53 protein-coding genes and 3 rRNA genes (2 of these 56 only partly in view) are annotated in these 55,541 nt (G+C 72.8%); 17 read left to right on the forward strand and 39 right to left on the reverse strand.

The features are described 5' to 3' along the window. The 9 genes from ACHZ99_RS00705 to ACHZ99_RS00745 all read right to left on the reverse strand — a co-directional run. Positions 1–795, reverse strand: partial view of a glycosyltransferase family 4 protein gene (locus ACHZ99_RS00705; protein WP_420302305.1) — the 5' portion only. The gene continues 354 nt to the left of window position 1, outside the view; 795 of the gene's 1,149 nt are visible here — the first part of the coding sequence; its start codon is at positions 793–795; its stop codon lies beyond the left edge, outside the window. 299 nt (positions 796–1,094) lie between these two features. Further along, positions 1,095–2,876, reverse strand: a complete 1,782-nt coding sequence (gene recN / locus ACHZ99_RS00710; protein WP_420303159.1) for a DNA repair protein RecN — start codon at positions 2,874–2,876, stop codon at positions 1,095–1,097. A 145-nt stretch (positions 2,877–3,021) separates the two neighbouring features. Then, positions 3,022–3,915, reverse strand: coding sequence for an NAD kinase (locus ACHZ99_RS00715; RefSeq protein ID WP_420302306.1), 894 nt, complete (start codon positions 3,913–3,915; stop codon positions 3,022–3,024). Then, positions 3,912–4,727: a TlyA family RNA methyltransferase gene (locus ACHZ99_RS00720; protein ID WP_420302307.1), complete on the reverse strand. Its 816-nt coding sequence runs from the start codon at positions 4,725–4,727 to the stop codon at positions 3,912–3,914. The genes ACHZ99_RS00715 and ACHZ99_RS00720 overlap by 4 nt, the downstream gene beginning before the upstream one ends. Next, the gene (locus tag ACHZ99_RS00725) at positions 4,724–5,359 is read right to left on the reverse strand and encodes a hypothetical protein (protein ID WP_420302308.1); all 636 of its coding nucleotides are present in this window, start codon (positions 5,357–5,359) and stop codon (positions 4,724–4,726) included. The genes ACHZ99_RS00720 and ACHZ99_RS00725 overlap by 4 nt, the downstream gene beginning before the upstream one ends. A 38-nt stretch (positions 5,360–5,397) precedes the next feature. Then, positions 5,398–6,207 carry an ABC transporter ATP-binding protein gene (locus tag ACHZ99_RS00730; RefSeq protein WP_420302309.1) on the reverse strand — a complete coding sequence of 270 codons (810 nt, stop codon included), beginning with the start codon at positions 6,205–6,207 and terminating at the stop codon, positions 5,398–5,400. 55 nt (positions 6,208–6,262) lie between these two features. Next, positions 6,263–7,300: a FecCD family ABC transporter permease gene (locus ACHZ99_RS00735; protein WP_420302310.1), complete on the reverse strand. Its 1,038-nt coding sequence runs from the start codon at positions 7,298–7,300 to the stop codon at positions 6,263–6,265. Next, complete coding sequence (locus tag ACHZ99_RS00740) at positions 7,297–8,346, reverse strand: FecCD family ABC transporter permease (RefSeq protein WP_420303160.1); 1,050 nt, start codon at positions 8,344–8,346, stop codon at positions 7,297–7,299. Before ACHZ99_RS00740 ends, ACHZ99_RS00735 begins: the two co-directional genes overlap by 4 nt. Positions 8,347–8,396: 50 nt before the next feature. Then, positions 8,397–9,467: an HAD hydrolase-like protein gene (locus ACHZ99_RS00745; protein WP_420302311.1), complete on the reverse strand. Its 1,071-nt coding sequence runs from the start codon at positions 9,465–9,467 to the stop codon at positions 8,397–8,399. Between the two features lie 76 nt (positions 9,468–9,543). On the opposite strand from ACHZ99_RS00745, the gene ACHZ99_RS00750 reads away from it, so the two are divergent. After that, positions 9,544–10,875 (forward strand): DUF1015 family protein, encoded by a 1,332-nt coding sequence (locus ACHZ99_RS00750; protein ID WP_420302312.1) that lies wholly within the window; start codon positions 9,544–9,546, stop codon positions 10,873–10,875. Position 10,876: 1 nt separating this feature from the next. Here the strand turns inward: ACHZ99_RS00750 and ACHZ99_RS00755 are convergent, their stop codons facing one another. From ACHZ99_RS00755 to ACHZ99_RS00790, 8 genes are all read right to left on the reverse strand, one after another. Further along, on the reverse strand, positions 10,877–11,749 hold the full coding sequence (locus tag ACHZ99_RS00755; protein WP_420302313.1) for a hypothetical protein: 873 nt from the start codon (positions 11,747–11,749) through the stop codon (positions 10,877–10,879). Beyond that, positions 11,677–12,591 (reverse strand): hypothetical protein, encoded by a 915-nt coding sequence (locus ACHZ99_RS00760; RefSeq protein ID WP_420302314.1) that lies wholly within the window; start codon positions 12,589–12,591, stop codon positions 11,677–11,679. The genes ACHZ99_RS00755 and ACHZ99_RS00760 overlap by 73 nt, the downstream gene beginning before the upstream one ends. Positions 12,592–12,717: 126 nt before the next feature. Further along, positions 12,718–12,834, reverse strand: a 5S ribosomal RNA gene (rrf, locus tag ACHZ99_RS00765). A 113-nt stretch (positions 12,835–12,947) separates the two neighbouring features. Next, positions 12,948–16,080, reverse strand: a 23S ribosomal RNA gene (locus tag ACHZ99_RS00770). Positions 16,081–16,252: 172 nt separating this feature from the next. After that, positions 16,253–17,785: ribosomal RNA gene (locus ACHZ99_RS00775) — 16S ribosomal RNA — on the reverse strand. Together the 16S, 23S and 5S rRNA genes form the textbook arrangement of a ribosomal RNA operon. 435 nt (positions 17,786–18,220) lie before the next feature. After that, positions 18,221–18,946: a class I SAM-dependent methyltransferase gene (locus ACHZ99_RS00780; RefSeq protein WP_420302315.1), complete on the reverse strand. Its 726-nt coding sequence runs from the start codon at positions 18,944–18,946 to the stop codon at positions 18,221–18,223. Between the two features lie 128 nt (positions 18,947–19,074). Beyond that, a complete protein-coding gene (locus ACHZ99_RS00785) occupies positions 19,075–19,686 on the reverse strand; it encodes a DNA-3-methyladenine glycosylase (protein ID WP_420302316.1) in 612 nt (203 codons plus the stop codon). Then, complete coding sequence (locus ACHZ99_RS00790; RefSeq protein ID WP_420302317.1) at positions 19,683–19,946, reverse strand: DNA-3-methyladenine glycosylase; 264 nt, start codon at positions 19,944–19,946, stop codon at positions 19,683–19,685. Before ACHZ99_RS00790 ends, ACHZ99_RS00785 begins: the two co-directional genes overlap by 4 nt. 50 nt (positions 19,947–19,996) lie before the next feature. Here ACHZ99_RS00790 and ACHZ99_RS00795 point away from each other — a divergent pair, with 50 nt between their 5' ends. From ACHZ99_RS00795 to ACHZ99_RS00805, 3 genes are all read left to right on the forward strand, one after another. Next, on the forward strand, positions 19,997–20,779 hold the full coding sequence (locus tag ACHZ99_RS00795; RefSeq protein ID WP_420302318.1) for a sporulation protein: 783 nt from the start codon (positions 19,997–19,999) through the stop codon (positions 20,777–20,779). Positions 20,780–20,904: 125 nt separating this feature from the next. Beyond that, positions 20,905–21,444 carry a YbhB/YbcL family Raf kinase inhibitor-like protein gene (locus ACHZ99_RS00800; RefSeq protein WP_420302319.1) on the forward strand — a complete coding sequence of 180 codons (540 nt, stop codon included), beginning with the start codon at positions 20,905–20,907 and terminating at the stop codon, positions 21,442–21,444. An 81-nt stretch (positions 21,445–21,525) separates the two neighbouring features. Continuing rightward, positions 21,526–22,053 carry an HNH endonuclease gene (locus ACHZ99_RS00805; protein WP_420302320.1) on the forward strand — a complete coding sequence of 176 codons (528 nt, stop codon included), beginning with the start codon at positions 21,526–21,528 and terminating at the stop codon, positions 22,051–22,053. Positions 22,054–22,161: 108 nt separating this feature from the next. Here the strand turns inward: ACHZ99_RS00805 and ACHZ99_RS00810 are convergent, their stop codons facing one another. The 3 genes from ACHZ99_RS00810 to ACHZ99_RS00820 form a co-directional block, all read right to left on the reverse strand. Beyond that, entirely contained in the window at positions 22,162–23,133 is a 972-nt protein-coding gene (locus tag ACHZ99_RS00810; RefSeq protein ID WP_420302321.1) for an SPFH domain-containing protein, read from the reverse strand. 81 nt (positions 23,134–23,214) lie between these two features. Next, positions 23,215–23,595: an NfeD family protein gene (locus ACHZ99_RS00815; protein WP_420303161.1), complete on the reverse strand. Its 381-nt coding sequence runs from the start codon at positions 23,593–23,595 to the stop codon at positions 23,215–23,217. Between the two features lie 101 nt (positions 23,596–23,696). Further along, entirely contained in the window at positions 23,697–24,494 is a 798-nt protein-coding gene (locus ACHZ99_RS00820; protein ID WP_420302322.1) for an ABC transporter ATP-binding protein, read from the reverse strand. A gap of 115 nt (positions 24,495–24,609) precedes the next feature. On the opposite strand from ACHZ99_RS00820, the gene ACHZ99_RS00825 reads away from it, so the two are divergent. Continuing rightward, complete coding sequence (locus ACHZ99_RS00825) at positions 24,610–25,407, forward strand: hypothetical protein (RefSeq protein WP_420302323.1); 798 nt, start codon at positions 24,610–24,612, stop codon at positions 25,405–25,407. 226 nt (positions 25,408–25,633) lie between these two features. Here ACHZ99_RS00825 and ACHZ99_RS00830 read toward each other — a convergent pair whose 3' ends face one another. The 4 genes from ACHZ99_RS00830 to ACHZ99_RS00845 form a co-directional block, all read right to left on the reverse strand. Further along, positions 25,634–25,873 (reverse strand): chaplin, encoded by a 240-nt coding sequence (locus tag ACHZ99_RS00830; RefSeq protein WP_420302324.1) that lies wholly within the window; start codon positions 25,871–25,873, stop codon positions 25,634–25,636. Between the two features lie 209 nt (positions 25,874–26,082). Next, positions 26,083–26,328 carry a chaplin gene (locus ACHZ99_RS00835; RefSeq protein WP_420302325.1) on the reverse strand — a complete coding sequence of 82 codons (246 nt, stop codon included), beginning with the start codon at positions 26,326–26,328 and terminating at the stop codon, positions 26,083–26,085. 176 nt (positions 26,329–26,504) lie between these two features. Then, positions 26,505–27,203, reverse strand: a complete 699-nt coding sequence (locus tag ACHZ99_RS00840; protein WP_420302326.1) for a response regulator — start codon at positions 27,201–27,203, stop codon at positions 26,505–26,507. Next, complete coding sequence (locus ACHZ99_RS00845; protein WP_420302327.1) at positions 27,196–28,368, reverse strand: GAF domain-containing sensor histidine kinase; 1,173 nt, start codon at positions 28,366–28,368, stop codon at positions 27,196–27,198. The genes ACHZ99_RS00840 and ACHZ99_RS00845 overlap by 8 nt, the downstream gene beginning before the upstream one ends. A 329-nt stretch (positions 28,369–28,697) precedes the next feature. On the opposite strand from ACHZ99_RS00845, the gene ACHZ99_RS00850 reads away from it, so the two are divergent. Beyond that, positions 28,698–29,105: a transglycosylase SLT domain-containing protein gene (locus ACHZ99_RS00850; RefSeq protein WP_420302328.1), complete on the forward strand. Its 408-nt coding sequence runs from the start codon at positions 28,698–28,700 to the stop codon at positions 29,103–29,105. A gap of 125 nt (positions 29,106–29,230) precedes the next feature. On the opposite strand, the gene ACHZ99_RS00855 is transcribed toward ACHZ99_RS00850, so the two are convergent. Next, entirely contained in the window at positions 29,231–31,846 is a 2,616-nt protein-coding gene (locus ACHZ99_RS00855) for an FHA domain-containing protein (protein WP_420302329.1), read from the reverse strand. Between the two features lie 492 nt (positions 31,847–32,338). Here ACHZ99_RS00855 and serB point away from each other — a divergent pair, with 492 nt between their 5' ends. Next, positions 32,339–33,529 carry a phosphoserine phosphatase SerB gene (gene serB / locus ACHZ99_RS00860; RefSeq protein WP_420302330.1) on the forward strand — a complete coding sequence of 397 codons (1,191 nt, stop codon included), beginning with the start codon at positions 32,339–32,341 and terminating at the stop codon, positions 33,527–33,529. Here the strand turns inward: serB and ACHZ99_RS00865 are convergent. The 3 genes from ACHZ99_RS00865 to ACHZ99_RS00875 form a co-directional block, all read right to left on the reverse strand. Next, a complete protein-coding gene (locus ACHZ99_RS00865) occupies positions 33,489–34,586 on the reverse strand; it encodes a helix-turn-helix transcriptional regulator (RefSeq protein WP_420302331.1) in 1,098 nt (365 codons plus the stop codon). The two genes, serB and ACHZ99_RS00865, sit on opposite strands and share 41 nt — an antisense overlap. Positions 34,587–34,676: 90 nt before the next feature. Then, complete coding sequence (locus tag ACHZ99_RS00870) at positions 34,677–35,195, reverse strand: SixA phosphatase family protein (protein ID WP_420302332.1); 519 nt, start codon at positions 35,193–35,195, stop codon at positions 34,677–34,679. A 71-nt stretch (positions 35,196–35,266) separates the two neighbouring features. After that, a complete protein-coding gene (locus tag ACHZ99_RS00875) occupies positions 35,267–35,389 on the reverse strand; it encodes a hypothetical protein (protein WP_420302333.1) in 123 nt (40 codons plus the stop codon). Positions 35,390–35,555: 166 nt separating this feature from the next. On the opposite strand from ACHZ99_RS00875, the gene ACHZ99_RS00880 reads away from it, so the two are divergent. Further along, a complete protein-coding gene (locus ACHZ99_RS00880) occupies positions 35,556–35,672 on the forward strand; it encodes an SGM_5486 family transporter-associated protein (RefSeq protein ID WP_420302334.1) in 117 nt (38 codons plus the stop codon). A 30-nt stretch (positions 35,673–35,702) separates the two neighbouring features. On the opposite strand, the gene ACHZ99_RS00885 is transcribed toward ACHZ99_RS00880, so the two are convergent. Then, positions 35,703–37,085, reverse strand: coding sequence for a CynX/NimT family MFS transporter (locus tag ACHZ99_RS00885; RefSeq protein WP_420302335.1), 1,383 nt, complete (start codon positions 37,083–37,085; stop codon positions 35,703–35,705). Between the two features lie 79 nt (positions 37,086–37,164). Between ACHZ99_RS00885 and ACHZ99_RS00890 the strand changes: the two genes are divergently transcribed. After that, positions 37,165–37,851: a FadR/GntR family transcriptional regulator gene (locus ACHZ99_RS00890; RefSeq protein ID WP_420302336.1), complete on the forward strand. Its 687-nt coding sequence runs from the start codon at positions 37,165–37,167 to the stop codon at positions 37,849–37,851. Between the two features lie 28 nt (positions 37,852–37,879). Here the strand turns inward: ACHZ99_RS00890 and ACHZ99_RS00895 are convergent, their stop codons facing one another. The 3 genes from ACHZ99_RS00895 to fabG all read right to left on the reverse strand — a co-directional run bounded on the left by ACHZ99_RS00895 (position 37,880) and on the right by fabG (position 39,971). Next, the gene (locus ACHZ99_RS00895) at positions 37,880–38,218 is read right to left on the reverse strand and encodes a hypothetical protein (RefSeq protein WP_420302337.1); all 339 of its coding nucleotides are present in this window, start codon (positions 38,216–38,218) and stop codon (positions 37,880–37,882) included. A 260-nt stretch (positions 38,219–38,478) separates the two neighbouring features. Then, a complete protein-coding gene (gene fabI, locus ACHZ99_RS00900; protein WP_420302338.1) occupies positions 38,479–39,246 on the reverse strand; it encodes an enoyl-ACP reductase FabI in 768 nt (255 codons plus the stop codon). 5 nt (positions 39,247–39,251) lie between these two features. Next, on the reverse strand, positions 39,252–39,971 hold the full coding sequence (gene fabG, locus ACHZ99_RS00905) for a 3-oxoacyl-[acyl-carrier-protein] reductase (RefSeq protein ID WP_420302339.1): 720 nt from the start codon (positions 39,969–39,971) through the stop codon (positions 39,252–39,254). A 601-nt stretch (positions 39,972–40,572) separates the two neighbouring features. Between fabG and ACHZ99_RS00910 the strand changes: the two genes are divergently transcribed. From ACHZ99_RS00910 to tyrS, 4 genes are all read left to right on the forward strand, one after another. Further along, on the forward strand, positions 40,573–41,190 hold the full coding sequence (locus ACHZ99_RS00910; protein ID WP_420302340.1) for a hypothetical protein: 618 nt from the start codon (positions 40,573–40,575) through the stop codon (positions 41,188–41,190). A 1,212-nt stretch (positions 41,191–42,402) separates the two neighbouring features. After that, positions 42,403–43,932: a TldD/PmbA family protein gene (locus ACHZ99_RS00915; protein ID WP_420302341.1), complete on the forward strand. Its 1,530-nt coding sequence runs from the start codon at positions 42,403–42,405 to the stop codon at positions 43,930–43,932. Then, entirely contained in the window at positions 43,929–45,338 is a 1,410-nt protein-coding gene (locus ACHZ99_RS00920) for a metallopeptidase TldD-related protein (protein WP_420302342.1), read from the forward strand. The genes ACHZ99_RS00915 and ACHZ99_RS00920 overlap by 4 nt, the downstream gene beginning before the upstream one ends. Before the next feature lie 66 nt (positions 45,339–45,404). Further along, positions 45,405–46,682, forward strand: a complete 1,278-nt coding sequence (gene tyrS, locus ACHZ99_RS00925; protein ID WP_420302343.1) for a tyrosine--tRNA ligase — start codon at positions 45,405–45,407, stop codon at positions 46,680–46,682. 3 nt (positions 46,683–46,685) lie between these two features. On the opposite strand, the gene ACHZ99_RS00930 is transcribed toward tyrS, so the two are convergent. After that, positions 46,686–46,967 (reverse strand): GlsB/YeaQ/YmgE family stress response membrane protein, encoded by a 282-nt coding sequence (locus ACHZ99_RS00930; protein WP_420302344.1) that lies wholly within the window; start codon positions 46,965–46,967, stop codon positions 46,686–46,688. A gap of 173 nt (positions 46,968–47,140) precedes the next feature. Here ACHZ99_RS00930 and ACHZ99_RS00935 point away from each other — a divergent pair, with 173 nt between their 5' ends. Further along, positions 47,141–47,536 (forward strand): DUF3099 domain-containing protein, encoded by a 396-nt coding sequence (locus tag ACHZ99_RS00935; protein WP_420302345.1) that lies wholly within the window; start codon positions 47,141–47,143, stop codon positions 47,534–47,536. Positions 47,537–47,713: 177 nt separating this feature from the next. Continuing rightward, positions 47,714–48,010 carry a hypothetical protein gene (locus tag ACHZ99_RS00940; RefSeq protein ID WP_420302346.1) on the forward strand — a complete coding sequence of 99 codons (297 nt, stop codon included), beginning with the start codon at positions 47,714–47,716 and terminating at the stop codon, positions 48,008–48,010. A 113-nt stretch (positions 48,011–48,123) separates the two neighbouring features. Here the strand turns inward: ACHZ99_RS00940 and moaA are convergent, their stop codons facing one another. Continuing rightward, positions 48,124–49,113 (reverse strand): GTP 3',8-cyclase MoaA, encoded by a 990-nt coding sequence (gene moaA, locus ACHZ99_RS00945; protein WP_420302347.1) that lies wholly within the window; start codon positions 49,111–49,113, stop codon positions 48,124–48,126. Positions 49,114–49,381: 268 nt separating this feature from the next. Here moaA and ACHZ99_RS00950 point away from each other — a divergent pair, with 268 nt between their 5' ends. Then, the gene (locus tag ACHZ99_RS00950) at positions 49,382–50,902 is read left to right on the forward strand and encodes a S8 family peptidase (RefSeq protein WP_420302348.1); all 1,521 of its coding nucleotides are present in this window, start codon (positions 49,382–49,384) and stop codon (positions 50,900–50,902) included. 46 nt (positions 50,903–50,948) lie between these two features. Here ACHZ99_RS00950 and ACHZ99_RS00955 read toward each other — a convergent pair whose 3' ends face one another. After that, complete coding sequence (locus ACHZ99_RS00955; protein ID WP_420302349.1) at positions 50,949–51,725, reverse strand: lysoplasmalogenase family protein; 777 nt, start codon at positions 51,723–51,725, stop codon at positions 50,949–50,951. 59 nt (positions 51,726–51,784) lie between these two features. Further along, positions 51,785–52,681 carry a sigma-70 family RNA polymerase sigma factor gene (locus ACHZ99_RS00960; RefSeq protein WP_420302350.1) on the reverse strand — a complete coding sequence of 299 codons (897 nt, stop codon included), beginning with the start codon at positions 52,679–52,681 and terminating at the stop codon, positions 51,785–51,787. 83 nt (positions 52,682–52,764) lie between these two features. Here ACHZ99_RS00960 and ACHZ99_RS00965 point away from each other — a divergent pair, with 83 nt between their 5' ends. Further along, entirely contained in the window at positions 52,765–53,214 is a 450-nt protein-coding gene (locus ACHZ99_RS00965) for a carboxymuconolactone decarboxylase family protein (RefSeq protein ID WP_420302351.1), read from the forward strand. A 27-nt stretch (positions 53,215–53,241) separates the two neighbouring features. On the opposite strand, the gene ACHZ99_RS00970 is transcribed toward ACHZ99_RS00965, so the two are convergent. The 3 genes from ACHZ99_RS00970 to ACHZ99_RS00980 all read right to left on the reverse strand — a co-directional run. After that, the gene (locus tag ACHZ99_RS00970) at positions 53,242–53,592 is read right to left on the reverse strand and encodes a hypothetical protein (RefSeq protein WP_420302352.1); all 351 of its coding nucleotides are present in this window, start codon (positions 53,590–53,592) and stop codon (positions 53,242–53,244) included. A gap of 334 nt (positions 53,593–53,926) precedes the next feature. Continuing rightward, positions 53,927–54,799, reverse strand: a complete 873-nt coding sequence (locus ACHZ99_RS00975; RefSeq protein WP_420302353.1) for a sterol desaturase family protein — start codon at positions 54,797–54,799, stop codon at positions 53,927–53,929. Between the two features lie 137 nt (positions 54,800–54,936). Beyond that, positions 54,937–55,541, reverse strand: the 3' portion of a protein-coding gene (locus ACHZ99_RS00980) for a LysR family transcriptional regulator (RefSeq protein ID WP_420302354.1). Its footprint extends 337 nt past the window's final position; 605 of the gene's 942 nt are visible here — the last part of the coding sequence; its start codon lies off the right edge, out of view; the stop codon is at positions 54,937–54,939.

A 55,541-nucleotide genomic window follows, 5' to 3' on the forward strand; every position in this document is an offset into this window, starting at 1 on the left:
CAGGAGGCGTACGGGCAGCTTCTCGGCGTCGATACGGCGCTGGAGCCGGCCGCGCGCCGGGCCCTCGCCGGCGACGGCCAGCAGCGGCTGCTCCGGCAGCGCCCGCCACCGGCGGGCGGCGTCGAGCAGCGGGTCGTGCGGGCCGGACGCGTCGAGCGGGGCGGCGGTGACCACCAGGGGCCGGTCCAGGGTGCCGAGTTCGGCGCGCACCCGCCGGCGGCGCAGGGCGGCGCCGTCGCCGCCGCCGTGCGGCTGCCGCGGTGCCGGGACGGCGATCGGCGCGAGGCGGGCGTCGCGGGCGCCGCGGCGGCGGGCGCCGTCGACGAGGTCCGTGGTGGCGCCGAGGACGACGCGGGCGGAGCGGGACACCCGCCGTTCGAGGAGCGGCAGCACCCGGCCCCGTACCCCGTCCGGCTGGTTCCTGGTGTGCCAGGTGAACACCAGCGGCCTGCGCTGGCCCAGGATCGTCGAGCACGCCATCAGGCCGCACTGCAACCCGTGCGCGTGGACGAGGTCCGCGCCCGCGCACGCCGCGCGCAGCGCCGTCGCCGTGCACAGCGGTGCGGTGGCCAGCCCGCCGCCCTCCGGCAGCCGGGCGATGTGGGCGCCGGCGGCGGCGAAGCCGTAGCGCTCGGCGGCGCCGGGGGTCGCGACCACCGTGACCCGGATGCCCCGGGCCACCAACCCGGCCGCCAGCGAGCGCACATGGGCGCCGCTGCCGGCCTCGCCGCGGCCGACGAGCTGCACGGCGTGCAGCGCGGTGGCGGCGTGGGGCGGTGCGGGGGTGGTGCTCACTGGGCCGGAACTCCTGTCCGTGGCGTCGCAGGGCCAGCCCAGGATGCCACCTGCGAGCAGCCGCCGGACCCGGCTCGGCGCCGTCAACCGCTCTGTACGGGCGTACAGGTCAGACATGCACCACCCTTCCGGGCGATGTCCCGCACGCCCGTCGCGCGCCGCGAAGACGCGCGGCCGGGGCCGTACGGCACGGTGCACTCCACCCGACTACCTCGATAGACGCACCGCCCCGGGAGGAGGTTGCCCAAGGCACCCGTTCGGCCCACAGGGCGCACCCGCCCCGCGCGCACCGCTCGCGGCTACTCCGCGCCCGCGCGGGCCGCCGCGAGCAGCTCCTCCGCGTGCGCGCGGGCCGTCTCGGAGTCCTCCTGGCCCGCCAGCATCCGCGACAGCTCCCGCACCCGCGCCTCGCCGTCCAGCACGGTGACGCCGCTGCGGGTGACCGACCCCTCGCTGGTCTTCTCCACCAGCAACTGCCGGTCGGCGAAGGCCGCGACCTGCGGCAGGTGGGTCACGACCACGACCTGCGCGCCGCGCGCGAGCCGGGCGAGCCGGCGGCCCACCTCGACGGCGGCCTTGCCGCCCACGCCCGCGTCGACCTCGTCGAAGAGGTACGTCGGCACGGGGTCCGAGCCGGCGAAGACCACCTCGACCGCCAGCATCACGCGCGACAGCTCGCCGCCCGAGGCGCCCTTGGCGATCGGCCGCGGCGGGGCGCCGGGGTGCGGGGCGAGGAGCAGCTCGGCCTCGTCGACGCCGGTCGGGCCGTACGCGACGGTGCGGCCGTCGATCTCCAGCCCGTCGGCGCCCTCGGCGACCTCCGTGCGGCGCAGGTCGACCGTCACGCGCGCGTGCGGCATCGCCAGCTCGGTCAGCTCCTCGGTGACGGCGGTGCCGAAGCGTTCCGCCGCCTCGGCGCGGGCCTCGGTCAGCGTCTCGGCGAGGTGCGCCAGCTCGGCGCGGAGCGCGTCGCGCTCGGCGGTCAGCTCCCCGATGCGGTCGTCGTCGCCGTCGAGTTCGGCGAGCCGGGCGGCGCCCGCCTCGGCCCACGCCAGGACGGCGGCCACGCTGCCGTCGCCGGCCCCGTCCCCGCCGCCGCCGGCCGGCCCGCCGGCGGGCTCGTGGCCGTACTTGCGGGTGAGGTGGGTGAGCACCGACCGGCGCTCCTCCACGGCGGCCAGCCGCAGCGGGTCGGCGTCGATCCCGTCGCCGTACGCCGCCAGCTCCTGCGCGACGTCGCCGAGGAGGATGCCGACCTCGGTGAGCCGGTCGGCGAGCCCGGCGAGCGCCGGGTCGTGGGCCCGTACGGCCGCCAGGGCGCGCTGTGCGCCCGCGACGAGCGTGCCGGCGTCGACGGCCTCGGGGTCGGCCGGGTCGCCCGCGAGCGCGGCGTGTGCGGCGGCGGAGGCGGCCGCCAGCCCCTCGGCGTGGCCGAGCCGCTCGGCCTCCGCGGCCAGCTCGACGTCCTCGCCGGCCCGCGGCTCCGCCGCGGCGACCTCCTCCAGACCGAAGCGCAGCAGATCCGCCTCCTGCATCCGCTCACGCGCCCGGGTGGTGATCTCGTCCAGCTCCGCGCTGACGGCGCGCAGCCTGCGGTACGCCGCCGCGTACTTGGCCAGCGGCGCGGCGACCGCGTCGCCCGCGTACCGGTCGAGCGCCCCCCGCTGCCGCGCGGGCTTCAGCAGCCCCTGCTGGTCGGTCTGCCCGTGCACCGCGACCAGGTCCTCGGCCAGCTCGCCGAGGAGCCCGACGGGCACGCCGCGGCCGCCGAGGTGCGCCCGGGAGCGGCCCTCGGCCGAGACCGTACGGCTGATGAGCAGGGCGCCGTCGTCCAGCTCCGCGCCCGCGTCCTCGGCGCGCACCGCGGCGGGCGAGCCCTCGGGCACGGCGACCCGGCCCTCGACGACGGCGGACCTGGCGCCGATGCGTACGAGCGCGGCGTCCGCGCGCCCGCCGAGCAGCAGCCCGAGGCTGGTGACGACCATGGTCTTGCCGGCGCCGGTCTCGCCCGTCACGGCCGTGAAACCGGGCGACAGCTCGACGACCGCGTCGTCGATGACGCCCAGGGACTGGATCCGCATCTCCTCCAACACGGTACGACCATACGAGGTTCCGGCACCGGGTCGCGAGGGGCGTCATGATCGGCGCCCCGGCCGCGGGCGGTGCGGGACGCCGCAACGGGCCGCGGCGCGGCACGCGAGCACCGCCCGTGCGACGGGCCGCGCGTCAGTTCGGCGCGCCCCGCCAGCCCGCCACCGGCAGCGCGAACTTCGCCACCAGCCGGTCGGTGAACGAGGCGTGGTGCAGTCGCGCCAGCCGCACCGGCACGGCGCCCCGGCGCACCTCCACGCGCGCGCCGGCCGCCAGGTCGACGCTGCGGCGGCCGTCGCACCACAGCACGCCGCGCTGGCCCGTCGGCTGCACCTCCACCGCCAGAACCGAGTCCGGGGAGGTGACCAGCGGCTTCGCGAACAGGGCGTGCGCGCTGATCGGCACCATCAGCAGCGCCGCCACCTCGGGCCAGACGACGGGCCCGCCGGCCGAGAAGGCGTACGCGGTCGAGCCGGTCGGCGTCGCGCAGACGACGCCGTCGCAGCCGAAGCGGGAGACGGGCCGGCCGTCGACCTCGGTGACGACCTCCAGCATGCGCTCGCGGGCGGCCTTCTCGACGGACGCCTCGTTCAGCGCCCAGTCGGTGTGCACGGTCCGGCCCTCGTTGCGGACGAGGACGTCGATCGTCATCCGCTCCTCGACCTCGTACTCCCGGGTCACCACCCGGTCCACGACCTTGTCGAGGTCGTCCCGCTCGGCCTCGGCGAGGAAGCCGACGCGGCCGAGGTTGACGCCGAGCATCGGCACCCCGGACTTGCGGGCGAACGCGGCGCCGCGCAGCAGGGTGCCGTCGCCGCCGAGCACGATCAGCAGCTCGCAGTCGTCCATCACCCCGGGGCCCGCCTCCACCAGCTCCGCCTCCGGCGGCAGCGGCAGGTCGGCCGCCTCGTCGGCGAGCACGCGCACGCCCACGCCGGAGCGCAGCAGGCCGCGGACGACCAGCTCGGCGCTGCGGATGGCCGCCGGCCGGCCGGTATGGGCGAGCAGGAACACGGTGCGGTCTGTCATCGGGGCCCCTCCGCCACGGCACGCTCCACGTCCGCCGGGTCCAGCGCGGGCGCCCCGGCGCGCAGCCACAGAAAATACTCGACGTTCCCCTTCGGCCCGGGCAGCGGGCTGGCCGTCACGCCGAGCGCGCCGAGCCCCCGCTCCGCCGCCTGCCCGGCGACCGTGCGCACGGCCTCGGCGCGCAGCCCGGCGCCGCGGACCACGCCGCCGCTGCCGAGGCGCTCCTTGCCGACCTCGAACTGCGGCTTGACCATGAGCACGAGGTCCGCGTCGGGCGTGGCGCAGCGCACCAGCGCGGGCAGCACGAGCCCGAGCGGGATGAACGACAGGTCGCCGACGACGAGTTCGGCGGGCTCGCCGTCGAGGTGGTCGACGGTCAGCTCGCGCACGTTCGTACGGTCCCGGACGGTGACCCGCTCGTCGCTTTGGAGCTTCCAGGCGAGCTGGCCGTAGCCGACGTCCACGGCGACGACGTGCGCGGCGCCGGCGCGCAGCAGCACGTCGGTGAAGCCGCCGGTGGAGGCGCCAGCGTCGAGGCAGCGCCGGCCCGCGACGCGCAGCCCGGCCGGCTCGAACACCGCCAGCGCACCGGCGAGCTTGTGCCCGCCGCGGGAGACGTAGTCGGGGTCGGCGGCGTCGGGGACGACGACGACCGCGGCGGACGTCTCGACCTGGGTGGCGGGCTTGCTGGCGACCAGGCCGCCGACGGTGACGCGGCCGGCGGCGATGAGGCGCCCGGCGTGCTCGCGGGAGCGGGCCAGCTCGCGGCTCACCAGCTCGGCGTCGAGCCGGCGCCGCCGGCCACCGCTCACGGGTTCCCCGGGCGGTACGGGTGCGCGCCGGGGCGCGGCGGGGTGGGGCCGGGGGACGCGGGGGTGGGCGGCGCGGGGCGGGCGTGGCCCTGGCCGTACGGGGCGGGGCCCGCGGGCGCGGGGCGCGCGGGCGCCTGCGCGGGGGCGGACGGGCCCGGGCGGGCGTGGCTCTGGCCGTACCGGCCGGGAGCCGGGCCTCCGGGGGTGTGCGCCGGGGGCGGCGGTGGCGGCGGGGCCTGGGTGCGGTCCAGTTCCTCCAGCGCCTCGCGCAGCGCGCCGTGGGTGTCCTCGTAGACCTCCAGGTGGCCGCCGGTCGGCAGCTCGTCGGCGGCGGCGAGGCGGTCGAGCGCGGCGTCGACGTCGGCGTTGCCGGTGGGCGTACGCGCGACGCCGAGCGGCACGGGCCCGGGCTCGGGCTCGGGCGGGCCGGGCTCGGGCCCGTCGTCCTGCGCTGCCGCCGCCGGGGCGGGTTCCGGTGCGGGTTCCGGTTCGGCCTCCGCCACGGCTTCCGGTTCCGCCTCCGGTCCCGTACGCGCGAACACCGCGGCCCCGGCGTCGGGCGGCACGTCCGCGGCCCCGGGCTCCGCCGCGGGCGTCGGCATCGGCGTGGGCGTCGGCGTCGGCTCGCTCATGCCACGAACCGTACCCCGAACCGCCGCCCGGACCCCGCTCAGACCCCGCCGGCCGCCGCCGCCCGCACCTTGCGCGCCGCCGGGACGACCAGCGGCGTGCCGGTCTCCGGGTCGTCGATCACCTGGCACCTGAGCCCGAAGACCCGCTCGACCAGCGCGGCGTCCACGATGTCGTTCGGGTGCCCCTCCGCGACGATCCGGCCGTCGCGCATCGCGATCAGGTGAGTCGCGTACCGCGCCGCGTGGTTGAGGTCGTGCAGCACGGCGACCAGCGTGCGCCCCTGGGTCTCGTGGAGTTCGGCGCAGAGGTCGAGTACCTCGATCTGGTGCTGGATGTCGAGGTACGTCGTCGGCTCGTCGAGCAGCAGCAGCGGCGTCTGCTGCGCCAGCGCCATCGCGATCCACACCCGCTGCCGCTGCCCGCCGGACAGTTCGTCGACATAGCGGTCCGCCAGCTCCGCGATCCCGGTGGCGGCCATCGACTCCTGCACCACCCGCTCGTCCTCCCGCGACCACTGCCGCAGCAGCCCCTGGTGCGGGTAGCGGCCGCGGGCGACGAGGTCGCCGACCGTGATGCCGTCGGGCGCCACGGACGACTGCGGCAGCAGCCCGAGTATCCGCGCCACCTTCCGCGCCGGCAGCGTCCCGATCGCCTCGCCGTCCAGCAGCACCGCGCCGGTGCTCGGCTTCAGCATCCGGGCCAGCCCGCGCAGCAGCGTCGACTTGCCGCAGGCGTTGGGGCCGACGACGACGGTGAACGAGGAGTCGGGCACCGCCACCGACAGCTTCTCGGCGACGACCCTGCTGTCGTAGGCGAGGGTGACGTTCTCGGCGGCGAGACGGCTCACTGCGGGGCTCCTGTCCGGCGTACGGCGTGCGGCGTTCGTTCGTTCGGTCGCCCGGTCATATCCGGCCCGCCCGGCGCTCCGCGGCGAGCAGCCACAGGAGGTAGACGCCGCCGAGCACGCCGGTGACGACGCCGACGGGCACCTGGTCGGCGCCGAAGGCCCGCTGCGCCCCCCAGTCGGCGACGATCAGCAGCGTGGCGCCCATCAGCGCGGCGGGCGCCAGGTTGGGGCCGGGCGCGCGGGTGAGCCGGCGGGCGAGCTGCGGGGCGGCGAGGGCGACGAAGGCGACCGGCCCCGCGGCGGCGGTGGCGGCGGCGGTGAGCACCACGGCGGCAAGCATCGCCACGAGCCGTACCCGCTCGACGGGAATGCCCAGCGCGTACGCCGTGTCGTCGCCCATCTCCATCATCCGCAGCGGCCGGCCGCAGGCCAGCACGATCGGCACGAGCACCGCGCAGACCGCGGCCAGCGGCCACACGTGCGTCCAGTCCCGCCCGCCCAGCGAGCCGGTGATCCACAGGGTTGCGCGGGCGGCGTCGACCAGGTCGGCCTTGGTGAGCAGGTAGTTGATGACGCCGGTGAGGATGGCGGCGGCGCCGATGCCGACGAGGACGAGCCGGTAGCCGGCCACGCCGCGCCGCCACGCGAGCAGGTAGATCGCCGCTCCGGTGGCGAGCCCGCCGGCCACCGCGCCGGTCGCGACCGCGTCCGAGCCGTCCTTGAACACCACGATGACCACCAGCGCGCCCACCGCCGAGCCGTGCGAGATGCCCAGCACGTCGGGACTGCCCAGCGGGTTGCGGGAGACGGCCTGGAACACCGCCCCGGCCAGCCCCAGCGCCGCGCCGACGAGCAGCCCCACCAGGACCCGCGGCAGCCGCAGTTCGCGGACGACGAACTCCTGCCCGGGGTCGCCGCCGCCGAGCAGCGTGCGCACCACGTCGGCGAAGGAGATGGGGAAGTCGCCGGTGCCGACGAGGACCACGGCGGCGGCGAGCGCGGCGGCGGCGAGCAGCAGGCAGACGAGCAGGGCGCGCAGGTCGAGGCGTACCGACAGGTCGCCCTTCGGGCGGCGTACGTGGAGCGTTCTCACAGCTGCGCCATCCTCCGGCGTCGTACGAGATGGATGAACACCGGCCCGCCGAGGATCACGGTGACGATGCCGACCTGCACCTCCGCGGGCCGGGCCAGCACCCGGCCGAGCACGTCGGCGCCGAGCAGCAGCACGGGCGCGAGCACGGCCGCGTACGGCAGGATCCAGCGGTTGTCGGGCCCGGTCACGGCGCGCACCATGTGCGGGATCATCAGGCCGACGAAGACGATGGGCCCGCAGGCGGCGGTTGCGGCGCCGCACAGCAGCGTGACGGCGAGCATGGCGAGCAGCCGGGTGCGGGCGAGGTTCGCGCCGAGGGCGCGGGCGGTGTCGTCGCCCATGGCCATGGCGTTCAGCGGGCGGGCGAGCAGCAGCGCGAGGACGATGCCGACGGCGAGGAACGGGAGCACCTGCCGGATGGTGGTGGTGTTGGCGGAGGCGAGCGAACCGGTGGTCCAGAAGCGCATCTTGTCGAGCGCCGCGGTGTCCGTCAGCTCGACGGCGCGTACGTAGCCGAAGAGCGCGGCGGTGGCGGCGGTGCCGGCGAGCGCGAGGCGCACGGGCGTGGCGCTGCGGCTGCCGCCGAGCGCGTAGACGAGGACGGAGACGGCGGCGGCGCCGGCGAACGCGAACCAGACGTAGCCCGCGACGGAGGTGACGCCGAAGAAGCTGATGGCGCTGACGACGGCGGCGGAGGCGCCGGCGTTGATGCCGAGCAGCCCGGGTTCGGCGAGGGGGTTGCGGGTGAGGGCCTGCATCACGGCGCCGGAGAGGCCGAGGGCGGCGCCGGCGAGGAGGCCGAGGACGGTGCGCGGGACGCGCATGTCGCGGATGACGACGTCGGTGTCGGTGGCGTCGTACGCGAAGAGGCCGTGCCAGACCTGGTCCAGCGGGATGGACTTGGCGCCGACGGCGACGCTCGCCACGCAGACGAGCAGCAGCGCGGCGCAGGAGGCAACCAGGCCGGCCGCGCGCGGGGAGAACCACCGGCGGCGCGGGGGCGCGTCCTGGGGCGCGGTGTCCTTACGGGGAGCAGCGTCGACCAACACGCAGTTAGGTTAGCCTACCCTGATCGACTGTTCGAGTGTGTGTGCACTCACAGGCCGAGGCGGACCAGCGCCTTCCCCGCGTCGAGACCGCAGGCCCCCTCCCCCGCGTACGTCCACGCCGCCGCGCACAACGCCCGCAGCCCGTCCAGCGGTTGCCCGGCGCCGTCGAGCCGCAGCTCCGGATCCGTACCGCCGGTGGACGCGGTCCAGCCGCCGCACCGCGCGGTCACATCCCCGCCCGCGCCGCCCGCGCCCCCCGACAACGCCGACACCGCCACCTCCGGCTGCCCGGCGGACAGCCCGCGCAGGTCCGCCGCCACGTACGCCGGTCGGTGCCGCGGCGGCGCCGCGAGCAGCTCCGCGGCGCGGGTCACGCCGGTCAGCACCAGCAGCGCGTCGACGCCGCCGTTGTACGCGCCCTCGATGTCGGTGTCGAGCCGGTCGCCGACGACCAGCGGCCGCCGCGCCCCCGTCCGGATGATCGTCTCCCGGTGCATCGGCGGCTCCGGCTTCCCCGCCACCCGCGGCTCGGCGCCCGTGACCAGCCGGACCACCGCCAGCGCCGCGCCGTTGCCCGGGGCCGCGCCGCGGGGGGACGGCAGCGTCAGGTCCGCGTTCGACGCGAACCACGGCACGCCGCGCTGCACCGCGAACGCCGCCTCGTCCAGCCGCCCCCACGGCATCCCCGGCCCGCCGTACCCCTGCACCACCGCGGCCGGGTCGTCGTCCGCCGACTCCACGACCACGAGCCCCCGCTCGCGCAGCGGCCCGTACAGCCCCTCCCCGCCGACCACCAGCACCCGCGCCCCCGGCGGCACCTCCTCGGCCACCAGCCGGGCCACGGCCTGCGCCGAGGTGACCACGTCGGCCGGCGCGGCGGGCACGCCCATCGCGGTCAGCCGCTCGGCGACGGCGGCCGCGGGGCGGGAGGCGTTGTTCGTGACGTACGCCAGGCGCATGCCGTTCGTCCGCGCCGCGGCCAGCGCGCCGACGGCGTGCTCCACGGGGGCCCCGCCGACGTAGACGACGCCGTCGAGGTCCAGCAGCGCCGTGTCGTACACCGTGCACAGCGGCTCCGCGCAGGCGTCGGGACGGGTCCTGAGGGGCTGGCTGGACACGGCGGCGGCTCCGGGGACGGCGCGATACCTACGCCTCGATCATCGCGCACCGCCCACGGCGCATACGATCCGGTCCATGCAGCGTTCACCCGGACTTGAGATCCGCCCCTTCCGCGGGTTGCGCTACGCGCCGTCCCGGGTGCGCAGCCTCGCCGCCGTCACCTCCCCGCCGTACGACGTCGTCGTCCGGCCCGACGGGCTGCACCACCTGGAGACCGCCGACCCGTACAACATCGTCCGCCTCATCCTCCCCCAGGCCGCCGACCCCGCCGCCCGCCACCGCCTCGCCGCCGACACCCTGCGGCGCTGGCGCGCGGAGGGCGTCCTCGTACCCGACCCGCGGCCCGCCCTCTACGTCTACGAGCAGCGCCGGGGCGACCTGCTGCAACGGGGCGTCATCGGGCTGCTGGCGCTGAGCGAACCGGCGGCCGGCGTGGTGCTGCCGCACGAGGACGTGATGGAGGAGGTCGTCGCCGACCGCGCGGGCCTGATGCGCGAGACCGCCGCCAACCCCGAGCCGCTGCTCCTGTCGTACCGCGGCGACGGCGCGGCCACCGGCACCACGGCGGTCGTCACGCGCACGACGGCGCGGACACCGCTGCTGGCGACGACGACGGAGGACGGCTTCGCGCACCGGCTGTGGGCGGTGACGGACACGGACGAGATCGCGGCCGTGCGCGCGGACCTGGCGCGGCGGCAGGCGCTCATCGCGGACGGGCACCACCGGTGGGCGACGTATCTGCGGCTACGGGCCGAGCGGTCGGCCCGCGACGGCGGAGCCGGTGCCGGTGCGGAATCCGGACCAGGACCCGGGCCAGGACCCGGGCCTGACCCTGACCCGGGACCGTGGGGCTACGGGCTGGTCCTGCTGGTCGACACGGCCCGCCACCCCCTCGTCGTCCGCGGCATCCACCGCGTGCTCCGTACCCTGCCGCCCGCCGACGCGCTGCGGCTCCTCGACGGCGAGGCCCGCGTCCGGCCGCTCGACGTTCCGCTGCCCGCGGCGCTGCGGGCGCTCGAAGAGACGGAGGGCAACGCGTTCCTGCTGGCCGGCCGGGGCGTGCTGCACCTGGTCGACCGCCCGGACCCGGGGCTGCTGGCCCGTACGGTACGGACCGACAGGCCGGAGGCGTGGCGCGGCCTGGACGCCACGGTGCTGCACGCCACGCTCATCGAGCACGTCTGGCAGCTCCCGGACGACCCGGCACACATCGGCTACGTCCACGACCCCGAGGCCGCCGCCGCCCAGGCGGAGCGCCTGGGCGGGACGGCGGTGCTCATGAAACCGGTCGCGGAGGACGTCGTACGCGAACTCGCGCGGGACGGTGTGACGATGCCGCGCAAGTCCACGTCGTTCGGCCCGAAGCCGGCGACCGGGCTGGTGCTGCGGGCGCTGGACCTGGGGTGAGTCAGCGCCCGGAGTCCTCGTCGGCGTCCTCGTCCGCGTCCGCGGGCTCGTCCTCGGGCTCGTCCTCGTCGGTGAGATCGGTGCCGGCGCTCTCCGCGGCAGCCGGCGCCGCCTGAGCGCCGTCCTCCGCGACTCCCCCGGCTTCCTCTGCTTCCTCTGTCTCCCCGGCCTCCTCCATCAAGTCCGGGTCAAGCGCGTCGGTGAACTCGATGCCGTCCAGCTCGGCCAGCCGGTCGGAGGCGTCGGTCAGCCCTTCGTGGTCGGCCTCGACGGCCTTCGCGAACCACTCCCGCGCGTCCTCCTCCCGGCCGACCTCCAGCAGCGCGTCGGCGTAGGCGTAGCGCAGCCGCGCGGTCCACGGATGCACACCGTTGGAGGCCAGCTCCGGGCTCTGCAAGGTGACGACGGCGGCGTCGGCCTGCCCCAGGTCCCGCCGCGCCCCGGCGGCGACGAGCCGCATCTCCACCTGCCCGGCCTTGTCGAGCCGTCGCACCTCCGGCTCGCCCGCCATGGCCAGCGCGCGCTCCGGACGCCCCATGCCGCGCTCGCAGTCGGCCATCACCGGCCAGAGGTCCGGACGCCCGCTCATGCGCCGCGCAGCCCGGAACTCGGCCAGCGCCTCCTGGTACCGGCCCGTGTGGTACGCCGCGAAGCCGGCGGCCTCCCGCACGGCCCCGACGCGGGACGCGAGCCGCAGGGCCACCTTGGCGTGCTCGTACGCCCGGGGGGCGTCCTCGTCGAGCAGCCGGGCAACCATGACGAGGTTCTTGGCGACGTCCTCGGCGAGCGTCTTGGGAAGGCTCAGCAACTCCTGCCGAACGGCCTTGTCGATCTCCAGCCCGGTGACGTCGTCGGGGATGGACAGCCGCCGCACGGGCGCCCGCTCCCCGTCCCGCCGCGGCCCCCGCGCCCGATCCCCGCGCCGGTCGTCCCGCCGCTCGAACCGCCCACCACGGCCGTACGACCCACGCCCGTCACGGTCCCCGTCCCGCCGGGGCCCACGGGGCCGACCGTCATCGCGGCGGAAGTCACGCCGCGGCCTGTCGTCATCGCGGCGAGGGCCACGCGGACGGTCATCATCACGCCGGAAGTCACGCCGGGGCCGGTCGTCATCGCGACGGGGTCCACGCGGCCGATCGTCATCACGCCGGAAGTCCCGACGCGGCCGATCGTCATCGCGACGGGGTCCACGCGGCCGATCGTCATCACGCCGGAAGTCACGCCGCGGCCTGTCGTCATCGCGGCGAGGGCCACGCGGACGGTCATCATCACGCCGGAAGTCACGCCGCGGACGCTCGTCGTCGCGGCGAGGGCCACGGGGCCGGTCATCGTCCCGCCGGGGCCTGCGCGGCCGATCGTCGTCGCGCCGGAAGCCGCCACGCGGACGGTCGTCGTCCCGACGCGGCCCACGCGGCCGATCGTCGTCACGCCTGAACCCATGCTGCGGACGGTCGCCATCACGCCGAGAATCCCGACGCGGCCGGTCATCGTCGCGCCGGAAGCCACCACGCGGACGGTCATCGTCTCGACGCGGCCCACGCGTCCGGTCGTCATCACGCCGGAAGTCCCGACGCGGACGGTCATCCTGCCGCCGGGGCCCACGCCCCAGCCGGTCTCCGTCACCCCGCCGGGGGCCCCCGCGCCGTTCGCCGTCTCCTCGGCCGAAACCACGCCCGTCGCCGTCACGACGCCGGCCGCGGCCACGGTCCTCGTCACGCCGGTCGGGCTCGTTGGTGGTCATATCTCTCTCTACGCTCCTCTGACTCCGGTCACACCGGAACAACAAACAAAAAGGACCTGTGGTCCCAGCGCTCACGCTGGGACCACAGGTCCTCAATAATTGTTCGGCGGTGACCTACTCTCCCACACGGTCCCCCGTGCAGTACCATCGGCGCGGTCGGGCTTAGCTTCCGGGTTCGGAATGAGACCGGGCGTTTCCCCAACGCTATGACCACCGAAACCCTAAAGATGGGTCAGCGAACAAGCACACTCTTCAGTTAAGTGAACAAACTCCAGCCAACCCAGCAGCAATGGTTTGCTGTCTGGGAGCCGCACAGTGGACGCAAGCAGCTATGGACAAGCCCTCGGCCTATTAGTACCGGTCACCTCCACCCCTCACAGGGCTTCCAGATCCGGCCTATCAACCCCGTCGTCTACAGGGGGCCTTAACCCCTACAAGGGGGTGGGAGTCCTCATCTCGAAGCAGGCTTCCCGCTTAGATGCTTTCAGCGGTTATCCCTCCCGAACGTAGCCAACCAGCCATGCCCTTGGCAGAACAACTGGCACACCAGAGGTCCGTCCGTCCCGGTCCTCTCGTACTAGGGACAGCCCTTCTCAAGACTCCTACGCGCGCAGCGGATAGGGACCGAACTGTCTCACGACGTTCTAAACCCAGCTCGCGTGCCGCTTTAATGGGCGAACAGCCCAACCCTTGGGACCGACTCCAGCCCCAGGATGCGACGAGCCGACATCGAGGTGCCAAACCATCCCGTCGATATGGACTCTTGGGGAAGATCAGCCTGTTATCCCCGGGGTACCTTTTATCCGTTGAGCGACGGCGCTCCCACAAGCCACCGCCGGATCACTAGTCCCTGCTTTCGCACCTGCTCGACCCGTCAGTCTCGCAGTCAAGCTCCCTTGTGCACTTACACTCACCACCTGATGACCAACCAGGCTGAGGGAACCTTTGGGCGCCTCCGTTACACTTTAGGAGGCAACCGCCCCAGTTAAACTACCCACCAGACACTGTCCCCGATCCGGATCACGGACCCAGGTTAGACATCCAACACGACCAGAGTGGTATTTCAACGACGACTCCACAACCACTGGCGTGGCTGCTTCACAGTCTCCCACCTATCCTACACAAGCCGAACCGAACACCAATATCAAGCTGTAGTAAAGGTCCCGGGGTCTTTCCGTCCTGCTGCGCGAAACGAGCATCTTTACTCGTACTGCAATTTCACCGGGCCTATGGTTGAGACAGCCGAGAAGTCGTTACGCCATTCGTGCAGGTCGGAACTTACCCGACAAGGAATTTCGCTACCTTAGGATGGTTATAGTTACCACCGCCGTTTACTGGCGCTTAAGTTCTCAGCTTCGCCACCCCAAAGGAATGACTAACCGGTCCCCTTAACGTTCCAGCACCGGGCAGGCGTCAGTCCGTATACATCGCCTTACAGCTTCGCACGGACCTGTGTTTTTAGTAAACAGTCGCTTCTCGCTGGTCTCTGCGGCCACCCCCAGCTCCCCGTGTAAAACGGATCACCGGAAGCGGCCCCCCTTCTCCCGAAGTTACGGGGGCATTTTGCCGAGTTCCTTAACCATAGTTCACCCGAACGCCTCGGTATACTCTACCTGACCACCTGAGTCGGTTTCGGGTACGGGCCGCCATGAAACATCGCTAGAGGCTTTTCTCGACAGCATAGGATCATCCACTTCACCACAATCGGCTCGGCATCAGGTCTCACCCTTCACGAGAGACGGATTTACCTGCCTCTCAGGCCACACCCTTACCCCGGGACAACCACCGCCCGGGCTGGACTACCTTCCTGCGTCACCCCATCACTCACCTACTACAAGCTCGGGTCACCGGCTCCACCACACCCCGCATCACCCGAAGGATCAACAAGGGGGCTTCACGGGCTTAGCATCACCTGATTCAATGCTGGGCGCTTCACAGCGGGTACCGGAATATCAACCGGTTATCCATCGACTACGCCTGTCGGCCTCGCCTTAGGCCCCGACTTACCCTGGGCAGATCAACTTGACCCAGGAACCCTTAGTCAATCGGCGCACACGTTTCCCACGTGTGTATCGCTACTCATGCCTGCATTCTCACTCGCGAACCGTCCACCACTACCTCACAGTGCGGCTTCACCCGGCACACGACGCTCCCCTACCCAACAGCACCCTCGATAAAAGTTAACATGCTGCTGACACGACTTCGGCGGTACGCTTGAGCCCCGCTACATTGTCGGCGCGGAATCACTTGACCAGTGAGCTATTACGCACTCTTTCAAGGATGGCTGCTTCTAAGCCAACCTCCTGGTTGTCTCTGCGACTCCACATCCTTTCCCACTTAGCATACGCTTAGGGGCCTTAGTCGATGCTCTGGGCTGTTTCCCTCTCGACCACGGAGCTTATCCCCCGCAGTCTCACTGCCGCGCTCAACTTACCGGCATTCGGAGTTTGGCTAAGGTCAGTAACCCGGTAAGGCCCATCGCCTATCCAGTAGCTCTACCTCCGGCAAGCAACACACGACGCTGCACCTAAATGCATTTCGGGGAGAACCAGCTATCACGGAGTTTGATTGGCCTTTCACCCCTAACCACAGGTCATCCCCCAGGTTTTCAACCCTGGTGGGTTCGGGCCTCCACGACCTCTTACAGCCGCTTCACCCTGCCCATGGCTAGATCACCCCGCTTCGGGTCTAGAGCGTGCAACTCAACGCCCAGCTAGGACTCGCTTTCGCTACGGCTACCCCACACGGGTTAACCTCGCTACACACCGCTAACTCGCAGGCTCATTCTTCAAAAGGCACGCAGTCACGACACACCAGGAACAAGTCCCGGCATGCGACGCTCCCACGGCTTGTAGGCACACGGTTTCAGGTACTCTTTCACTCCGCTCCCGCGGTACTTTTCACCATTCCCTCACGGTACTATCCGCTATCGGTCACCAGGGAATATTTAGGCTTAGCGGGTGGTCCCGCCAGATTCACACGGGATTTCTCGGGCCCCGTGCTACTTGGGAAACAAGCAAGCAAGCCGTCACGATTTCGACTACGGGGGTCTTACCCTCTACGCCGGGCCTTTCGCATGCCCTTCGCCTATCGCAACGGTTTATCACTCACCTCACGGCCGGCAGACCGTGAAAGCTCACTCCCACAACCCCGCCTGCGCAACCCCTGCCGGGTATCACACACAAACGGTTTAGCCTCATCCAGTTTCGCTCGCCACTACTCCCGGAATCACTGTTGTTTTCTCTTCCTGCGGGTACTGAGATGTTTCACTTCCCCGCGTTCCCTCCCAACTGCCTATACATTCAGCAGCGGGTGACAGCCCATGACGACTGCCGGGTTTCCCCATTCGGACACCCCCGGATCACAGCTCGGTTGACAGCTCCCCGGGGCCTATCGCGGCCTCCCACGTCCTTCATCGGTTCCTGGTGCCAAGGCATCCACCATGCGCCCTTAAAAACTTGGCCACAGATGCTCGCGTCCACTGTGCAGTTCTCAAACAACAACCCATAAGAGAAACAGACACTCCCGTGCCCGCGCTCTCAGATACCCAACAGTGTGCCGTGACGCGTAATCGATGTTCCACCCATGAGCTGGCCGTGCACCACATTCGGGTGCATCCGGCACGGTGCTCCTTAGAAAGGAGGTGATCCAGCCGCACCTTCCGGTACGGCTACCTTGTTACGACTTCGTCCCAATCGCCAGTCCCACCTTCGACGGCTCCCTCCCACAAGGGGTTAGGCCACCGGCTTCGGGTGTTACCGACTTTCGTGACGTGACGGGCGGTGTGTACAAGGCCCGGGAACGTATTCACCGCAGCAATGCTGATCTGCGATTACTAGCGACTCCGACTTCATGGGGTCGAGTTGCAGACCCCAATCCGAACTGAGACCGGCTTTTTGAGATTCGCTCCACCTCACGGCATCGCAGCTCATTGTACCGGCCATTGTAGCACGTGTGCAGCCCAAGACATAAGGGGCATGATGACTTGACGTCGTCCCCACCTTCCTCCGAGTTGACCCCGGCAGTCTCCCGTGAGTCCCCACCACCCCGAAGGGCGTGCTGGCAACACAGGACAAGGGTTGCGCTCGTTGCGGGACTTAACCCAACATCTCACGACACGAGCTGACGACAGCCATGCACCACCTGTACACCGACCACAAGGGGGACCGTGTCTCCACGGTTTTCCGGCGTATGTCAAGCCTTGGTAAGGTTCTTCGCGTTGCGTCGAATTAAGCCACATGCTCCGCCGCTTGTGCGGGCCCCCGTCAATTCCTTTGAGTTTTAGCCTTGCGGCCGTACTCCCCAGGCGGGGCACTTAATGCGTTAGCTACGGCACGGACGACGTGGAATGCCGCCCACACCTAGTGCCCACCGTTTACGGCGTGGACTACCAGGGTATCTAATCCTGTTCGCTCCCCACGCTTTCGCTCCTCAGCGTCAGTATCGGCCCAGAGATCCGCCTTCGCCACCGGTGTTCCTCCTGATATCTGCGCATTCCACCGCTACACCAGGAATTCCGATCTCCCCTACCGAACTCCAGCCTGCCCGTATCGAATGCAGACCCGGGGTTAAGCCCCGGGCTTTCACATCCGACGCGACAAGCCGCCTACGAGCTCTTTACGCCCAATAATTCCGGACAACGCTTGCGCCCTACGTATTACCGCGGCTGCTGGCACGTAGTTAGCCGGCGCTTCTTCTGCAGGTACCGTCACCCCAAGGAGCTTCTTCCCTGCTGAAAGAGGTTTACAACCCGAAGGCCGTCATCCCTCACGCGGCGTCGCTGCATCAGGCTTGCGCCCATTGTGCAATATTCCCCACTGCTGCCTCCCGTAGGAGTCTGGGCCGTGTCTCAGTCCCAGTGTGGCCGGTCGCCCTCTCAGGCCGGCTACCCGTCGTCGCCTTGGTAGGCCATCACCCCACCAACAAGCTGATAGGCCGCGGGCTCATCCTGCACCGCCGGAGCTTTCCACCCCCAGGCATGCGCCCAGAGGTGAACATCCGGTATTAGACCCCGTTTCCAGGGCTTGTCCCAGAGTGCAGGGCAGATTGCCCACGTGTTACTCACCCGTTCGCCACTAATCCACCCCCGAAAGGGCTTCATCGTTCGACTTGCATGTGTTAAGCACGCCGCCAGCGTTCGTCCTGAGCCAGGATCAAACTCTCCGTAAATGCTTCAACAGAATCAAAGCACCACAGAACGAGTCTGCCTCGCTACTGCTGTAATGCTGTGTTTCACAAACACTTGGCATCGACTACTTGGCACACTGTTGAGTTCTCAAAGAACGGACACTTCCTTCAAAACCCTCACGGGCCTCTCCGGGCGTTTCCCTTCGGTTTCCACCACTGTAGCGAAGCCTTCGCTCCGCTCCAAAACCGGGGTCTCAGTAGTTGCTGCCGAAGCGCAACGAGAGAAGACTCAAGTTCACGAAAGATCGTCTGGAGGATGGTGTCGGCATCAGAACGTGCCAGACACCAGGCCGTTTGCGGCTCTCTCTACGATACGGACCCCACCCCACCGCGTCAAGCTCCGACGGCCCTGGCGCGGCGGTGCTCCGGGCCGGTCAGAGCGGTCGGGGCGCTGCGGGTTGGGTGGTCCGTCGACGGTCACGGGCGTCGGGCCAGGAAGACGAACTCCCTGCCGGGACGGTCGGGCGCGTCGCGGACGTCCTCCACCGTGTACCCGTGCGCGACCAGGTCCCGCTCGACCTCCTCCCGCTCACGGAAGCGCAGGGTCGAGTCCGACGTCAGCACCTGTCCGTCCGCCGCGAACACGTAGGTCCAGCGGAACGTCACCAAAGGCCGGCTCACCTCGATGAGCTGGACCCAGGTCTCGACGGAGCCGGCGCCGGGGATCTCCGTCACTCGGTAGGAGCTCTCGCGCGTCCAGTCCTCCCAGGCGCGGCTGGCCGGATCCCGTGTCTCGAAGACCAGGCGGCCGCCGGGCCGCAGGGCGTCGTGGGCTCCGCGCAGCGTCGACCGCCACGTCTGCGGGTCGGTGAGGGCCTGGGCGACGTTCGCCGTCATCGTTGCGAGGTCGGCCCGCAGGGAGGGGAGGTGTGTCGCGTCACCGCAGATCCAGCGCACTCGCTCGCCGCCCGGTTTGGCCCGGGCGACATCGAGGGAGGCCGCCGCGGGATCAAGGCCGACGACCTCGATCCCGCGGTCGGCCAGGAGCAGCGCGAACGTCCCGGTGCCGCAGCCGATGTCCAGCACCCGGCGTGCCTCGGACTCCTCGGCGATCCGCAGGTAGGCGTCGAGGTCGCTGCGGTCGGGGTGGAGCGGGTCGTAGATCGCGGCGAGCCGTGGGTGCGCGAAGCAGTCGTCGGCCATGCGGCCGAACGTATACAGAGCCGGGCGCGCACGGCTACCGCGTTGTGCCGACGGTTCCGTCCCGCACCGCCGCGCGGCAGAGATCGGCGCGGGCGGGCGGGACGCGGGTGTTCCGGTCGTACCGGGGCTCAGGCTCCGGCGGACGGCTTGGCCCGCGGGCTCAGTCGGTATGCCGAGACCGTCGGATCGTCGGCGAGGTAGAAGCGGTGCTGCCAGTCATGGGCTTTGCTCACGCCGACCCGGGGACCGACGCGGATGCGTGCGGGGGGTACCGGCTCGCCCTCGGTCAGCGTGACCGGGCCGCCTGTCAGCAGGTGTGTGCCGTTGTGCTCGGCCGTGATGCCGAGCGCCTGGCAGAAGTTCCCCGGCCCCCGGGCGAGACGTGGGCTCTCGGCCTTGCCCCCTCGCCGCTCCCGGGCGAGGTCTTCCCCCTTGATGACTCTGCCTGCCCGGATGAGGACTGCTGTCGCTACGCCGTCCGTCCCGGTGACCACGTTGGCGCACCAGTGGAGTCCGTGGGACCGGTAGACGTAGAGATGTCCGGGGGGCCCGAACATGACGGCGTTGCGGGGTGTCCTGCCCCGGTAGGCGTGGGAAGCGGGGTCGGCCGAACCGGAGTACGCCTCGGTCTCCGTGATGGCGATGCTCACGGTTCCCTCGGGGGTCTCGTGGCTGAGGAGGGTGCCGAGCAGCCGGGGGGCGACCTCCTCGGCGGGGTGGGCGAGATCCGCCTCGTTCATGCTGACCGCCTTGACACCTGGTACGTGAAATGGCCCCAGATGTGTCCCGCGGGGCCGGACCTGGGCGCGTTGCGGTCCGTGCGGCCCCGGTGGGCGTGGGGACCCGGGTCCCGGTCCTTCGCGTACGCCTCGGTCCCGGTGAGTCGCGGAGAGATCGTCCCGGCGGGCGTTCGGCGCAGTAGGGTTCGGCCAAGCAGATCCGGCGCCACCTCCGGTACGGGCCGACGGAAGAACGAGCGGTCGGGTGGAGTGCGGCACATGTCGGGTGAGCGTAGTTGAGCAGTCCAACAGGGGAGCAGGGGAGTCCGACATGGGGTTCAAGAAGCTTTTCGCCAGCCTGGGTGCGGGCGGTGCGTCGGTGGAGACGGTGCTGAGCGACGCGAACGTCGTACCCGGCGGCGTCGTGCAGGGCGAGGTCCGCATCGAGGGCGGCTCCGTGGCCCAGGAGGTCGAGGGGCTGTCCGTCGGGCTGCAGGCGCGCGTCGAGGTGGAGAGCGGCGACAACGAGTACAAGCAGGACATCGAGTTCCACCGGCAGCGGCTCGGCGGTTCGTTCCAGGTCGAGCCGAACGCCGTGCACAACGTGACGTTCAGCCTGGACGTGCCGTGGGAGACGCCGGTGACGTCGGTCCTCGGGCAGCGGCTGCCGGGGATGAACGTGGGCGTGACGACCGAGCTGGAGATCGCCCGGGCCGTCGACTCGCTGGACCTCGACCCGATCTCGGTGCACCCGCTGCCGGCGCAGCAGGCGATCCTCGACGCGTTCGGCGGGCTGGGTTTCCGCTTCAAGAGCGCGGACCTGGAGCGCGGGCACATCCGCAACACGCGGCAGCGGCTGCCGTTCTACCAGGAGATCGAGTTCTACGCCCCGCAGCAGTACCGGGGGATCACGGCCGTGGAGCTGACGTTCCTCGCGGACGGGCACCAGATGGACGTGGTGCTGGAGATGGACAAGAAGCCGGGGCTGTTCACGGACGGCGGCGACTCGTTCCGGATGTTCCAGGTGGGGCTCACCGACTTCCAGGAGACCGACTGGACCGCGTACCTGAACCAGTGGATCTCGGAGGTCGGGTCGCGGCGCAACTGGTTCTGAGCCGCGTGTCGGGGGGCGGCGGGGACCGGGCCGCCGCTCGTTAGGCTGGCCGGCGTGGCGGGTCTCGTACGACGCGGCCCGCCACGCCGTCTCCCTCTCGTCACAGCCACCCGGAGGTGTCTCACGTGCCCGAGCAGAACCGGCCGCCGCTGCCCCACGACTTCCATCCCGCGGTGCCGTCGTTCACCGTGACCAGCCACGACGTCCAGGAGGGCGCTCCGCTGCCCGACGCGCAGATCGGGGCGAAGGGGAACACCTCGCCGCAGCTGCGCTGGTCGGGGTTCCCGGAGGGGACGAAGAGCTTCGCCGTCACCTGTTACGACCCGGACGCGCCGACGGGCAGCGGGTTCTGGCACTGGTCGGTGTTCGACATCCCGGTGTCCGTGACGGAGCTGCCCGCGGGCGCGGGCACGGGCGACATGGCGGGGCTGCCGCCGGGCGCGGTGACCGTGCGGAACGACGCGGGGACCCACGATTTCACGGGTGCGGCCCCGCCGCCCGGCGACGGCGAGCACCGGTACGTCTTCACGGTGTACGCGGTGGATCAGGAGAAGCTGGGGCCGGACGCCGCCGCGACGCCGGCCGTCGTCGGCTTCAACCTGCGCTTCCACACCCTCGCGCGGGCGCGGCTCATCGGCACGCACGAGGAGCCCGCGGCGGGCTAATTGCGTTGTCGCGGCCGATCTCCCCGGGCACAGTGGAGCCACCCCGCCGCGCGGCGGGCCGAGTCGGGAGGTGTGGCCGGGATGCGCGAGACGCTGGTGCTCAACGCGAGCTTCGAGCCGCTGTCGACGGTGTCGCTCCGCCGTGCGGTGGTGCTGGTGCTGCAGGACAAGGCCGTCGTCGAGCGGGCGCACTCCGGCATGCGGCTGCGGGCGGCGAGCGTGGAGCTGCCGGTGCCGCAGGTGATCCGGCTGTGCCGGTACGTGCGGGTGCCGTTCCGAAGACGCGCGCCGTGGTCGCGCCGGGGTGTGCTGGTACGGGACCGGCACCGCTGCGCGTACTGCGGCCGGCGGGCGACGACCGTGGACCACGTGGTGCCGCGCTCGCTGGGCGGCGGCGACACCTGGCTGAACACGGTGGCGTCCTGCGCGGCGGACAACCACCGCAAGGCGGACCGGACGCCGGAGCAGGCGGGGATGCGGCTGCTGCGGCGGCCCTTCGAGCCGACGCCGGGGGACGCGCTGCTGCTGGCGCTGGGCGTGCGCGAGCAGGAGCAGCTGCCGGAGTGGCTGACGCTGCCGGAGGGCCGCGGAGCGCCCGTCGCCGCGTGAGCCCCGGCGCGTGAGCGCCGCGTCCTTCTCCTACGGAGATGAGCCCGCCCCCGGTCGTCAGGCGACCGGGGGCGGGCTCGTGCCGTACGGGTGGGCGCGCGCGTGGCGCTACTCCAGCGGCGGCTGCTCGCGATAGGTGGGGGTCTTGCGGGTGCTGGGCCCGGGGACGGTCGGGGCGGCGGCGGCTTCGCCGCCGGTGGGCGAGGGCGGGCCGAAGTTGCCGAGGGCGCCGCCGAGTCCCTTGAGGGCGTCGCCGATCTCGCTGGGCACGATCCAGAGCTTGTTCGCGTCGCCTTCGGCGATCTTCGGCAGCATCTGGAGGTACTGGTACGACAGGAGCTTCTGGTCCGGGTCGCCGGCGTGGATGGACTCGAAGACCGTGCGGATGGCCTGCGCCTCGCCCTCGGCGCGCAGCGCCGCGGAGCGGGCCTCGCCCTCGGCGCGGAGGATCGCGGCCTGCTTCTCGCCCTCGGCGGTGAGGATCTCGGACTGCCGGACGCCCTCGGCGGTGAGGATCGCGGCGCGCTTGTCGCGGTCGGCGCGCATCTGCTTCTCCATCGAGTCCTGGATGGAGGTGGGCGGCTCGATGGCCTTGAGCTCGACGCGGTTGACGCGGATGCCCCAGCGGCCGGTGGCCTCGTCGAGGACGCCGCGCAGCGCGGCGTTGATCTCCTCGCGGGAGGTCAGGGTGCGCTCCAGGTCCATGCCGCCGATGATGTTGCGCAGGGTGGTGACGGTCAGCTGCTCGATGGCCTGGATGTAGCTGGCGACCTCGTAGGTGGCGGCCCGGGCGTCGGTGACCTGGTAGTAGATGACGGTGTCGATGTTGACCACCAGGTTGTCCTGGGTGATCACGGGTTGGGGTGGGAACGGGACGACCTGTTCACGGAGGTCGACGCGGTTGCGGATGGTGTCGATGAACGGCACCACGATGTTGAGGCCGGCGTTGAGGGTGCGCGTGTAGCGGCCGAAGCGCTCGACGATGGCCGCGCTGGCCTGCGGGATGACCTGGATCGTCTTGATGAGCGCGATGAAGACGAGCACCACCAGGATGATCAGGACGATGATGATCGGCTGCATGCTGCTCCCCGGTTCGTGATCCAATCGTGCGGCCCAGCCGCGAGTGTGGCAGAACCTCCGTGCCCGTATGGGCGCTTCCGGTCACATGACGACGGCGGTCGCACCGTCGATGTCCACGACGTCGACCTTCCTGCCGGGCTCGTAGACCTCGCCCGCGTCGAGCGCCCGGGCGCTCCACACCTCGCCGGCGAGCTTGATGCGCCCCCCTGAGCTGTCGACGCGCTCCAGCACCACCGCCTGTCTGCCCTTGAGGGCGTCGACTCCGGTGGTCGCGCCGCCCTGGCCGCGGTGCCGGCGCGCCACGGGGCGTACGGCGGCGATGAGGGCGGTCGAGACGACCGCGAAGACGATCACTTGTACGGTGAGGCCGCCTCCCAGGCCGGCCGTCACGGCGGCGGCGACCGCGCCGACCGAGAACATGCCGAACTCCGGCATGGCGGTCAGCACCAGAGGAATGCCCATGCCCACGGCGGCGATCAGCCACCACACCCATGCGTCCACGGGTCCAATGCTATTGCGGGACAGGCGATTCGGGACAGATGCCCGGGGATGCCGGGCCGCGGTCACGCCTTGGACAGCGGGAGGCCCTGGGCGGTCCAGCGGTCGCCGGCGCGGTCGAGGACGAGCGGCAGGCCGAAGCAGAGCGAGAGGTTGCGGGAGGTCAGTTCGGTTTCGAGGGGGCCGGCGGCGAGCACCTTGCCCTGCCGGATCATCAGGACGTGGGTGAAGCCGGCGGGGATCTCCTCCACGTGGTGCGTCACCATGATCATGGAGGGGGCGTACGGGTCGCGGGCCAGCCGGCCGAGGCGGCGTACGAGGTCCTCGCGGCCGCCGAGGTCGAGGCCGGCGGCCGGCTCGTCGAGGAGGAGCATCTCGGGGTCGGTCATCATGGCGCGGGCGATCTGGGTGCGCTTGCGCTCGCCCTCGGAGAGGGTGCCGAAGCGGCGGTCCAGGTACTCGCTCATGCCGAGGCGGTCGAGGAACGCCTCGGCGCGCTCCTTGTCGACGTCCTCGTAGCTCTCCTGCCAGGTGGCGGTCATGCCGTACGCGGCGGTGAGGACGGTCTCCAGGACGGTCTGGCTCTTGGGCAGCTTCTCGGAGAGCGCGGCGCTGGCCATGCCGATGCGGGGGCGGAGCTCGAAGACGTCGACGCCGCCGAGCTTCTCGCCGAGGATCTGGACGGTGCCGGTGGAGGGGAAGAGATAGCTGGAGGCGATGTTCAACAGGGTGGTTTTGCCCGCGCCGTTGGGGCCGAGGATGATCCACCGCTCGCCCTCCGCGACCGACCAGGAGACCTGGTCGACCAGAGCCCTGCCGTCGCGGACCACCGATACGTCCACCAGCTCCAGTACATCGCTCATGAGCGTGCCGTCTCCCCTTGCCGTGTCGGTCCGTCGTACGCGGTGCGCGCCTGCGACACCGCCCCAGGGCAAACCTACGCCACGCGATGTCGGACCCGGTCCGTAGGCTGGTGCCATGCTCGAAGAACCACGTGCGGGCCGGCTGGCGGCCTGGGGAAATGCCCTGCTTTCCGGGCACATCTCGCCCGACGAGGCCGCGGAGCGCATCGTCGCGGACGACGACGGGCACCGGGTCGAGGGGCTGCCGGACGAGGAGTCCGCGGACGGGGTGGGCCTGACCCTGGCGCTGGGGCGGCTGCGGGTGCTGGGGGCGAAGGGCTTCACGGTGGCGCTGCCGGTGCCGGGGCATCTGCTGGGGCTGTCCGGGCCGCCGGAGTTCAACTCGCTGGCGCTGGACGCCGGCGAGGCGGTGCTGGTGCGGGGCGGGCCGCCGCTGGGGCTGGTGCCGGAGGTCTGGGCGGTGGGTCCGGAGGGGGACGAGGTGGTCCGGGTGCGGTGGCGCTGCCGGCCGGTGCGGGAGGCGCCGCCGGCGGACGTGCCGTCGCTGGGCGAGGCGGAGCGGGAGCTGGCCGAGGCGATGCGGGAGGCCACGGAGGTGCTGTCCCGGCTGGACGTGGCGGGGTCGGGGCCGGTCGCGGAGGCGGCGCTGGGGGCGTACCGGGCGCGGGCGGAGCGCGGGCGCGAGGTGCTGGCGCCGGGGTATCCGCCGCGGGCGGTGCGGGTGCTGGAGCTGGCGCAGCGGGTGGGCGCGCTGGTGGACATCGCGCGGGACGCGGGCGGCGGGCACGGCGCGGCGGTCAGCGCGGGGCAGATGGCGGCCCGTGGGGAGGCGCTGCGGCCGCTGGAGCGGACGGCGCGGCGGGCGCGGGTGGCGGCGTACAACGCGTTCGTGGAGGAGCTGGAGCGGGGCTGAGGGGCGGGGTGCGCGGGCCGCCGCGCGTTCGGGGAAGCCGGGCGGCGGGGCGGGCGGGGGTGCCCGCTTCGGTGCTGCGGCGGGCCGGTACGGGAGGCACGGACGCGCGCGGGCGCGGAGCCGCGCGTGCGTGCGTGGGGGCCGGGGGCGTGCGGGAGCGCGCGGCGGCGCGTACGCCCCCCGCGGGCGGGCCGTGAGGGGCGTACGCGACGGAAGGTGCGCTCCGTCAGCCGTTGACGCCGGTGTTGCCGAACGGCGCGTTCAGCAGGCCGACGACGGACACGTTGTTGCCGACGAGGTTCACCGGCACGTGCACGGGGACCTGGGCCACGTTGCCCGACACGACGCCGGGCGAGCCCTGGGCGACGGCCCCGGCACCGGAGTCGGCGACCGCCGCGCTCGCCCCGGCGCCGGCCGCGATACCCGCGCTGGCGAGGACGAAGGCGGCCTTCTTCACTGCATGCATGGAAAGTCGTTCCTCCTGTTGGCTGTGCACACCCCGGGCTCGGGGGTGCATGCTGCGCAACGGCGGAGCAGTCCAGCGGGACACGCCGCGGCGGCCGTAGCCCACCGTTCGGCGCAATCCGCGGCGGTCGTACGAACGCCGGGCGCGCCGGGCCGGCCCGCGGGCGGGGGTGCCCGGAGGCCGGCCCGGCTGCCGGGAGGCCGCGGTCGTCAGCGGTTCAGGCAGAGGTTGCCGAACGCGGGGTTCAGCGCGCCGACGACGGTGGCGGTGTTGCCGCAGGCGTTCACGGGCACGTGCACCGGCACCTGGACCAGGTTGCCGGAGCCGATGCCCGGCGAGCCGACGGCGTGGCCGCCGGCCGCGGCGCCGCCCTGCGCGGCGGCCATGCCGGCGCCGGCCACGGCCAGGCCGCCCGCGGCGATGGTGACGGCCGCAGCCCGCTTCAGGTTCTTCATGAGTGTCCTCCTCGCGTCCGCCGCGGCCGGTGCCGCGGCACGCCATGGAGAACGCGGGCCGCCCGGCGCGGTTGCGCCGGACGGGCGACATCTACACGACAGTATGAATCTCAGATCGGAATACGACGTTCCACCGGTGCCGGAGCGGCGCGCCCCGGCACCGGTGGAACGTCGTCTCAGCCGCTCAGGCCGTGCCGTACGGCCCAGAGGGCGGCCTGCGTGCGGTCGGCGAGGTCGAGCTTCATCAGGATGTTCGACACGTGCGTCTTGACGGTCTTCTCCGACACCACCAGCGCGCGGGCGATCTCCCGGTTCGAACGGCCGTCCGCGATCAGCGCCAGCACCTCGCGCTCCCGCTCGGTCAGCGTGGTCCCCCGCCCCTGCGGGGGCCCGCCGCCGACCTCCTGCGCCAGCAGCGCGCCGGCGACGTCCGGCTGCAACAGCACGTGCCCGGCGTGCACCGAGCGGATCGCCTTGGCCAGCGCCTCGGGGTCGACGTCCTTGTAGACGTAGCCCGCGGCGCCCGCGCGCAGCGCGGGGACGACGGTGCGCTGCTCGGTGAAGCTGGTGATGACCAGCACGCGCGCCGCGCTGCCGGACTCGCGGATGCGGCGCAGCGCCTCGACGCCGTCGGTGCCGGGCATCTTCACGTCCATCAGCACCACGTCCGGCACCAGCTCCGCGGTACGGGCCACGCCCTCGTCGCCGTCGGCGGCCTCGCCGACGACCTCGATGTCGTCCTGCACCTCCAGAAAGGTCCGCAGCCCGCGCCGGACGACCTGGTGGTCGTCGACCAGCAGCACGCGGATCCTGCCGCCGGGCGCGTCCGCGCGCTCCGGGCCGTCGGTCCGCTGCTTCTCGCCCGCCTCAGCCACCGGGCACCTCCATCTCGATCACGGTGCCCTGGCCGGGCGCCGACTGGACGGTCAGGCCGCCGCCGACCCCGGCGGCGCGGTCGCGCATGGACACCAGGCCCAGGTGGCGCCCCGCGGAGCGGACCCCGATGTCGGCCTGGTCGAAGCCCCGGCCGTCGTCGCGCACCCGCAGCAGGGCGCCGCGGCCGCTCCGGGTGAGCGCGACCTCGACCAGGCCGGCGTCGGCGTGCCGCAGCGCGTTGTGCAGGGCCTCCTGGGCGACCCGCAGCAGCGCCTCCTCCTGCGCCGCGGGCAGGGCGCGTACCTGCCCGGACGTGAAGGTGACCCGGGCGCGGTGGGCCCGGTCGAGGACCTGCACCTGGGTCGCGAGGGTGGCCGTCAGGCCGTCGTCGTCCAGGGCCGCGGGGCGCAGCTCGACGACGGCGGCGCGCAGCTCGTCGGCGGCGTCCGCGGCGAGCCCCGCGACCTGCTGCAGCTCGCCCTTGGCGCGGGTGGGGTCGCGGTCGACGAGGGCGGCGGCGGCCTGCGCGGTCAGGCGCAGCGAGAAGAGCTTCTGGGAGACGGCGTCGTGCAGCTCGTGCGCGATGCGGGCGCGCTCGCCGGCGATGGTCAGCTCGCGGCTGCGCTCGTAGAGGCGGGCGTTGGTCAGGGCGATGGCGGCGTGGTCGGCGAGGGTGCGCAGCAGGGCCTCGTCGGCCGCGTCGAAACGGCAGCCGTCCGGGCCGGGCGGGTCGTCCGGCTCGCACCGCTTGTTGGCCAGGAACAGCGCGCCGAGGACCTCCTCGCCGTCGGCGATGGGCATGCCGATGAAGTCCTTCAGCCGCGGGTGGGCGCCGGGCCAGCCGCCGAAGCGGGGGTCCTTGCGTACGTCGCCGAGGCGCACCGGCTCGGCGTCCTTGAGCAGCGCGGCGAGGATGCCGTGCTGGCGGGGCAGCGGGCCGATGGCCTTCCACTGGGCGTCGCTGACGCCGTCGACGACGAACTGGGCGAAGCCGCCGTGGTCGTCGGGCACGCCCAGGGCGGCGTACTCGGCCTGGAGCAGTTCGCGCGCGGAGGCCGTGATCGTCTGGAGCACGTCGCGGACCTGCAACTGCCTGCTCATGGCGAGCAGGGCGCGGCTGACCGCTTCGAGTCCGGCGGCCGGGCCGGCGGCTGGGGTGGACATGCGGTTCACGCTACCCGCCGGGCCTCGCCGCGTGATCCAGCCGCGGACCGGGCCGCCGTCGGACCCGGGTCCTAAGACCCGCGGCCGAGCCGCGGAAGTCCCCCGGCAGTGAGCTGCGTCACGAGACCCACGTCACCTACGAACGGGAGTAGTGGCGGGCCACCCGGACGCGGCCGGTCCGGGGTCGTCGGGCGCGGGACCAAAGGCCCTGATCGCACTACGAGGCAGGGTCGTAATGGGGGTCATTGCGGTGGATTTCCCGTTCCTCTAACAATGTCCGGGTCCCCAGACGTCGTGTGAAGAGGTCACAGAGAACGATGCGAGAGAGCATGCACCGTATACGCGGCCGCAAGGCCGTCATCGCCGCCCTTGCCGGCTCCGCGGCCGCCACGGCCGCCCTGTCCTTCGCCCCCGTCGCTTCCGCCGCCGCCCCCTCCGGCACCCCGGCCAAGTCCCCCCGGGCCATCGCCGACAAGATGATCAAGAGCGACGCCCAGTTCCAGTGCTTCTCCGAGATCGTGGAGCGCGAGAGCAGCTGGGACCACACCGCGCAGAACGCCTCCTCGGGCGCGTACGGCCTGGTCCAGGCGCTGCCCGCGACCAAGATGGCCACCGCCGGATCCGACTGGCGGACCAACCCCAAGACCCAGATCGAGTGGGGCCTGGACTACATGAAGGACCGCTACGGCAGCGCCTGCGACGCCTGGTCCTTCTGGCAGGCCAACAACTGGTACTGAGCCGACGGCGCAGCCGCGGGCCGGCCCCGGCACACACGGCGACGGGCGGCACCCCTTGCGAGGGGTGCCGCCCGTGTGCCGTATCGGCGCCCCGCCGTGGGGGCGCCCCGCCGTTCGGCGCGGGGTCAGCGCATGACCTCGGGCTCGTGCTTGCGCAGCAGCCGGGCGACGACGAAGCCGCAGATCACACCCATGGCGAGCAGCACGCCGATGTTCAGCATGTACGTGCCCGCGGTGTGCTCCCACAGCGCGTCCGTCTCACCGCTGTCCCACGGCAGCAGCACGTTCAGGTCGGCGGTCGAGCCCATCGCGGCCACCGCCCAGCGCGACGGCATCAGCCAGGCGATCTGCTCCACGCCCGGGGTGCCGTGCAGCTGGAACAGCACCCCGGTGAAGACCACCTGCACGATGGCGAACATGACCAGCAGCGGCATCGTCATCTCGGAGGTCTTCACCAGCGACGAGATGATCAGGCCGACCATCATCGAGGTCAGGCCCAGCGCGGTGACGCTGATCGCCAGCTCCGCCGCCGGCAGGTCGGAGAGGATCACGCCCTCCTCCGGCAGCTTGCTGCGGCTGAGCACGCCGATGGCGCTGATGACGCCGCCCTGGAAGATCGTGATGATCCCGAGGACGAGCACCTTGGACATCACGTACGCGGAGCGTGAGAGGCCGACGGCGCGTTCTCGCTCGTAGATCACCCGTTCCTTGATCAGCTCGCGGACGGAGTTCGCGGCGCCGGAGAAGCAGGCGCCGATCGCGAGGATGAGCATGATCGTGCCCGCGTCCCTGTTGATCAGGTGCACCTTCGCCGGGCCGTAGCCGAGCCCGAACTCGGCGGGGATGACCATGCTGACCACGCCGAGCACCACCGGCAGGATGACGGTGAGCGCGATGAAGAAGCGGTCGGAGGCGAGGACGGACAGGTACCGTCTCATCAGCGTCCACAGCTGCGGCATCCAGCCCTGCGGCTTGGACGGCCGGAGTATCTGCGGCGCCTGCATCGCGACCGGCTGCGGCGCCACGGCGTCGATGTCGGCGGCGTACATCTGGTAGTGCTGCGAGCCCTGCCAGCGGCCCTTCCAGTCGTAGTCGCGGTAGTTCTCGAAGGCGGAGAAGATGTCGGCCCAGCTGTCGTAGCCGAAGAAGTTCAGCGCCTCCTCGGGCGGGCCGAAGTACGCCACGCCGCCGCCCGGGGCCATGACCAGCAGCCGGTCGCAGAGCGCCAGCTCGGCGACGGAGTGGGTGACGACCAGGACCGTACGGCCGTCGTCGGCCAGGCCGCGCAGCAGCTGCATCACGTCGCGGTCCATGCCCGGGTCGAGGCCGGAGGTGGGCTCGTCGAGGAAGATCAGCGACGGCTTGGTGAGCAGCTCCAGGGCCACCGAGACGCGCTTGCGCTGGCCGCCGGAGAGCGAGCTGATCCGCTTCTCCTTGTGGATGTCCAGCTTCAGCTCGCGCAGCACCTCGTCGACGCGGGCGGCGCGCTCGGCCTCGGCGGTGTCGCCGGGGAACCGGAGCTTGGCCGCGTAGCGCAGCGCGCGGGTGACGGTGAGCTGGGTGTGCAGGATGTCGTCCTGCGGCACCAGGCCGATGCGGTGGCGCAGCTCAGCGAACTGCTTGTAGAGGTTCCGGTTGTCGTAGAGGACGTCGCCGACGTCCGCGGGCCGGTAGCCGGTGAGCGCCTTGAGCAGGGTGGACTTGCCGGACCCGGACGGGCCGATGACGGCGACCAGGCTCTTCTCGGGCACGCCGAAGGAGACGTTGTCCAGGATGACCTTGCCGCCGTCGACCTTCACGGTCAGATGGCGGGCCGAGAAGCTGACCTCACCGGTGTCGACGAACTCCTCCAGCCGGTCCCCGACCAGCCGGAACGTGGAGTGACCGATGCCGAGAATGTCGTCGGGGCCGATGGCCCGCCGGCCGCGCTGCGGGAGCTGCTCACCGTTGACGTACGTGCCGTTGTGGCTGCCGAGGTCGACGATCTCGGCGCGGCCGTCGGGCGTGGACCGGAACTCCGCGTGGTGGCGCGAGACCTGCAGGTCGGAGACGACCAGCTCGTTCTCCAGCGCACGGCCGATGCGGGTGACGCGGCCCAGCGAGAGCTGGTGGAACGTCGTGGGGCTGCGCTCGCCGTGGGCCGGGGCGCCGGGCCCGCCGGAGCCCGCGCCGACGCCGGCGCCGGCCGGCGGACGCTGCGGCGCCGCGTGCTGCTGGGGCGGTACGTACGGCTGCTGCTGCGGCATGCCGGCCGGCGGCCCCTGGAACGGGGGCCCCTGCGGCGGGGGGGCCTGGGGCGGGGGGCCCTGCGGGGGTCCGCCGCCCCAGGGCCCGGCCCCGGGCGCGCCCGGGGCGCCGGGCGCGTGCTGCGGCGGCGCGACCTGCGGGGCGCCGGGTGTCTGCTCGGCCATCGCGGTCTGCGCGCTGTACACGTCGGGGGCGGCGCCGACCGGCGCGGAGAGCCGCAGCTGCGGCCCGTCGGTGGCGTTGCCGAGATACACGACCGAGCCGGGGCCGACCTCGATCTGGTGGACCCGCTGGCCCTCCACGTACGAGCCGTTGGTGCTGCCGACGTCCTCAAGCAGCCAGCCGCGGCCGCCCCACCGGAGGCTGGCGTGCCGCCAGGAGACCCTGGCGTCCTCCAGCACCACGTCCCCCTGCGGATCCCGCCCGACGCGGTAGGCGCGCGCCGGGTCGAGAGTCCATGTCTGTCCGTTCAGTTCAAGTACGAGTTCAGGCACTCCATGCCCCACAAAGTTGTCCCCCGAGGTGCCCCCTGTACGGCACCTGACTTCAACAGGCCCGTAGGGATTCTAGGGATGGCGAACATCCTGAGGAACTATTTCAGTAACAGTCGCTTCACGAAAACGGGGGCCACCGCAGGACTCGGAGTTCGAGGTTCCACTTCTCCTCGCTCCAGGGGGATTCGCGCACGTTGGGGCACTTGATCACTTACAGACGGTGGTAACGCATATACGCGGACCGGAAATCGGGAGAACCCCCGCGCTCCCCCGGCGGATCGTTGTCGCCGACGCATCGGCCGCGGCCGCCCGGCGCTATCCGGCGCGGCGGCCGTCCGCCGCGCCCGTACGCTCCCTCCCCCGTCCGTTCGACCGCCCGCCACCGCACGTACCGCCCACCGCAACCCCGCAGCCCGGTGGCCCGCCGGCCCCCTCCGCAACCCGCACCCGGCGGGCCGCGCGCGGTCCGTACCGCGATACCGTGGTCTCATCATGACCACGTTCGCGCGTACGCTTCTCGTCAAGATCTTCGGCCGGGACCGCCCCGGTCTCACCGCCGGCCTCTTCGACACCCTCGCCGCCTACCGGGTCGAGGTCATCGACATCGAGCAGATCGTCACCCGCGGCCGCATCACCCTGTGCGCGCTGGTCACCCCGCCCGTGGGCGCGACCGAGGGCGAGCTGCGCGCGACGATCCACTCCTGGGCCGGGTCCATGAACCTGGAGGCGGAGATAATCTCCGGCACCGGCGACAACGAGCCGCGCGCCCCCGGCCGCTCCCACGTCACCGTGCTCGGCCAGCCGCTGACCGCCGAGTCGACCGCCGGCATCGCCGCCGCGATCACCGGCACCGGCGGCAACATCGACCGCATCTTCCGGCTGGCGAAGTATCCCGTCACCGCCGTCGAGTTCGAGGTCTCCGGCGCCGCCACCGGCGTCCTGCGCACCGCGCTGGCCACCGCCGCCGCCCGCCTCGGCGTGGACGTCGCCGTCGTGGCGTCCGGGCTCCAGCGCCGGGCACAGCGGCTGGTGGTGATGGACGTCGACTCCACGCTCATCCAGGACGAGGTCATCGAGCTGTTCGCCGCGCACGCCGGCTGTGAGGCCGAGGTCGCGGAGGTGACCGCCGCGGCGATGCGCGGCGAGCTGGACTTCGAGCAGTCCCTGCACGCCCGGGTGGCGCTGCTGGCCGGGCTGGAGGAGTCGGTGGTCGACAAGGTGCGCGAGGAGGTCCGGCTGACGCCCGGCGCCCGCACCCTGATCCGTACGCTCAAGCGCCTCGGCTACCAGGTGGGCGTCGTCTCCGGCGGCTTCACACAGATCACCGACGACCTCCGGGAGCGGCTCGGGCTGGACTTCGCCGCCGCGAACACCCTGGAGATCGCCGACGGCAGGCTCACCGGCCGGATCACCGGCCCGGTCGTGGACCGGGCCGGCAAGGCCCGGCTGCTGCGCGGCTTCGCCGCCGAGGCGGGCGTGCCGCTGGACCAGACGGTGGCGATCGGGGACGGCGCGAACGACCTCGACATGCTCAACGCGGCGGGCCTGGGGGTGGCGTTCAACGCCAAGCCGCTGGTCCGGGAGGCCGCGCACACGGCGGTGAACGTGCCGTTCCTCGACACGGTGCTCTACCTGCTGGGTATCACGCGCGACGAGGTGGAGGCGGCGGACACGACCGGCTGAGGCGGGCACCGAGACCGGCCAGGAACTCCGCCAGCTCCGGCGGCTCCCGCACCTCGAAGTCGACGCCGAGCAGCGCGATCCGCACCGCGAGCCAGTCGAGCGCGTCGCCGCCGGTGACCAGCGTGCAGCGGTCGGGGCCGGCGGGCTCCAGCAGCCCGGCGCCGCGCGGGAGGCGGCGTACGGCCTCGTCGAGGGGTACGTGCAGGGTGACGACGGCGCGGTAGCGGCCCCGGTGGCCGGCGACGGACTCGGCGACGAAGGCGGCGGCGTCGGCGGCGGGCAGCTCGCGCGGGTGGTGGCGGACGCCGGTGGGGCGGGGGTCGTCGACGCGGTCGACGCGGAAGCTGCGCCAGCCGTCGCGGTCGCGGTCGTACGCGACGAGGTACCACCGGTGTCCGGTGCTGACCAGGCGGTACGGCTCGACGTGCCGGGCGCCCGCCGCGGGCCCGCCCGCGGGGCGCGTACCGCGCGGCTCCACGCCCTGTCCGGCGGCTGGGCCCGGGTGGCCGGTTCCAGGCGCCTCTCCCCCGCCCGGCGGGCCCGCGCGCTTCGGCCGGTACCCGAACCGCACCCCCTCCCCCCGGGCGCACGCCGCCGCCAGCACCGCCAGCACCTCCGCGGAAACCGGCGCCCCCTCCGCCGGCACCGCGCCCGCCGGGCTCACGGTCAGCGGCACGGTGGCCCGCTGCACCGCCGCGACCCGGTGGCGCAGCCGCGCCGGGAGCACCTGCTCCAGCTTGGCGAGGGCCCGTACGGACGTCTCCCCGATCCCCGCGACGCCCCCGGCGGCCACCGTGCGCAGCCCGGCGGCGACGGCGACGGCCTCGTCGTCGTCGAGGAGCAGCGGCGGCATCGCCGTGCCGGCGGCGAGCCGGTAGCCGCCGACCGAGCCCACGGTGGCGTCGACCGGGTAGCCCAGGGCGCGCAGCCGGTCGACGTCGCGGCGTACCGTGCGCACGCTGACGCCGAGGCGTGCGGCCAGCTCCGGGCCGGTGTGCTCGCGGCCGCTCTGCAGCACGGACAGCAGCGTGAGCAGCCGCGCGGGGGTGTCACCCATGCCCCGATGATGCCCGAGAACGCGGACACGGTCCGGCCGCCTTCGGCGGTGGCCGACGGCGGGCAGCCGGCGGCCGGCGCCGGCCGGGGGTCACTGCTGGTGCGGCGTCCAGAACGCGGTGAGCCGGCCCACGCCGTGCTCCACGGACTTCCACGAGCCGGAGAACTCCACCACGGCCACGGCCGACGTCGGGAAGCCGCGGCTCAGCCGGCTCAGCGCGTCGCCCTCGGCGGAGCCGGCCAGGGCGTCGGCGAGCCCGTGCATGCCGGGGTTGTGGCCGATGACCAGCAGCGTGGAGACGTCGTCGGGGACCTCGTTCACGACCTGGATCAGCTCGCCGAGCGACGCCTCGTAGAGGCGCTCCTCGTACACGGTCCGCGGTCGGCGCGGGAGCTTGCCGACGACGAGCTTCCAGGTCTCGCGGGTGCGCTTGGCGCTGGAGCAGAGGGTCAGTTCCGGGTCGATGTCGTGGGCCGCGAGGAACTCTCCGGCGGCGGGGGCGTCGGCGCGGCCGCGCTCGGCGAGCGGGCGCTCGTGGTCGGAGTCCTGGGCCCATTCGGCCTTGGCGTGTCGGAGGAGAACGATGCTGCGGGGCGTTCCTGCGCTCATAAGCTCAGCTTCGCACGAAACGGGCCGCCGGGTCCGGGCAGTTCGCAGGCTCTCCCGCCAGGAGTGACGGCTCAGGCGAGCCGGAGGGCGAGCAGCACGGTGAACGCGACGACCGGCAGGGCGACGGACCACCACGGCAGCCAGCGCTGCGGCGCGGCCGGCGGTGCGGGCTGGGTGTGAGCACCGGCTGACATCTTCGCCTCCGTGGGGTCGCCTTACGTCCCGGTCCTTGGTACTGCCTCGAACTTACGGACCCGCGGGCGCCGGTCCCATCCGGTGACCCACCCACTTCCCCCTGACCCTGGCCCCCTAGGGGAGGGTGGGGCTAGCACCACCCCCGGGGGATGCGAGACTGGCCGTATGCCCGTGCTCGACCCCAACCCCCGGAACGGACAGCGCAAGCTGCTCTACGTGCTCGGCGCGATGCTCGCCATCACGGTGGTCATCGGCGTCGTCGCCACGATCGCCTCGCCCTGAGCCCCGGCGCCGGCGCGCCGCCGCGCCGGGTCAGACCTCGTCCTCGACCACGCGGTTGCGCCCGGCGGCGATCCCGACCGTGACCTGGGCGAGCATGAAGACCGCGAGCACCGCCAGCGGCACGTCCCAGCCGTCCGTCGCCCCGTACAGCGCGCCGACCGCCAGCGGGCCGGGGATGGAGATCAGGTAGCCGGTGCTCTGCGCGAAGGCGGAGAGCCGGACGAGCCCGGCGTGGCTGCGGGCGCGTACCCCGATGAGGGTGAGGACCAGCGGGAACGCGCAGTTCGACACGGCCAGCAGCAGGGCCCACACCCAGGCGCCGCCGGCGGGCGCCAGCCACAGCCCGGCGTAGCCGCCGAGGCCGCAGGCGCCGAGGACCACGACCAGCGGCCCCTGGTGGTTCAGCCGGGCCGCGATCCGCGGCAGCACGAAGGCCAGCGGCACACCCATGCCCATGGCGACGGCGAGCAGCAGCCCGGCGGTGGACGCGGACACGCCGGCGTCCCGGTAGATCTGCGGCAGCCAGCCGAGGGTGACGTACGCGGCGGTGGCCTGGAGGCCGAAGAAGACGGCGAGCGCCCAGGCGGTAGGGCTGGCGGCGATACGGACCGGGCGCTCCGGCTCCGTCGCCTGCCCACCGACGCCCCGGCCGCCGCCTCCGTCGCCCGTACCGGCGGCACCGGCAGGACCGGCAGCACCGGCGCCGTCGGCGGCGCGCGCGGCCCGGCGCGAGCCGCGCGCCAGCACCACCCACGGCACCGCGGCGAGGGCGGCGACCGCGGCCCAGACCCCGAGGCCCTGCCGCCAGCTGCCGCCCAGCGCGTCACTCACCGGCACGGTGACGCCGGCGGCGGAGGCGGTGCCCAGGGCCAGGCCCATCGAGTAGAGCCCGGTCATCGAGCCGACCCGGCGGGGGAACCAGCGCTTGACGATGACGGGGATCAGCACGTTGCCCACCGCGATGCCGCCGAGGGCCAGCGCGCTGGCGGCGAGGAACGCCGGGGTGTTGCCGAGCAGCGGCCGCAGCGCCAGGCCGCCGGCGATCGCGACGAGCCCGCCGGCGACGACGGCCACGGGGCCGAACCGGCGGGCGAAGCGGGGCGCGAGGCTGCCGAAGACGGCGAAACAGAGCGGCGGCATGGAGGTGAGCAGCCCGGCGACCGTGCCGCTCATGCCGATGTCGGTGCGGACGTCCTCCAGCAGCGCGCCGAGCGAGGCTATCGCGGGCCGCAGGTTGACCGCCGCGAGCAGCAGCGCGGGGACCATGAGCCGCAGCATCCACGGCGCCACCCGCGACGCGGGGGACGGCCGCGAGGCTTCGGCCGGCTCGGTGGCCCGGGCTTCTCCGGTCATCTCCCTCTGCGTCTCGACGGGTTTTGCGAGGATGCTGCGACGTGACATGCAGACCATCATAGAATCATTGGATGAATGGTTGTCCACTCGGCATCCTCGACAGCCGCGGCAGCCTCCGCCGTACGAGCACGGGAGAGACATGGGACTGACGTCGCCGCGCCGATCCAGCCTCACCGACCAGGTGATCGCGCAGCTGCGCACCCAGATCACCGCGGGCGAGTGGCCGGTCGGCAGCCGCATCCCGACCGAGCCGGAGCTGGTCGAGCAGCTCGGCGTCGCGCGGAACACCGTCCGCGAGGCGGTCCGGGCACTCGCGAACAACGGCCTGCTCGACATCCGCCAGGGCTCCGGCACGTACGTCGCCGCGACGAGCGAGCTGGCCGGCGTCATGCAGCGCCGGTTCGCCGGCGCCCCGCCGGGGCACGTGTCGGAGCTGCGCAGCGCGCTGGAGGCGCAGGCGGCGCGGCTGGCGGCGGTGCGCCGTACGGAGCCGGAGATGGCGCAGCTGGAGCTGCTGCTGCGGCGGCGCGAGGAGGCGTGGGAGTCGGGGGACGCGGCGGCGTTCGTCGAGGCGGACGCGACGCTGCACCTGGCGGTGGCGGCGGCCTCGCACAACGAGGTGCTGACCGCGGTCTACGCGGACCTCGGCGAGGTCGTCCGCTCGACGCTGCGCTCCAAGGTCGGCGACGTCTTGCTGCCCGCGGAGCACCTGGACCACGCCCGGATGGTGGCCGCGATCCGCGCCGGGGACGCCGAGCGGGCGGCGGAGGAGGCGGGCCGGCACGCGTACGGGTGCATGCCGGAGCCGGCGCCGAGCGGCGGCTGACGGCGGCCGACCGGCCGCGGCTCCGCCGTCAGTCCGGTACGTCCCGCAGCCGCTCGTGGCTGACCCACGCCCGGGCGACGCCGAACCAGCAGCGGTCGCCCAGCTCCCCGCCCTCCGCCGGGTCCAGCCGCGTCGGCATCCCGTCGACGTCCGGGTCCCACCAGCGGGCGCACTCGATGTGCAGCTGCACGAGGTCGGTGTACGGGCCCGCGTTGTAGCACCGGGCCGTCACGGCCGACCCGCTGACGGTGGTGCGGCACTCGGCCTTCGTCGGCCCGCCCCGCCCGTCCGGCCGGTCCGGCCCGTCCGCGGCGCTCGCGGTCCCCGCGATCAGCAGCAGCACCGGCACCGCGACGGCGCCGGCCACCGCCCCCAGTCCCGTACGGCGAGGGGCGGAACACCGGGTCCCCCGGGTGCGGCGGCCGGAACGACGCGGGCCCTCACGCACCACGGCACCTCCTCGGCCGTACGGCGACACCGCGCACACCGGCGTCGCTGCTGCACCACAAGGGGACGGTAACTGCCCCTCCAGCGTGCGCCGCCGCCCCGCCCGCGGCCCACCCGCCTACGCCGAACGGGCGACCCCGGCGCGGGAGCCGCCCGTACGGAAATCCCCTCGACCCCGGGCTACGCGCCCATCATGTGCACGCCGCCGTCGACGTGCACGATCTCGCCCGTCGTCTTCGGGAACCAGTCCGACAGCAGCGCCACGATCCCGCGCCCCGCCGGCTCCGGGTCCGCCATGTCCCACTCCAGCGGCGAGCGGGTGTTCCACACGTCCGCCAGGTCCGTGAAGCCGGGGATGGACTTGGCGGCCATGGAGCCGATCGGCCCGGCCGACACCAGGTTGCAGCGGACGTTCTCCTTGCCCAGGTCACGCGCCAGATAGCGGCTGGTGGCCTCCAGCGCCGCCTTCGCCGGGCCCATCCAGTCGTACTGCGGCCAGGCGTACTGCGCGTCGAAGGTGAGCCCGACCACCGACCCGCCGCCCTGCATCAGCGGCAGGCAGGCCATCGTCAGCGACTTCAGCGAGAACGCCGAGACGTGCATGGCCGTGGCCACCGACTCGAACGGCGTGTGCAGGAAGTTCCCGCCGAGCGCGTCCGGCGGGGCGAAGCCGACCGAGTGCACGACACCGTCGAGGCCGCCCAGCTCCTCGCGCACGATGCCCTCGATCCGCCCGAGGTGCTCGTCGTCGGTGACGTCGAGCTCGACGACCTTCGTCGGCTTCGGCAGCTTCTTCGCGATGCGCTCGGTCAGGGTGGGCCGCGGGAACGCGGTCAGAATGATCTCCGCGCCCTGCTCCTGGGCCAGCTTCGCGGCGTGGAACGCGATGGACGACTCCAGCAGCACGCCGGTGACGAGGACGCGCTTGCCGTCGAGGATTCCGCTCATGGTGGTCAGTGACCCATGCCCAATCCGCCGTCCACGGGAATGACGGCTCCGGTGATGTACGAGGCGTCGTCGGAGGCGAGGAAGCGCACGGCGGCCGCGACGTCCGCAGGCTGCGCGTACCGGCCGAGCGGCACCTGCGCGACGATCTCCGCCTGCCGCTCCTCCGACAGCTCCCGCGTCATGTCGGTCTCGACGAAGCCGGGCGCGACGACGTTGAACGTGATGTTGCGCGAGCCCAGCTCGCGCGCCAGCGAACGGGCGAAGCCGACGAGCGCCGCCTTGGACGCCGCGTAGTTCGCCTGCCCCGGGGAGCCCATGAGGCCCACCACGGAGGAAATGAGCACGACGCGCCCCTTGCGGGCCCGCAGCATGCCGCGGTTGGCGCGCTTGACGACGCGGAACGTGCCGGTGAGGTTCGTGTCGAGGACGGAGGTGAAGTCCTCCTCGGACATCCGCATCAGCAGCTGGTCCTTGGTGACGCCGGCGTTGGCCACCAGCACCTCGACGTTGCCGTGCTTCTCCTCCACCTCCTTGTACGCCTGCTCCACCTGCTCGGTGTCGGTGATGTCGCACTTCACCGGCAGGCAGCCCAGCTCCGTCAGCGCCGCGGGCGGCTCGCCGGAGCGGTAGGTGAACGCGACCTTGTCGCCCGCCTCGGCGAACGCGCGGGTGATGTCGAGGCCGATACCGCGGTTGCCTCCGGTGACCAGAACCGAGCGGCTCAAGGACCCGTCCCTTCTCCCTGGTGGGCCCCGGACGGTCTCCGGGAACCTCACCCGAGAAGCTATCGGTACGCCCCCCGCCCCGGACATTCCGCCCCCCACACAGCCCCACGCCGGACCCTTGTGGGGTTCCTACAGAAGCAGACGGAACCGTGCCGGCCAGGGGTGCTTCTGCTGTCGCCCCTCGGCGCCCTCCGGGGGCCGTTGTCGTCGACGCCAGGTTCAGGACCAAGAGGCGACCGGACGACCTCCGAAGGACACCTCTTCCACGCCGCAGGCCGGCCGGATGTCGTTGAGGTGCCGACCGTGACGGGGCCCCTGCGGAGGGAGCCGGACGGGTTCGTCACCTACAACGAGGAGCTGACGGCGGCTGCCGAGGCGGTGGACCTGCCTGCCTGGCACCCGCGGGAAAGCGGTACCCGGGAGGGGTCCCCACGGGCGCCGCGCAGACTACCGGGCAACGGGAAGGTACGCAGCGAGGTCCCCTCCGGCCCTGGAGTCCGGCATGAAGACGTCCGAAGTGATCGTGTCCGTGTTTTGGCTCCTCGTCGGAATACCTGTGGCTGTCTACGCCGTGAGGCGGTCCCGGAGAAGCCGCCGGAAAATGCAGAAATTCTTCGCCGTGTGTGCTGCGGCGGCCACATCGGAAGCCGAACTGCGGCAAGTACTCGAAACGGCCGACGTGAATGCACAAAATATGGGTGGCGATACGGCCCTGCACCTGGCTTATTACACGGGCCGGGAAAGCGCCATCGCGCGGTTGAGGAAATGCGGCGCGGACGACACCCTGCGCAACGGTCTCGGCTTGACTCCCACCGAGATGGCCGAGGTCAGCCGAGTCGAGCGCCTGCTGGAGAAGACCCTCACCTGCCTGACCGGCAGCATGTGGATCGACGAGCAGCGCGGTCATAGACTGTATACGATGCTGAGGCAATGCGAGCCACGCATCTACAACCCGGCGCTCGCGCGCGTCTTTCAGCGAGACAGGCACCCGTACCGACTTGTGTGCCTGGCGGTCATGGTGGGAATAGCGGGCTCCGAAGCCCAGCTGGGCAAGATATTGCACGGCAAGGACCTCGAGTCCGGCAAGAGACTCGCCACCATTTTCCTGCATTCCGGCTCGTCCGAGCTGGCCGACTACGGCACCCGATGGGCGCACGCAAACGGCTACAAGGTGGTCTTCCGCCCGAGCGGTACCTCAGCACGGTGGGGCCGGTACTGAGCACACCGGAAGAACCGTACGACGCTGGCCGCTCCACTCACCGCGGCATCTATCGCGCCTGGCAAGGAACCGTGCCGCAAAGAGACCGGTACAGCCTTTCCGGCCGCGGCGCCCGCCGAGCCGTTCCGGCCCCGGGAACCGGGCCCGCCCCCGATGCCCGAGGGGGTCCAACTGGAAAGCCAGATCGGGTCCAGCCAGCCGAGGGGTGTCGGGGTGAGCGGCCGTGCGTGGCGGACGCGGCGTCGGGGGGTTGGAGCATTTGCCCCCGGGCCCGCTGCCCGGCGTGTCAGGTGTGCGGGGCGTCGGGCTTGGTCGGCGATCTGTGCGGAGCTGGGCCGCGATCGGCCTCGTATCGCGTCCGCACCGCAGGGCGCCCCACTGGCGTCGCCGCCCTGCGGCGCTGCGCCTTCTGCGACTCGCCGCCCCCGGAGGGGGCATGCCGCTTGCTTGTCACAACCGGCGGTAACCCCAGGCTCGAACCAGGGCAAATCGCCCACCGGGGCCGAGTTTTGACCTTCCACGTGCGTGCGGCCACTCGGCGCGCACGTGGCGGTGACGAACCCGCGGTAACCCACCCCCAAAACCGGCCCAAATCACCCACGAGGGCCGGGTTACGCCCGCCGACGTGCACCCCGGCGGGCCCCGGCCACGCCGAAGCACGCGCGGCGCCCCGGAGGGCGGTGCGAGCGGGCGCCGCAGGGCAGGGATCGGGCCCCGGGCAGCGGCGCGGTCGGGATATGAGAGCCGATCACCGCCAGCTCCGTGCCCATCGCCGACCAGGCCCGACGCCCGGCACTCCCGACACGCCGGGCAGCGAGGCCCGGGGGGACAAATGCTCCACACCCCCGACACCGCGCCCCGGCACGCACGCCCGCCCACCCCGACGCCGCCCCATCCCCCGGCTCCGGGTCACTCACCGCCCCGGCTGCCCCCGACGCCCCCTCCCCCGTCGCCGCGTCACCCACCGCCCCCGGCCCCCGGCGCCGGCCCCCCGGCGAGCGGCGGCGTCGCCGGTCGAGTGGCGCCCGTACCGGCTCCACCACCCGGCGGGGCGCCACCCGGCCGGACACCACCCGCCCGGGCGCCACCCACCTGACCACCCCACCCCCTCGGATAACGTCGTGCGTACGGCGGCCCATCGGGGCATGATCTGCCGCAGGCCCGCGCGGGCCTTCGGGACCGCGCCCACCCACCGAGACCGGAGGGCAGCACGTGAGCAAGTCGGCCCAATCCCTCGACGACGCGTTTCTCGCGCTGCCGCTCGGCGCTCTCGCCGACGCCGCGCTCGCGCGGGCTCGCGCGCTCGGCGCCGAGCACGCGGACTTCCGCCTGGAGCGGGTGCGCAGCGCCGCGCTGCGGCTGCGGGACGCCAGACCGGCGGGTGCCATGGACACCACGGACCTCGGGTACGCGGTGCGCGTGGTGCACGGTGGGGCGTGGGGGTTCGCCGCCGGGGTGGATCTGACCATGGACGCCGCGGCGCGGGTCGCCGCGCGGGCGGTGGCGATGGCGAAGCTGTCGGCGCGGGTGATCGCCGCGGCCGGGGCGGACGAGCGGGTGGAGCTGGCGCCGGAGCCGGTGCACGCGGCGAAGACGTGGGTCTCCGCGTACGAGGTGAACCCGTTCGACGTGCCGGACGCCGAGAAGGCCGGGCTGCTGACGGAGTGGAGTGAGCGGCTGCTCGGCGCGCCGGGGGTGTCGCACGTGGACGCCTCGCTGTTCGCGGTGCAGGAGAACAAGTTCTACGCGGACACCGCCGGCACCTCCACCACCCAGCAGCGGGTGCGGATCCATCCGGAGCTGACCGCGGTGAGCGTCACCGACGCCGGCGGCTTCGACTCGATGCGTACCCTGGCGCCGCCGGCGGGCCGCGGCTGGGAGTACGCGACCGGCACCGGCTGGGACTGGGACGACGAGCTGGCGCGCATTCCCGGCTGGCTGGCGGAGAAGATGGCGGCGCCGAGCGTCGAGGCCGGGTCGTACGACCTGGTGGTCGACCCCTCCAACCTGTGGCTGACGATCCACGAGTCCGTCGGCCACGCCACCGAGCTGGACCGCGCCCTCGGGTACGAGGCCGCGTACGCCGGCACCTCCTTCGCGACGTTCGACCAGCTCGGGGAGCTGCGCTACGGCTCCGGCCTGATGAACGTCACCGGCGACCGCACCGCCGAGCACGGGCTGGCCAGCATCGGGTACGACGACGAGGGCGTGCAGGCGCAGTCGTGGGACCTGGTGCGCGACGGCGTGCTCGTCGGCTACCAGACGGACCGCAGGATCGCGAAGCTCACCGGCGCGGACCGCTCCAACGGCTGCGCCTTCGCCGACTCCCCCGCCCACGTGCCCGTGCAGCGCATGGCGAACGTCTCGCTGCGGCCGGCGCCCGAGGGGCCGACGACCGAGGAGCTGATCGGCGAGGTGGAGCGGGGCATCTACGTCGTCGGTGACCGGTCCTGGTCGATCGACATGCAGCGCTACAACTTCCAGTTCACCGGCCAGCGGTTCTTCCGCATCGAGAACGGCCGGCTGGCGGGCCAGCTCAAGGACGTGGCGTACCAGGCGACGACCACCGACTTCTGGGGCTCGATGTCGGCGATCGGCGGCCCGGAGACGTACGTGCTCGGCGGCACGTTCAGCTGCGGCAAGGCCCAGCCCGGGCAGGCCGCGGCCGTCTCGCACGGCTGCCCGTCGGCCCTCTTCCGGAACGTCAACATCCTCAACACCACCCAGGAGGCCGGCCGATGACGGGGACGACCGGGGCGACCGCGCCGCACGAGACCGTCGAGCGGGCGCTTGCGCTGTCGCGCGCCGACGGCTGCGTCGTGATCGCCGAGGAGGAGTCGAGCGCGAACCTGCGCTGGGCCGGAAACGCCCTGACGACGAACGGCGAGACCCGCGGCCGTACGCTCACCGTCATCGCCACCGTCGACGGCGGCCAGGGCACGGCCACCGGCGTCGTGTCGCGCGCCGCCGTCACCGCCGGGGACCTGGAGCCGCTGGTACGGGCCGCGGAGGCGGCCGCCCGCGAGGCCGGTCCGGCGGAGGACGCCCGTCCGCTGGTCGAGGGCGTGCCGCCGTCGGCCGACTTCACCGCGCCGCCCGCCGAGACCACCTCCGACGTGTTCGCCGCCTTCGCGCCGGCGCTCGGCGAGTCCTTCGCCCGCGCCCGGGCCGGCGGCCGGGAGCTGTACGGCTTCGCGAACCACATGGTGACCTCCACCTACCTGGGCACCTCCACCGGGCTGCGGCTGCGCCACGACCAGCCGACCGGCACGCTGGAGCTGAACGCCAAGTCCCCGGACCGGACGCGGTCCGCCTGGGCGGGCCGCTCGACCCGGGACTTCGCCGACGTGGACCCCGCCGAGCTGGACGCGGAGCTGGCGCAGCGGCTGGCGTGGGCGGAGCGCCCGGTGGAGCTGCCCGCCGGGCGGTACGAGACGCTGCTGCCGCCGAGCGCGGTGGCCGACCTGCTGGTGTACCTGTTCTGGTCGGCCGGTGCCCGCGACGCCCACGAGGGCCGTACGGTGTTCAGCCGGCCGGGCGGCGGCACGCGCGTGGGCGAGAAGCTGGCCGGGCTGCCGCTGACGCTGCGCAGCGACCCGGCGGAGCCGGGTCTGGAGTCGGCGCCGTTCGTCGTCGCGCACGCCTCCGGCAGCGACTCGTCGGTCTTCGACAACGGGCTGCCGGTCGGGCCGGTGGACTGGCTGCGCGAGGGCACGCTGCGGCATCTGCTGACGAACCGCTTCACCGGGGAGCTCACCGGCCTGCCGGTCACGCCGGAGGCGGACAACCTGGTGCTGGAGGCGGGCGGCACGAAGTCGCTGGACGAGATGGTCGCGGGGCTGGGGCACGACGGCCCGGGGCTGCTGCTGACCTGCCTGTGGTACATCCGCGAGGTCGACCCGGCCACGCTGCTGCTGACCGGGCTGACCAGGGACGGCGTGTATCTGGTGGAGAACGGCGAGGTGACCGGGGCGGTGAACAACTTCCGCTTCAACGAGTCCCCCGTCGACCTGCTGGGCCGGGCGGCGGAGGCCGGGGCCACCGAGCGGACGCTGCCGCGCGAGTGGGGCGACTGGTTCACGCGGGCGGCGATGCCGCCGGTGCGGATCCCGGACTTCAACATGAGCTCGGTCAGCCGGGGCGTGTAGCTGCCATTACCCTCGTACGCAGCCGCACGGGCGGCGCGGGTTCGAGTTCGAGGAGATACGAGAGACGTGACGGACATCGTCGACGAGCTGCGGTGGCGCGGGCTGCTGGCCCTGTCCACCGACGAGGACGCCCTGCGCAAGGCGCTCGCGGACGGGCCCGTCACGTTCTATTGCGGCTTCGACCCGACGGCGCCCAGCCTGCACGTCGGCCACCTGGTGCAGGTCCTGACCGTACGGCGGCTACAGCTGGCCGGGCACCGGCCGCTGGCGCTGGTCGGCGGCGCGACGGGCCAGATCGGCGACCCGAAGCCGGACGCGGAGCGCACGCTGAACGACCCCGGGGTCGTCGCCGGCTGGGTGGAGCGGGTCCGCGCGCAGATCGAGCCGCTGCTCGACTTCGAGGGCCCGAACGCGGCCCGGATGGTCAACAATCTGGACTGGACCGCGGGTCTGTCCGCGATCGAGTTCCTGCGGGACGTCGGGCGGCACTTCCGGGTGAACAAGATGGTCGCCAAGGAGGCCGTCGCCCGCCGGCTGGAGTCCGAGGAGGGCATCAGCTATACCGAGTTCAGCTACCAGATCCTGCAGAGCCTGGACTTCCTGGAGCTGTACCGGCGGCACGGCTGCACGCTGCAGACCGGCGGCAGCGACCAGTGGGGCAACCTGACGGCGGGCACCGACCTGATCCACCGGGTAGAGCCCGACGCCGTCGTGCACGCGCTGGCGACGCCGCTGATGACGAAGGCGGACGGCACGAAGTTCGGCAAGACGGAGGGCGGCGCGGTCTGGCTCGACCCGGAGCTGACGACCCCGTACGCCTTCTACCAGTTCTGGCTGAACGTCGACGACCGCGACGTCGACCGCTACCTGCGCATCCTCAGCTTCCGGGGCCGCGAGGAGCTGGCGGAGCTGGCGCGGCAGACCGCGGAGCGGCCGCAGGCGCGGGCCGCGCAGCGGGCGCTGGCGGAGGAGCTGACGACGCTGGTGCACGGCGCGGAGCAGTGCGCCGCGGTGATCGCCGCGTCGCGGGCGCTGTTCGGGCAGGGTGAGCTGGGCGAGCTGGACGAGGCGACGCTGCGTGCGGCGCTGGCGGAGGTGCCGCACGCGCGGGTCACCGAGCTGGGGCCGGTGGTGGAGCTGCTGGCCGAGGTGGGGCTGGCGCCGAGCAGGTCGGCGGCCCGCCGGACGGTCAAGGAGGGCGGCGCGTACGTGAACAACGTGAAGGTCACGGGCGAGGACGCCGTGCCGGCCGCGGCGGACCTGCTGCACGGCCGCTGGCTGGTGCTGCGCCGCGGCAAGCGCAACCTGGCCGCGGTGGAGCTGGCGGCGCCCGGGGCCGGCTGACGGTCAGCGGGGGCTGCGCTTCTTGTGGCCCCGCATCCCGTCGTACAGCGGGGTGCCCAGGGCGACGACGGCCACGGCGCCGGCCAGTTGCAGGATGTGCCGGATCCAGTCGATTCCCTTGGTGTCGTCCACGCCGATCCCGGAGGCCACGGCGTTGCCGGCGATGGCCCCGATGACGCCGAAGACGGTGGTCAGCCAGAGGGGAATGGCCTGTTTGCCGGGCAGGATGGCCCGGGCGATGACGCCCAGGATCAGACCCACGATGATGGCCCACAGCCAGTTCATGTCGCCTCCTCGTGCGGCGGTGTCCGCCCGCGGTGCCAGTTTCCTGCGATGTCCCGGGGAGCGCATTCCGGCCACGGCCGTTCGGGTTGCGGGCCGGGCTGCGCCGCCCCGGCGTCGTGGGACGGCCCTGTGCGGCGTACCGTGGGGAGTACCCGGTAGCTGGGGGGTGGAGCGTGAAGCGGAAGCACCACGGCGATGCCGCCGTGTTCCGGATCACCGGCGCGCGGCAGAGCCTGGACGACGACGTACGTGGCCGGCAGCGGCGGTACGTGATCTCCATGATCGTCCGTGCCGTGTCGGTGGTGGCCGCCGCGCTGCTCTGGAACGTCGAGCGGCACATCGCGATCGTGGCCCTGGTCCTCGGCATGTTCATCCCGTACTTCGCGGTCGTCATCGCGAACGCGGGCCGGGAGAACGTCCGTTCGCTTCCGTCCACCTTCGCCGTCACCCCGCCACGGACAGTGATCGCGCCGCCGCCGCGGACCGCGCGGGCGCCCGAAACCCCAGGTGACCGGGGTCAGGCCGGGAGCGAGTCGACGACCAGCGACAGCGCTCCGCCGACCGTTTGATCACCAAGCGCGCAAGCTCAGAAAAACCTCAAATCAAATATGCGGATCCGGTGCCGAGCGGGCGGCCTCGCGTGACATACTTCGTACGCGCTCCGCATCCCCCGTCGGAGCGACGGACCGACGCCGGGCGGCTCCCCCCGTGGCTGCCCGGCGTCGCCCTTTTTCCGGGACGTACTCTTGGACCCTGTGAACACCGCTGACCCCGCTCTCCTCTGCTCCGCCAAGGGCTGCCGTGCGCCCGCGGTGTGGGTGGTCGCCTGGAACAATCCGAAGCTGCACACGCCGGAGCGCCGCAAGACCTGGCTCGCGTGCGACGAGCACCGCGAATATCTCAGCCGCTTTCTGAGCCTGCGCGGCTTCCTCAAAGAGGTCGTGACGCTGGCGGACTGGCAGGACGCGGAGAAGAGCGCGGCACGTGACGCCGGACCGGGCGCCGGACAGGAAGCCGGGAAGGGCGAACCGGAAAACGGCTGAAAGCCCGCCGTCCGCGGGGCCGCCGGGCACCCGCCCGTCTGCCGCCTAGCGCCTGCCGTCTGCCGCCTCCCACCTGCCGCCCGGCCGCCCGACCTTCGGGCGGCCGCGCCGCGTCACCCGCCGATCGCGGACATCGGCCGGTCCGGCTGGACGAACGCCGGGTCGTCGAGCCCGGCGCCCGCCTTCTTGCCCCACATCGCCTCCCGCCACAGCAGCGCTATCTCCGCGTCCGGCGCGCCGGCGCGCAGCGCGCCCCGCAGGTCGGTCTCCTCGCGGGCGAACAGGCAGTTGCGCACCTGCCCGTCGGCGGTCAGCCGGGTGCGGTCGCAGGCGCGGCAGAAGGGGCGGGTGACGGAGGCGATGACGCCGACGCGGGCCGGGCCGCCGTCCACCGTCCAGCGCTCGGCGGGCGCGGAGCCGCGCGCCGCGTCGCCCTCCGGGGTCAGCTCGAAGCGGGTGCGCAGCGAGGCGAGGATGTCGCCGGCGGTGATCATGCCGTCGCGCTGCCAGCCGTGCTGGGCGTCGAGGGGCATCTGCTCGATGAACCTCAGCTCATAGCCCTCGGCGACCGCCCAGGCGAGCAGGTCGGGGGCCTCGTCCTCGTTGAGCCCGGGCATCAGGACGCTGTTGACCTTCACCGGTTCGAGGCCGGCTGCGCGCGCGGCGGCGAGGCCGCGGAGCACGTCGGCGTGGCGCTTGCGCCGGGTGAGCCGCTGGAACACGTCGGGCCGGAGGGTGTCCAGCGAGACGTTGACCCGGTCGAGGCCGGCGGCCTTCAGGGCGGGGGCCGTACGCTCCAGGCCGATGCCGTTGGTCGTCAGGGAGAGCCGCGGGCGGGGGGCGAGGGCGGCGCAGCGCTCGACGATGCCGACGAGCCCGGGGCGCAGCAGCGGCTCGCCGCCGGTGAAGCGCACCTCGGTCACGCCCAGCTCGGTGACGGCGAGGCGGACGAGGCGGACGATCTCGTCGTCCGTGAGCAGCTCGGGCTTGCCGAGCCAGCTGAGCCCTTCTTCCGGCATGCAGTACGTGCACCGGAGGTTGCAGCGGTCGGTGAGCGAGACGCGCAGGTCACTGGCGACTCGTCCATAGGTGTCACGCAGCATGGTGACGGCCCTCCCACGGCGGTTCCTGACCTTTCGCAGCCTACGCCAGGGGCCTGACATTCAACAGTTTGTTGCGTTCCCGGCGGCCCGGGCTCCCGCCGTACGCGGGTGCCGAGGGGGCCGCGTGGGGCCTGACGTGCACGACACGCCAAAAGACACTGCGGGGCGATGTATTGATGGGCGCGGGTGATCAGCGCTAGTTTCGCTTGCCGTGTACCTGACCGCGGATGCGTCCGCGGCGGATTCCGACTGATGATCTGGAGATCCCATGGCTCATCTCCGACCCCGCGGCCGGCGCCTGCTGGCAGTGCCCCTGGGGCTGACCCTCGCGGCGGCGCTCGCCCTCCTGCCGGGGGCGGCCTCCGCCGCGTCGGCTCCCGAGCCCGGTGGCGGCTCCGCGGCGGCCGACGAGACCCTTTCCTACGTGGTCAACACGCGGACCGACCACAGGACGATCGACCGGGTCGAGGACGCCATCGCCGACGCGGACGGCTCGGTGGTCGTCGCGTACAAGAAGATCGGCGTGTTCGTCGCCCACTCCACCAACCCGGACTTCGCGGAGGAGCTGCGCGACGTGCGCGGCGTGCAGTCCGCGGGCGCGACCCGTACGGCGCCGCTGAAGCCGTCGGGGACGCTGGAGACCAGCGCGCCGGACGTCTACGAGGGCGCGGCCCAGGCCCGTTCGGAGGATCCGGACGTCGAGCCGCTGGAGAACGAGCAGTGGGACCTGCCGGCCATCGGCGCCGACAAGGCGCACAAGGTCACCACCGGCAGCCGGGACGTGACCGTCGGCGTCATCGACACCGGGGTGGACGACACCCACCCCGACCTCAAGGCCAACTTCTCGGCCGAGCAGTCCGCCAGCTGCGTCGGCGGCGTCGCCGACACCAGCGAGGGCGCCTGGCGGCCGTTCGACCCGCAGGGCGACTACCACGGCACGCACGTCGCCGGTGAGATCGCCGCGGCGCGCAACGGCGTCGGCGTGGCCGGCGTCGCGCCCGGCGTGCAGGTCGCCTCGCTCAAGGTCAGCGAGCCCGACACCGCGCTGTTCTTCGCCGAGGCCGTGGTCTGCGCCTTCGTCTTCGCGGGCGACAACGGCATCGAGATCACCAACAACAGCTACTACGTGGACCCGTGGCTCTACAACTGCCTCGACGACCCCGACCAGCGGGCCATCGTCGACGCCGTCAACCGGGCCTCGAAGTACGCCATGAACAAGGGCACCCTGCACTTCGCCGCGGCCGGCAACTCCAACGACGACCTGGCCTCCGACGAGATCGTGGACGACTCCAGCCCCGACGACAGCACGCCGGTGGAGCGCACGATCGACCCGTCCGAGTGCTGGGACGTGCCGACGCAGCTGCCGGGCATCGTCACCGTCTCGGCGACCGGCGTGAACGACGACAAGTCGTACTACTCCAGCTACGGCAAGCGGGTCGTGGACCTCGCCGCACCCGGCGGCGACGGCTACCAGATCCCGGACACGCCGTCGAAGAACGGCCGCATCCTGTCCACCCTGCCGGAGAACAAGTACGGCTGGCTGCAGGGCACCTCGATGGCCACCCCGCACGCCGCGGGCGTCGCCGCGCTCCTCAAGAGCGAGCACCGGTGGCTCTCCCCCACCCTGCTGCACCTGATGATGAAGGGGCAGGCGGACAACCCGGGCTGCCCGGACTTCTACGACCCGGACGGCAACGGCGTGGAGGACTCCACCTGCACCGGCGGCGAGCGGTTCAACGGCTTCTACGGGGCCGGGATCGTGGACGCGTACGACGCGGTACGGCGGTGAGCGCCGGCCGGTGACGTAGCACGGCTCCGGGCCGGGCGGCGGTGCCTCAGGGCGCCGCCGCCCGGCCTTCGCCGTCCGCAGGCGCGGGCGCGGGCGGCGGCGCGGGTGCGGGCGCGGGCCCGGCCGCCGGCGCGGAGCGGCGCAGCACGCCGTCCGCGATGAGGTACTGGGCGGCCAGGTACGTCGCCATCACCCAGAACCCGGCGGCCGGCGGCTGCGGCCGGTCCGCCAGACCGGCGGCGATGAGGGTGTCGGAGAGCAGGAAGAGCGCGCCGCCGGCGCCGGCGCGCGGCCCGAACCGGACGGCGCAGAGGGCCATCGCGGCGAGCAGCAGGCTGTACGCGGCGACCGGCCCGCGCAGCCCCGGTTCGAGCCCGGTCCACAGCGCCGCGACGCCGGCCGCCCAGGCGGCCCCGTACGCGACGGCGAGCCGCCGCTCCGGCCCGCGGGCGAGGCGGCGGCCGGCCCGCCGGAACAGCGTCAGGTAGCAGACGTGCCCGGCGGCGAACGCCCCCATCCCGGCCAGGAACGGCCCGTCCCCGCCCACCTGAAGCAGCACGTCCCCGGCCCACCCGCAGAGCAGCCCGGCGAGCAGCGCCCGCGGCGCGCCGCGGGCGGCGGCGCAGGCGGCGAGCGCGGGCATCAGCAGCGGCTTCGTCCCGTGCACGAGCCACCCGGCCCCGGCCAGCTGCCCGACCAGTTGCGCCGCGGCGGCCGCCGCGAACACCCCGGCAGCGCCCCGCGCCACGGCCCCGCGCCGCACCCGGGGGCGCCGGCGGGGGCGCGGGCGGGGCCCGCGGGCGGGCACGGCGGCTTCGGTCACGGGCTCAGTCTGGCGCACGGACCGCCGCACGTCTGCCCGGCCTGCCGACCGGCCGCGGGCTACCCGCCCCGCGGCGGCTCCGGCAGGTCCAGCCGGGCGAGCACCGCCGGGTCGAGCACGATGCGGATCGCGGTGATCCGCCCGCCGGCGACGGTGAACCCGAGCACCGCCTGCGGCGCGCCGTCCTCGTGCCGCGAGAGAAGCCCGGGCCCGCCGTCCACGAGCACCGCCTGCCCCCGCGCACCGGCCCGGGCGGACACCTGCGCGCCGGTGGCGACCCGGGTGGCGCCGAGGGTGACGGAGGTGCCGTCGGGGGTGTCGACCGTCAGCCGCACCTCGGGATGGAGGACGCGCAACAGCTCCTCGAAGTCACCGCCCCGCGCCGCCGCGAGGAACGCCTCGACCACCGCCCGCTGCTCAGGACCGGCCCCGGCCGGGCGCTCACTCGACCGCACCTTCCGGCGGGCGCGGCTGGCGAGCATCTTGGTGGCGCCGCTGGACCTGCCGAGGATCCGGCCGATCTCGTCGAACGGCACGGCGAACAGGTCGTGCAGCACGAACGCCAGCCGCTCCGCGGGCCCGAGCGACTCCAGCACGACGAGCAGCGCCAGCCCGACGGAGTCGGCGAGCACCGCGTCGTCCTCGGGCACGGGGCCGTCGTCGAGCGCCACGACCTCGGGGAGCCGGTCGTCGTAGGCCGTCTCGGGGCGGGTCTGGCGGGCCCGCAGGACGTCCAGGCAGATGCGGCCGGTGACGGTGGTCAGCCAGCCGGGGAGGTTCCGGATCTCCGCCGCGTCCTGCCGGGACAGCCGCAGCCACGCCTCCTGGACGGCGTCCTCGGCGTCGGCGTGCGAGCCGAGCATGCGGTACGCGACCGAGCGCAGCCGGCCGCGCTGCGCCTCGAAGGCCGCGGCGGCCGCGTCTGCCTCGGCGGCCTCGGCGGTGGGGTCGGACATGCTGGTTACCTTCCTCGGTTCCGCTCCGTCATGGGGGTGACGGGCCCGAAGGGGCACAGGTAACCGATGAAGGAGCAGGACCGATGGAAGCACGCACGACGAGCCCGGCCAACCCCGACGTGTTGACGGGGATCAAGCACCTCTACAAGGCGATCCACGCCGGCGGCGTGGACCAGCGGGTGCTGTCGCTGGTGCACCTGCGCACCAGCCAGATCAACGGGTGCAGCCCGTGCGTCTTCGCGACCGTGCAGGCGGCGAAGAAGGCCGGCGAGACACACGAGCGACTGCACCACGTGGCCGCCTGGCGCGACACCCCGTTCTACACCGAGGCGGAGCGCGCGGCCCTCGCCCTGGCGGAGGCCGCCACCCGGCTCCAGGACGACGCGCCCGGGGTGACGGACGAGGTCTGGGACGCGGCGGCGGAGCACTTCAGCGAGGAGCAGCTGGGCTCGATCACCCTGGAGATCGCGCTGACGAACTTCTTCAACAGGATCAACCGCACGGTCCGGGAGCAGGCCGGGAAGACCTGGTGAGCGCGGGCGGGGCCACGGGGCGGGACTTCACGCCCCGGGCGTGGGGTGGGGCACGTCCGAGACGTGGTCGAGCCAGCCCACGCAGGCCCAGGCCAGAAACCCCAGGGCGAGCAGCGCCGCCGCGACGGGCAGCAGCGCGAGGGCGCCACGCGAGCGGTGCCGCAGAGCGGCGGCCGTGAGCGCCCAGACGGCGCCTGCGCCGGCCGGGACGCCGAAGAGCATGATCGGCAGCTCCACCCAGAGCACGCTGAGATCCTGCCCCTCGCCCTCGAAGCCGCCGGTCAGCATCGGCTTGGCGCCGTACGACCACGCGAAGAGGCCGGTTGCGGCACCGGCCAGGAGGACGAGACAGCCGATGGCGGGCGGTCGGTAGTTCATGCCCCGTACGGACGCAGCACGGCGGCCGCCGGTTCGGTCTGCGGGACGGTGGAGGCCGGGAGCGGGGGCGGGGCGGTGTCGGGGCGGTGTCCGGTCGCCGGGTGGAGCGGCGCCGGGGCGGGGGGTCGGTACCGGGGTGGAGCCCCACCCCGGCACACCGACCGCCCCCGGCCCCCCAACGCAGGCCGCCGCCCGACCCGGCCCCCGTACGCACGGCCGCCCACCCCGGCACCGCCCCAACCACCCCGGCACCGCACCACCCGACGACCACCCCCACCCCGGCACCACCCCAACACCGGACCCCCGGCGACCGGCGGACGGACCCGCCGACGGCTCACCTGCCCTGCAACACCTGCGCCGACCCCGCCCCATCGGCCCGCGGCGGCTGCCAGCCGGGCGGGCGGAACACGTGGGACAGCCGCTCGCCCCAGGTGCGGGACGCGCGTACGTCGCGGGCGATGGCCGCGTACTCGTGGGTGGCGACGCGCAGCGGGTTGTACGTCGTGATGTTCTTCGTGAGCCCGTACCGGCAGGGCTCGCCCTCGGGTGCGAAGGAGCCGAAGAGGCGGTCCCAGACGATGAGGATGCCGCCGAAGTTGCGGTCCAGGTAGTTGCCCTGGGAGGCGTGGTGGACGCGGTGGTGGGAGGGGGTGTTGAAGACCGCTTCGAAGGGGCGCCAGAGGGTGCCGATGCGCTCGGTGTGGATCCAGAACTGGTAGACGAGGTTGGTCGAGGAGCAGAAGGCCAGCGCCGCCGGGTGCACGCCTGCGGCGACCATCGGCAGGTAGAACACCCATGAGGTGAAGCCCGTCCAGGGCTGCCGCAGCGCGGTGGTGAGGTTGAACTTCCGGCTGGAGTGGTGCACCACGTGGCAGGCCCACAGGATGCGGATCACGTGGTGGCCGCGGTGGGACCAGTAGTAGAAGAAGTCCTGCGCGAGCAGCATCGGCAGCAGCGTCCACCACTCGACCGGCACCCGCAGCGGCGTCAGCTCGTGGACCCCGGCGTAGATCGCCACGATGGGGATCTTCCACAGGAGGTCGAAGACGATGCTGCCGAGCCCCATGGTCATGCTGGTCGCGGCGTCCTTGGACGCGTAGCCGGCCGCGTCGTCGTCGGGGTGCAGCCGGTAGCTCACCGCCTCGACGACGGTGAGCAGCAGGAACGCAGGTATGGACCAGAGCACCACATCCGGCAGATTGGGCATGTTCCGCACGATAGAGCGGAGTCGGGACCGGCACCAGACGTGGTTACCGGCAAGTCAAATAACTTCGGCCGGCCGCGGCAGGCGGGGCGCCTGCGGGGCGCCGGCGGGGTGCCGGCCGGTGCGGCGGATCGCCGGGGTCAGGCGGTGGGGGCGGGGGTGCGGCGGGGGCGCAGGGTGGGGGTGGCGGGGAGCTGGTCGGTGTGGCGGCGGGCCAGGCGGAGTACGGCCCGCAGCGTGGGCTCCGCCGAGCCGGGGTCCGCGCGCCAGCGGGCCTCGATGGCCACCGGGCCGGGGCGGGTGGCCAGCGGGAGGTCGACGAGGCCGCCGTCCTCCAGGTCCCGTACGACCGCCAGCCGCGGCAGCAGCGCGAGGCCGCGGCCGTGCGCGGCCAGCCGGCGCAGCGCGGGCAGGGAGTCGGCGGCGGTGGCGGTGCGGGTGCGGGCGGGGAGGTCGCGGCTGAGGCGGTCGTAGAGCAGGGTGGAGCTGCAGCCGGGCTCGGCGACGAGGAAGTCCGCGGCCAGCACGTCCGCCTCCGTCACCTCCGCCGCGTCCGCGAGCGGGTGGGCCGGGCCCGCGACGACCACCACCTCTTCGTGGCCGACGACGGCGCTGGGGCCCGCCGCCCGGCTGCCGTCGTCGAAGTGGAAGGCGAGGTCCAGTTCCCCGGCGGCCAGCTGCTCCGCGAGCAGGGCGCGCGGGCCGACGACGACGCTGATCTCGGCGTCGGCGTCCGGCCCGCCGG

It is taken from the genome of Streptomyces sp. MAR4 CNX-425 (genome assembly GCF_048656465.1).
Taxonomy (GTDB): Bacteria; Actinomycetota; Actinomycetes; order Streptomycetales; family Streptomycetaceae; genus Streptomyces.

Bases quoted from the DNA above. Each gene is read 5' to 3' on its own strand.
- recN (WP_420303159.1), bottom strand. From the start codon at position 2,876: ATGCGGATCCAGTCCCTGGGCGTCATCGACGACGCGGTCGTCGAGCTG.
- ACHZ99_RS00715 (WP_420302306.1), bottom strand. From the start codon at position 3,915: ATGACAGACCGCACCGTGTTCCTGCTCGCCCATACCGGCCGGCCGGCG.
- ACHZ99_RS00725 (WP_420302308.1), bottom strand. From the start codon at position 5,359: ATGAGCGAGCCGACGCCGACGCCCACGCCGATGCCGACGCCCGCGGCG.
- ACHZ99_RS00750 (WP_420302312.1), top strand. From the start codon at position 9,544: ATGCAGCGTTCACCCGGACTTGAGATCCGCCCCTTCCGCGGGTTGCGC.
- ACHZ99_RS00780 (WP_420302315.1), bottom strand. From the start codon at position 18,946: ATGGCCGACGACTGCTTCGCGCACCCACGGCTCGCCGCGATCTACGAC.
- ACHZ99_RS00785 (WP_420302316.1), bottom strand. From the start codon at position 19,686: ATGAACGAGGCGGATCTCGCCCACCCCGCCGAGGAGGTCGCCCCCCGG.
- ACHZ99_RS00790 (WP_420302317.1), bottom strand. From the start codon at position 19,946: ATGTGCCGCACTCCACCCGACCGCTCGTTCTTCCGTCGGCCCGTACCG.
- ACHZ99_RS00795 (WP_420302318.1), top strand. From the start codon at position 19,997: ATGGGGTTCAAGAAGCTTTTCGCCAGCCTGGGTGCGGGCGGTGCGTCG.
- ACHZ99_RS00805 (WP_420302320.1), top strand. From the start codon at position 21,526: ATGCGCGAGACGCTGGTGCTCAACGCGAGCTTCGAGCCGCTGTCGACG.
- ACHZ99_RS00810 (WP_420302321.1), bottom strand. From the start codon at position 23,133: ATGCAGCCGATCATCATCGTCCTGATCATCCTGGTGGTGCTCGTCTTC.
- ACHZ99_RS00815 (WP_420303161.1), bottom strand. From the start codon at position 23,595: ATGGGCATTCCTCTGGTGCTGACCGCCATGCCGGAGTTCGGCATGTTC.
- ACHZ99_RS00820 (WP_420302322.1), bottom strand. From the start codon at position 24,494: ATGAGCGATGTACTGGAGCTGGTGGACGTATCGGTGGTCCGCGACGGC.
- ACHZ99_RS00825 (WP_420302323.1), top strand. From the start codon at position 24,610: ATGCTCGAAGAACCACGTGCGGGCCGGCTGGCGGCCTGGGGAAATGCC.
- ACHZ99_RS00830 (WP_420302324.1), bottom strand. From the start codon at position 25,873: ATGCATGCAGTGAAGAAGGCCGCCTTCGTCCTCGCCAGCGCGGGTATC.
- ACHZ99_RS00835 (WP_420302325.1), bottom strand. From the start codon at position 26,328: ATGAAGAACCTGAAGCGGGCTGCGGCCGTCACCATCGCCGCGGGCGGC.
- ACHZ99_RS00845 (WP_420302327.1), bottom strand. From the start codon at position 28,368: ATGTCCACCCCAGCCGCCGGCCCGGCCGCCGGACTCGAAGCGGTCAGC.
- ACHZ99_RS00850 (WP_420302328.1), top strand. From the start codon at position 28,698: ATGCACCGTATACGCGGCCGCAAGGCCGTCATCGCCGCCCTTGCCGGC.
- serB (WP_420302330.1), top strand. From the start codon at position 32,339: ATGACCACGTTCGCGCGTACGCTTCTCGTCAAGATCTTCGGCCGGGAC.
- ACHZ99_RS00865 (WP_420302331.1), bottom strand. From the start codon at position 34,586: ATGGGTGACACCCCCGCGCGGCTGCTCACGCTGCTGTCCGTGCTGCAG.
- ACHZ99_RS00870 (WP_420302332.1), bottom strand. From the start codon at position 35,195: ATGAGCGCAGGAACGCCCCGCAGCATCGTTCTCCTCCGACACGCCAAG.
- ACHZ99_RS00875 (WP_420302333.1), bottom strand. From the start codon at position 35,389: ATGTCAGCCGGTGCTCACACCCAGCCCGCACCGCCGGCCGCGCCGCAG.
- ACHZ99_RS00880 (WP_420302334.1), top strand. From the start codon at position 35,556: ATGCCCGTGCTCGACCCCAACCCCCGGAACGGACAGCGCAAGCTGCTC.
- ACHZ99_RS00885 (WP_420302335.1), bottom strand. From the start codon at position 37,085: ATGATGGTCTGCATGTCACGTCGCAGCATCCTCGCAAAACCCGTCGAG.
- ACHZ99_RS00890 (WP_420302336.1), top strand. From the start codon at position 37,165: ATGGGACTGACGTCGCCGCGCCGATCCAGCCTCACCGACCAGGTGATC.
- fabI (WP_420302338.1), bottom strand. From the start codon at position 39,246: ATGAGCGGAATCCTCGACGGCAAGCGCGTCCTCGTCACCGGCGTGCTG.
- ACHZ99_RS00910 (WP_420302340.1), top strand. From the start codon at position 40,573: ATGCAGAAATTCTTCGCCGTGTGTGCTGCGGCGGCCACATCGGAAGCC.
- ACHZ99_RS00920 (WP_420302342.1), top strand. From the start codon at position 43,929: ATGACGGGGACGACCGGGGCGACCGCGCCGCACGAGACCGTCGAGCGG.
- ACHZ99_RS00930 (WP_420302344.1), bottom strand. From the start codon at position 46,967: ATGAACTGGCTGTGGGCCATCATCGTGGGTCTGATCCTGGGCGTCATC.
- moaA (WP_420302347.1), bottom strand. From the start codon at position 49,113: ATGCTGCGTGACACCTATGGACGAGTCGCCAGTGACCTGCGCGTCTCG.
- ACHZ99_RS00950 (WP_420302348.1), top strand. From the start codon at position 49,382: ATGGCTCATCTCCGACCCCGCGGCCGGCGCCTGCTGGCAGTGCCCCTG.
- ACHZ99_RS00960 (WP_420302350.1), bottom strand. From the start codon at position 52,681: ATGTCCGACCCCACCGCCGAGGCCGCCGAGGCAGACGCGGCCGCCGCG.
- ACHZ99_RS00965 (WP_420302351.1), top strand. From the start codon at position 52,765: ATGGAAGCACGCACGACGAGCCCGGCCAACCCCGACGTGTTGACGGGG.
- ACHZ99_RS00970 (WP_420302352.1), bottom strand. From the start codon at position 53,592: ATGAACTACCGACCGCCCGCCATCGGCTGTCTCGTCCTCCTGGCCGGT.
- ACHZ99_RS00975 (WP_420302353.1), bottom strand. From the start codon at position 54,799: ATGCCCAATCTGCCGGATGTGGTGCTCTGGTCCATACCTGCGTTCCTG.